Raw genomic sequence first — 57,479 nt, forward strand, 5'->3', positions numbered from 1 at the left:
CGCGGTGATCACCGGCTCGATCAACGACCACTGCTCGTCCGATAAGTCACTCGGATACGCTTGCGTTCACTCACCCGGTCACATCACCAGATCAACAACCGCGGACCGGCGGATTCCGCCTCGCCGCCACACCATCAGGCGACAGCAGATCCACGCAAATATTCACGAACCACCCACTGAGGCCGCCCAAGCGCCGCACCTGGGGCCGCCGGGGCCACACCCCAATCGTGCGGGTCACCGCCCAGGGCACCAAACGCGTCTCGATGGCGGCGCTGATCCGCACCAACGCAGGCCACCAGCCACGGCTGATCTACCGCATCCGCCTTGACCGTGGTCCCGCCAAGGGCCGTCGCAAGTGCTTTACCGAGGGCGACTACGCCCGCCTGCTGGATGCCGCGCACCAGCAGCTCGGCGGCCCCATCGTGCTGGTCTGGGACTGTGAGAATGACAGTGTCCCGTTCGGATCACGGCCTGGCTCGGTCTGGGACTGACCTTGGTGTCCAGAGCATTGATCTGTCGGCCGTGGTGCGAGCGGGACGTGACCCAAACGCGGCCACAGATCCTGTCCCAGGCCCGAGGTGGACCAGGCAATCGAATCGCATCTGCGCCACTGACCGCGTCGATCTCGGCACGGCGCACTGGAGCCCCTCGAGGTTCAGAGAGGGGCTCATTCGGGAGGCCCTGTGGCCTCATGGAGTGTGCCCGCGTCGCGAGGTGGCCAGCGGGCATGCTCGAGGCCTGTCAACTGCTGTTCCGGGCGGGCGAGGACGGGGCTGTGGAGGACCTGCCCGGCTCGGGCCCCGCGGCGCCTCCGACTGGGTTTCGCCAGGCCTGGATCAGTTGGCCCAGGCGGCGGGCCGGTGTCTCGCTGGGAATGAACAGGACGACCACTACCAGGGCAAAAGCGCTGGCTGTGAGCCCCGCGACCGCCCAGACGGACGGGCCTCCGCGCGCCATGGCCAGCACGAAAGCGGCCGCCGCCCCCAGCACGCCGCCGATGCGGGCCGCCACGCTCACCATCGCCGCTCCTGGCTGGCCGGGCGGCGCAGTGTCAGGGACAGCCGGGGTGTGCCGAGCAGGACTCGCAGGGTGAAACGGGTGCGGGTGCGGCGCGTGGGAAGGGTGGCCAATTCGGCGTGCCATTCCTCCCGCCACCGTGCTCGTTGCGGGGTGGGGAGCAGCAGGGTGAGCAGGGCCAGCAGGCGTGTGGTGACGGCGAACGCGGAGGATGTGGGCTGGAGGACGGCCGCGGAGAGGTCGTGCAGCTCACGGCTCACGTCGGTCAGACCTGCTGCCCGGGCCAGGGGTGCGAGGACGTCGAGGGTTTCCCGGGCTTTGCGGTGCTGCGTGGCCGGGGCCAGGAACGTGATGGTGCGCATGTTGTGGAGCCGGTCGGCGAGACAGATGGCCAGCACGGCCTGCTCCCGCGTCGGCGGGACAGACGGCCTCGCGGCCTCGACGGTGAGACCGCTCGGCGGGATCGCACCGACCGTGGCGGTGTGTACGTCCGACACCAACTGAGCGATGTCCTGGCCGAAGTGCTCGACCACGCGGCTGGGCGGACAGGGCGTATCGGCGATGTCGTGCAGCAGGGCTGCGCACACCACGGCCGGCGGCATGCCGACGTCCGCGACGATGGCGGCGACGGCGAGGCAGTGGGTGACGTACGGGGCTCCGCTGCGGCGGGTCTGCCCCTCGTGCCAGCGGGCTGCCTCGTCGTGGGCGTGCTCGATGAGCGAGACGTCAGCCTCGGGGTGGTACGCCCGCACGACGGCCACGACGCCGTCCAGGGACGGGGTGTTGCCGTGGCGCTTGCCCGGGCCGGGCGCTAACCGCCACCGGGCCTTCATGACACTCCCCCGTCAGCGATCGGGCGGGCGGACACCCATCCCGGGAGGGGCTTCTTGCGGGCGCGGTAGGCGTGTGCGAGTGCGTCGCGGGCCTGTTCGGCGCCGTCCTCGGTGATGCGGTAGAAGCGGCGGCGCGGACGGCCAGCTTCCTCATGCACGGCGGGGTCCTCCCAGCTGCTGTCCAGCCAGCCGATCTGTTCCAGGCGGGCGAGGATCGGATAGATCGTGCCCGACGGCAGTCCCGCCAGCTCGCACAGCTCGAGGCCGTAACGCTGTTTGGCGGGATTCTCCAGCAAAGCCCGCAGCACCAGTTGGGTCTGCAGGGTCATACGCGGACTACCCATACTCGTACTCTACATAGCCTATATATAAGCTGCCTAGAGTACGTGACGCTGCGCGAGAGCAACGCATGCCGCATGCATGTACATGCGGACGGCGGGCGTCCTCTACACGCCGCGCCTCGTCCGCGCTATGACTACCCATAAGCGGCCCAACAGCCTTGAAAGTGGCCGTACTTCGAATATCTGTGCAGGGTGCCACGAACGGTTCTCCCCCACCCGGCCGCCACCCGGCGCAGTCGCCGACGGCCTGCACCCGGGGGTGGTTGCGATGGAGTCCGCGGTAGACCTCTCCATCCACCAAGGACGGCTCATGCAGACCGTCACCGTGCTGCACGATGCCGAGCATCCCGGCATCGAGGACATCACCTGGGACCAGCTGGTGCAGTGGCTCGACAACATCGGCAAAGCACTGGCCGACGAGGTCGGCAGCAAGTGGAGCAGCAGCGTCGGTGACACCACCAAGTTCCTCCGCGATCTGACGGCCGACTCAAACGTACAGAAGGCTGTCAGGGCGGCCCTGCTGCACCGCACCGGCCGGGGGCAGCCCTCTCACCTCCCTGCACCCGTCGCCCAGTTGACACGCCGCCCAGCCCCGGTCAGGCCGCGCACACCTGGGCGCAGTCAGAAGCCCTTGAGCCAGCCAGAGGGCCACCCGCCGGGGCCCCTATCCCCTTTCCAGGCGGAAGCCTCAACGTGTGCAGGCAGCCCCGGGGGAAGGAAAGCCGTCATGGCCAAGCGTCTGGTCGCGTCTGCTGCGACGGCACCTGGAACATCGACCAGCCCAGCAAGACCAACGTCACCAAACTCGCTCTCTCCATAGACCGTTGGCACGCCGGCATGGAGCAACGGGTGTAAAGCCGACCCACGCTGTGATCCGCGGAAGGAGTCGCAGTCCGCGTGCCGAGCGAGTCAACCGGCCCCAATCCGAACGTCCCGTGAGGAACCGTCATGGCCACCGTTCCAGAACCCCCGATCCGCAACGCCAGCCTGGCGGCAGCCGCCGTGTACTCGCACAGCGGCGAGTTCGCACCGACGTATACCGACCTGCGGCTGCCCGGTCGCGGCATTGACTTCGCCGTCGACCGCTCGTACCGGTCATCCCTCGCCAATGTCATCGGCCTGTTCGGCCGCGGCTGGACGAGCAGTCTCGACCGGCGGATCCAGGCCGCCGGCGACGACCTCCTGCACCACGATGCGACCGGGCGCACGCAGATGTTCGCCTTAGGCCCGGGCCGCGGCTGGGCCTCGCCGCCGGGCTGTTACGCCGAGCTGCGGCACGGCCGAGGCGGTCCGGAGCTGCGGGAACGCTACGGCCGGGATGTGCAGTTCAGCCCGGTCGCCGACGGCGGCCGGCTGCGCACGCTCGCGGATAGCAACGGCAACGAGCTGCGGTTCGAGCGTGCGCCCGACACCATCCTCGTCACGGACACTTTGGGACGACCGGTCCAGGTGACGCTGACCGACGGGCTTGTCACTGAGGTGGCCGACCACACCGGGCGGCGGTGGGCTTACGCCTACGACAGCGATGCCCTTCTCGTCGAGGTCGTCCGGCCAGCCACGACGGACGTGCCGGGCGGCAGCGCCGTGCACTACGGCTACGACGCCGCACTCCGGCTGGTCACGATCACCGACGCCCTCGGCCGGACCTACCTGGAAAACCGCTACAACGGCGATGGCCGGGTGGTCGAGCAGCGGTACGGCGCAGGCACCGCCGTCTTGACCTACGCGGACACAGGCTCCGGCATCCGCACCACCTGCGTCAGCGCGACCGGCGGCGTTGTCGTGCTCCTCCACGACGGGCACGGCCGCCTCGTCAGTCGCACTGTCGAAGTGCGGCGGGACGCGTTTTCGGCCGAGGACCTGCCGCCCAGCGCGGGCGCGGCTGTCCCGCTTGTCACAACGTTTGCCTTCAATCGACACTCCGAAGTGGTCGCGCGCACCGATCCGGCTGGCGGCTCAACCACATGGACCTTCACCGAAAACGATCCCGATCCGCGTAACCGCGGCAACCTCGTGCGGGTCGTCCGGACGCCGCAGCCCGGAGTGCCCGCTGACCAGGACTCGCTGGTCACAAACGTCGAGGTGGAGCGGCGATTCCAGCGCATCGCCGCGATCACCGACCCGCGTGGGCGGACCACCCGGCACACATACGACCGGCGTGGCAATCGGACGGCGACCGCATACCCGGCTCTCACGGTGCAGCCTGTCGCCGACGGCGGCGTGCCACCCGCGCCGGTGACGACGACGCCCACCGAGTCGTTCGCCGTCAACGCTGCGGGCCAGCCGCTGCGCACGACGCACATCGACGGCACGGTGACGACGTACGCCTACCACACGGCGGACGACCCGTGCGGTGCGGCTGGCGGCGCGCCCGTCGACGACCCCGCCAGCCGTGGTGGATACCTCGCCCGCGTCACCGTCGACGCCGCGGGCGCGGCGGTCACCACTGCCTACACCTACGATGCGGCCGGGCGGCAGGCGCGCGTCGTTGATTCCGCCGGCGACGCCGCCGAGCTGGAGTGGAGTCCGTCCGGACAGGTCGAGGAGGTGCGCGGACGCCTCGCCGGCCACAGCCTGCGACAGCACCACGACGCGGCAGGCAACCTCGTCGCCTCCGTCCGGCCGTTCACCCGCCTGGTGCACGACAAGGCCAACGGCACCGTCACACCGCAGACCGCGACGGTCAGGGAGCGACGGGAGTACGACGAGGTGGACCGGCTCGTCGCGCGCACAATCGAGTCCGACGACACCCGCTCCACGGAGCGGGTCGTGCGGGATGCCGACGGCCGGGTAACGCGGCACGTGCAGCCGGAGGGCGGCGTCACCCAGTACGTACACGACGAGCGCGATCTCGTGGTCGCGTGCGTCCGCGGCGCTGGCACGTCGCACGCCGCCACTGAGCGGTTCACATGGACCCCTGACGGGTCGCTGCGCAGCCGCACCGACGCCTGCGGCGAGACCACCACTTGGACCTACGACGGCTTCGGCCGCTGCACCGGCGCCGTCGACGCGGCTGGCACCACTTGGATCCGGCGGCTCGACGCGGTCGGCGACACCGTGCTGCTCACCGTCACGAGCACGAAGAACGGTGGCCCGGAGCCAGTCGCGGAGACGGCCCACCATCGCGACGAGTGGGGTCGGCCGTTCCGGATCGACCGCGCCTGGCGAGACCCCAAGGGCCGCCCGCTCGGCTGCAGCGGCTGGGACGGCGCGGAGGGCATCGTTTCCAGCCTCGTGGAGTACGGCGTGGATGGCAGGCCCGCCGCGGTCTGGAGCGAGGACGGCGGCGTCGTGCGGCTCGCTTGGGACGGCGCCGGCCGGCTTGTCGGAGTCCGCACCTCGGACGGCGACGAATGCGCAATCGAGCACGATGCCAATGGCAACCCCACTGACCTCACCTACCGTGGCCCGGACAACGACGGCCGATTCGTCTTGTCAGTCCGGGCCGAGTACGACGCGATGGGCCGGCTCACGCGGCGGCGGGTCGGTGACATGCCCGCGGAGACCTTCGGCTACGACGAGTACGGTGTGCTGGTCGACCACGTGCACCACACGGGGTTGCGGATCCGGCAGTTGCGCGATGACCTCGGCCGGCGCACAGGCCAGGTGCTGACCGTCCCGGACAGCAGCCGCGGGGAACCCGCGCGGATCGTGCGGCAGTTCGAGTACGACCGAAACTTCCGGCTCAGGACTGCCGTCGACGGCTCCGGCCATCGCACCGCTTACGGCTACGACGCGCTCGACAGGCAGGTGTCGGTGACGCGCGCCGACGGCGCGGTGGCACGGGCCACGTACGACGGTGTCGGCAACACCGTCTGGGCCGTGGACGAGAACGGCACCGAGACCGTCAACCAGTTCGACGCCGCCGGGCGGCTCGTGGAGCGGCGGAGCACCGGTCCGGGCACCGCCGTCGAGGTCGAGCACTTCGACTACGACGGCTTCGGACGGCTGACCGCGGCCACATCCGGCACCGGAATGATTCGCTGGACCTACGACTCGCTCTCCCGGCCGCTGACCGAGGAGCGGGCCGGGCGGCTGGTGCGTGCCTTCTACGACGCCGCCGGCCGCACCGTCGCGCTGGCCTATCCGGGTGGCGAGCTCGTACGCCGCCGCTACGATCGCAGGGGCCGCGTCGTCGCGGTCGACACGGCGGCGGGCGAGCGGATCGCCCGAGTCGGGTATCGGTTCGGCGGTCAGGTCGCGCAGTTGGATCTGGGCGGCGAGCTCGTAGCGACGTGTTCGTACGACGCGGACCAGCGGCTGTCGTCGATCGAGTACCGCCGGACTGTCGACGGCGCCCTGGTGGAGGGCTTCCGATATCGCTACAACGCGACCGGCCTGCCGGTCGAAGCGGTGCGCGTCACTCCCACCGAAGAAGCGGCGGAGCACTACTGGCACGACGCGGGTGACCGCGCCCGGCTAGCCCGCTACGGCATCAAGGATCCTGCCGACCCGAATTCCGCATTCGGCTCCGAGACCTCCTACGAGCTGCTGCCGGAAGGTCTGTGGGCCCGCCGGATCGACCGTGACGGCACCGGCGCTGTAACGACCGACCGGACCGGGGACGTGGACGACCGAAACCGCTACCGGCGGTTCGGCGACGAGGACCTGGAGACAGACGCCACAGGCGACGTCGTCCGCCGTACCGGTCCTCGCGGCACCTGCGCCTACACCTACGACGCCGAGCACCGGCTGATCCGGCTGGAGTGCTTCGACCCCGCTGGCCGGCTCCGGCTCGCCGTCGCCTACCGCTACGACGCACTCGGCCGACTCGTCAGCCGCACTGTCACCGAAGCCGTCGGCGTCACCACTGAGCACGCTTATGTCTGGGCGGGCGACGTGCTCATCGAGGAGTACGAAAACGGTGTCCTCGCCCGCACTTACCTCCACTCCGTCGGCAGCCTGCCGGCGCTGCTGCGGACGTGGCAGCCGGTTCGCGCTGACCATCTCTACGTGCACGACGGCCGCGGCCTGGTCAGCGGGCTCGTTGAGCTCGGCGGCCGGAACGCGTTCGCCGAGAAGTATGGCTATGAGGTCACGGGCGCGCCCTTCCTCACGGAGATTGCGGGCGTGCCAGTCGCGCTTCCGGACCGCGGCACGACACCGTCCGCACTGCTGAATGCGGTTCTGTCCGGGTCCCCGGGGGTGGTGCAGGACTGGCAGACCGGCTTGCTTGCCGGGCTCGGCGGCCGCCAGCTCGACCCGCGGATCGCCGGCGTCCTTAATGGCGTCTCCCGACTCACGGGAAAATCCCACGCCGGGGTGCGGGACACGCTCGCGGCCCAGCTCGGTGGCACGCTCGCGATGCTGGGCCTTGGCGGCCGGACGTCACCACCGACGTTGCATGGCATGGGTGGCTTTGGCCGCGGTGTGTCCCGGTACGCCGCCGGCGACGCGCCCCTGGTCCGCGATCCGCTCACCCCGCCGCCCCGGGAGTCGGCCAGCCCGGCGTTCGACTTCTCCGGCCGCAGCCCCGGCACCGCGCCGTCGGGAGGTTCGTCCGACGTCCGGGACGTCCAGAACTTCCTCAACACGCCCATTCAGGTAGGCCCGGCGGGAGGTCTGGAGACGACGATCGGCGCCTTGATCGGCGGGGTGATCGGCGGTCTCAACCCGGCTGACAACACCAAGAATGCACCCGCGGCCGGCACGAACCCGTCCGGCACCGGCGGCCCGACGCAGGCAGAGAAGAACGCTCAGGAGGAGGCCGAAAAGCAAAAGCGAGAGCAGGCCGAGAGGGACAAGGCCGCGCGCGAGGCGGCCGAGAAAGCCCAGGCGGAGTACGAGAAGCAGAAGAAGGAGAAGGAGGAGGCGGACAAGAAGAAGTCGATCGTCGAGGAGGGTGACAAGTACCCCAACCCCGACGCGTCCGCCACGACCGCGCTCCGCACGCCCGCGCAGGTCGAGACGATGCTCAACGCAGCGAAGCATCCCTCAAACCCCAACGAAGGCAGCGGCCAGCCCACGCTCGACCTCGCCTCACCGCCACCTCGGCACGGCGGTCTAGACCCGACGATCGCCTACTTCGACGGCGACGCCCCGGTCGGCGGCTGGGCCGGGGGCTCGGAGCCGGCGCGCCTGACGATCGCGCCGATCGACTTCGTCCAGGGCCATGAGAATCCGCCGTTCGCCCCGCCCGACCCTGGTGCCGGCGCTGGCATCGATCCCCGTGCTCACCGTCCTTGACCCAGGCCAGGCGCGCTCCCCAGGGCGGAGTTCATCGGCATACTCCAAGTCGCGGGACCCGCCGACGGGCAGGCCAGAGCAAGGTGCGGAAGCACCCTATTTCCAGGTCATGTTCAGCCCGTCCAGGGCCGCGCGCTCGACACCGGTGAGCTGGCGAAGGGGGTGTCGGACGATGTGCACCCAGGCTCCCAGGGGGAAGCAGCCGATCCAGTCATGCCCGAGGTGCCAGCGGGGGACGTGAGATGGCCTTCCCGGGCGAGATATCCGTCGGCGGCGACCAGTGCTGGCGCCGCTGTCGTCCCCGCTGATCCAGAGCACCTTCAACGAGGCATTGATCGGCAACCGCTAACTGGCTGTCCAGTCCGGCGAGCAGATCAGCCTGCTCTGACGCTCGGACCGCGCGCTTCGCCTGGCAACCACCCCAACTACTGCGTCCCACCGGCACCTACAGTAGGTACCTTTGGGCCCGCGTCGAGGTCTCTTCGTCCCGCGTCGCGCGACCGGCCAGGTCCCGGCGTGGCTACTCACCGAGGGGCCTGCGGCGGACCAGGCTGGAGCGGTGTCTCCCCTTCTCTTGGCCGGCGTGCCTCCCGTCGGCCGCGGCCGCCGAGCGGGCGGTCATTCTTGAGCGATCGATCCAGATACGTTACGGTGGGGGCATGGCAAGGACCCGGGAGTTCGACACCGAGGCGGTGGTGAGCCGCGCGATGGAACTGTTCTGGACGCGCGGATACGAGGCGACCTCGGTGCGTGACCTCACCCGACATCTCGGGATCGGACAGGGATCCCTGTATGCCGCATTCGGCGACAAGGACGGCCTGTACCGGGCCGCGCTGGAGCACTACCGTGCCACCTTCGCGGCGGCCGCCCAGCGCAGCCTCGAAGAGGGGGCGGACGCCCGCTCGGCGATCCGTGCGCTGCTGGTCGAGCGGATCCGGATCGCCGTCGCACACGGCGGCCGGGGCTGCCTGTTGGTCAACGCCGCCACCGAGCGCCTGCCGGAGGACCAGCCGACCCGGCGGACCGTGCGGGATGTGCTGGGCGCCAATCAGGACGCGCTCGCGGACCTGCTGCGCGCGGCCGCGGAGCGCGGCGAGATCTCGATGCGGCACGATGCGCACACCCTCGCCGCCTTCCTCGTCACGTTCCTCAACGGGCTCCTCGTCTCCTCGAAGATCACCCCGGACGCCCGCGCCCTCGAACCGCTCGTGGAGGTCGCGCTGACCACGCTCGACTGACTTTTTCACGCCCGGAATCTGTATCGGGCGATCCAGATAAGCCGTGGTCGGCAACGCCGACTCCGGCGGTGCCGACCACGGCCTCGTGCCAGGACATCGGAGGACCCATGCCCCCCTCGTACACCGAAACCGCATCAGCCCTCGGCGGCAGCCGATGGAACACCTTCCCCGAGGCGAGCACCATGACCGCCCGGGAGTTCTTCGACGGCACGCTCCCGCTGCTCCAAGGCATCATCGATGACAACGCCCTCACGAGCGCGGACGGTGAGGTGCTTCGGGCCCAGATCCGCGCGACGCTCGGCCTCGGCACACGGGAGACGTCCCTGCCGCTGGCCGTCGGCCCCGACAGCGCCACGGCGGCCCGCGAACTGGGCTCGCAGGCCGAGGCCATCGGCGAAGCCATCGCCTCCTGGGCGACCGCGGCCCTGGACCGGCTGCTGACCGAGCGGATCGCGTTCCCCGCCGGCCCGCTCGTCGTCCGCAGCCACTGCTACGGCCACCTGCTCACCCCTGCCGCGGCCGACCTGCTCCTTGGCCGACGCGGCGGTCCCGTCACCATGCAGCTCTACAACGAGTGGCTGCACCAGACGGTCCTCCTGCGCGACGCCCTCCTGCCCTTCACCAACTGGCGGGGCGTCCCACTCCTGGTCACCCCCAGCGGGCTGCGGCACACCGAGGCGGCCCGCGACCGCTTTCTCACCGAACTCCTGGTCCGTCAGATCCGGCACACCAGCATCGTCGGCTTCGCCCGCCATGTCGTCACCGGCACCTCCGGCCCCGACGGCTACGGCTTCGACGCGGACGGCGGCACCGTCCTGCCCGCCGTCATCGACTCACCGCCCTTCACCGCACCCCGGCACCTGCTGACCTGGCGCCCCGACCACGCCGTCGATGAAACCGCCACCTACGTCGCCGAGGAGAGCGACTACTACGCAGCACCCCGCACTCTCGTCGAGGACCTGCCGCCCGCCGGCACAACACAGGGGCCGCTCATCGGCCGCATCGTCGCCGACCGGGCCGTCGACGGGATACGCACCGCTCACATCGAGGTGTCCCACGACGACACCACCGCCCGCGTCGACCTCGGCCAGGCCCTGCGCGGTCACCGTTTCGCCCACCGCCAGGACCACACCGCGGACGCCGAGACCGCCGAAGACGCCCGAACCGCCGCTGTGTGGTCCGCACTGCGCGCACCCGCACTGGTGTGGACGCAAGGAGGTGAGGTCGCCTGGGACGCCGTCGGCCAGGACCCTATCGTCGTGCTGGCACTGCTCGGCCGGCTGTACCCGGAGAACGTCGTGCTTCGCTCTGCGGGACACCGCACCAGCCTGACCACCGCACGTAGCAAGGGACCGGGTCGCCTGGTCATCAACGTGTCGGACCACGAGGGCGTACACCGGCAGGACAGCCCTGCGACGACCAAATGATCACCGGCTCACCGGTGCGACCACCCCTCGTCGCGCCGGCGGGCTGCCGTTGCAGCCGAGCGATGTGAGACGCCCCAGAAAGGCGAAAGATTGATGTTCGACCATCACCAGAAGCCGGTTCGCACGGGCCGTGCCGCCGTCAACGGAACGAGTCTGCACTACCGGACGGCCGGGTCCGGCCCGGCAGTGGTGCTCCTGCACGGTGTCCCGAAGACCAGCTACCACTGGCGGCACCTGGTCCCGAAGCTGACGCCGCACCACACCGTCGTCGCGCCCGACCTCCGTGGTCTCGGTGACTCCGCCCGCCCCTCGGACGGCTACGACTCCGCGACGATGAGCGACGACATCGCCGCACTGATGACCCACCTTGGACACGACACCTACAGCGTGGTCGGAGAGGACTGGGGCGCCGTTATCGGCTACCAGCTCGCCGCCCGGCACCGCGCTCACGTGCACGCCCTGGTCTTCGCCGAAGCGCTGTTCCCCGGGTTCGGCTTCGAGGAGCGCACCGCACTCACGCCCGAGAACGTCTCGAGCGGCATGCACCTGTGGCACCTGGGCTTCTACTTCCAGCCGGACGTGCCTGAGATGCTCATCGCCGGACACGAACGCGAGCTGATCACCTACATGATCAAGTACGAGCGCAGCCACCCGGACACCGCCACCGCCGACGCAATCGAAGAATACGTGCGCTGCTACTCCATGCCCGGTGGCATCCGCGCGATGCTGTCGATCTACCGGGCGATGCTCATCGACGCCGAGCAGAACCGGCAAGCATCCCAGAAACAGCTGGACATTCCGGTGCTGGCCCTCGGCGGCTCGGCCTTCATCGGCGACCGCAACGAATCCCAGATGCGGCTGTTCGCCCACGACGTGACCGGCCACCTGTTCAACGCCGGACACGACCTCGCCGAGGAGGTACCCGACGAGATGGCCGAGGTAGTGCTGCCCTTCCTGGCCAAGCACATGTAGTTGAGCCACCAGGTGCCCGGCCGGGGGCCCACTGCCGCCGAAACGGACAGTTCACTCGGCTCAGTTGGCCCACCGGGCGATACCCAGCGCCGCCGTACGCACGGCAGGGGCGAGCCGGTCTATGCAGGCGGGACAGGAACTGGCGATGCCGGGCTGCCAATGGATCCACTCAGTGGCCCGCCGATTCCTAGAGCATCTTCCGAGTACAAGGCAGATTCGATCCGCCGCCTCACCTGCAGCGGGCGGTCGGCTGCTCGACCGCAAGTCCCGCGTCTCCTGGCCGCTTTACGAACGCCACGGTGTCTTCCGCTACACCGGCGCGCTCCGCTCGGTCTCCTACCACCCGGGCGCGCGGGCCCGGACTCGCCCCAGGCGGTGGCTCAGGCACTGCGGGAGGCGGCGGCCGCGTTCGAGTAGGGAACGTTCGCGACGAGACGCGGCCGCCGGGTCGCCGCTCAGGCGGCGCTCACAACACCCCGAACAGCCGTTCCGCGCTGCGCAGCGCATGCGCCGCGACCCGCTTGCCGAGGACGAGGCCCGCTTCGTCGGCCGAGCGGGTGTGTATGCCGGAGTAGACGCGGGCGTCCAGGTTGTCCTGGGAGAGCTGGCTCCAGGCCGTGTAGGTGCGGGTCACACCGGGAGCGGTGGGGCTGGTCAGCTCGAACGGCGCGGTGCGCTGTCCGGTGAGCGCCGTGAGGATCGCTTCCGCCGCCCCGGCGTAGGTGTTGTGCCCGCTGGGGTAGTCGGGGTGGGCCGGCGTGACGTGCAGCGGTGTCCAGTTGGGGTCGGCGTCGATCGTGCCGGTGCGGATGGCGGTGACCGGGCGCCAGCGCAGGTAGGCGTACTTGGTGTCGGACGTGGCGATCTGCGTGTCCACCAGGGCGACGTGGAACAGAGCCACCAGCGCGGCCTGTGCGCGGACGGAGCGTGGCGACCGGGCCAGGGCAACCCGCAGGGGCTCGGTGTACAGCGTCAGGGAGGAACCGAACCAGAAGGTGGCGGTCTCGGTCTGCCGCTGCGTGCGTACGGTGCTGTTCGCGGCCCCGAAGGCACGGACCTCGGCCAGGTCGGCACGGTAGCGGGCGGAGTCCAGGGTCGGCGGTGCGGGCAGCCGGTACTGGTCGGGGGCGTCCAGCAGGAAGGGCCTGGCGATCCGGTTGCCGTACTGCGCGGCCGGGGCGTAGGCGGGCAGGGTCGGCTGCCACACACCGGGCGCGGCCGGCGGCACGGTGAACGGCGCGTTCACCGAGGCCGGGTCGAGGCCGTCGCCCTCGCGGGAGGCGAGGAGCAGCCGTGCCTGGCGGGCACCGGCCGCCACGCCCTTCGACTTGGCCGGGCCGTCCGGGATGCGGTCCAGCGTCGTGCGCAGCGTGGCGTCCAGTTCCTGGGTCCGGGACGGGACCAGCGCCACCAGGGAGTCGTGTACGGAGGATGCCAGGGCCGCGTCCTGGAAGTCGCTCCGATCGAGGCCGCTCGGCACCTCGCGGGTGGCTCGGGCCGCCGCGAGCCAACTGATGGCCCAGGTCCGGCTGTTGGTGATCTGGGTGGCGGCGCCGGCCGCGGCGATGGTCGCGGCCGTTGCGTCGTACCAGTCGAGGCCCACGGATGGGCGCGACTTCCGTTCTTCCGCAACGGCGGCTGTGGCGGACGGGACGGTGACGGAGGCGGCAAGCAGGGCGGCGGAGCCCAGCGTCTTCAGGGCGGAGCGGCGGGTTCTGAGCGGGTTCACGGATACTCCTTGGCGGACGTGCGGGTGACTGCTGTTGCCGGGGCGCACGCGCCGACCTGCACGCGCTCAACGCCGCCGCCGAGGGCGGACGGGCGTGGGGACGGCAGCGGCGGTGCGGTTCGGGTCAGCTACACAGCGCAGCGGCGACGCGCAACAGGTCAATGGCGCGTCGCCGGGTGAACCGCAGGGAGATCCGCATGCCAGGAACGCTATCCACGCCCCAAATCCCGGTCAACAAGCGGCGGTTGACCGGTCCGCATTGCAACGACGGTTTCGCGTCGCCGCCACGCGCCCGTTACCCGGGCCGCGAGCGGCACATTCGCGGCGGTTCTCAGATCAGGTTCAGGGCGGACCAGATCTCCCGCTCCACATCCGTCGGCGGGATGTGGGCGGCGAGGCACTCCGGATGCCCGGACGGCGGCCGGCCGTCCTGTTCCTGCGTTCGCTCCGGCTGATCATCTCGGGCGGCTGCTTCGGGCACCGGCAGTCCCCACAGGCAGCAGCCGACCGCGACAAGTCCTGGTGTCCACCGGGCGAGTACGTCGGCCCATCGGCGTTTCACGGGGCGCTCACCGCAGCGGGGCCGTGGGCCACAGCGGTTCGGTCGCTCGCTGTTCGGCCTCGCGCAGGACGCGGAGCACGTTGCGGCCGGTCAACGCCTCCAGGTCGGACCGGGACCAGCCGCGGTCGGCGAGTTCGCGCAGCAGGACCGGGTAGCCGGAGACATCGGCGAGGCCGGTGGGCTGGTGGTCGACGCCGTCGTAGTCGCCGCCGAGGCCGACGTGGTCCACGCCGGCCACCTCACGGGCGTGTTCGACGTGATCGGCGACCTGGGCCACCGTCACCTCGGGGCGCGGGTGGGCCTCGGTCCAGCACCGCAGGCGGTCGTCGACGGGCGCAGCGAAGACCGCCGCGTGCTCCTCGGCGACCCGGGCCGGATCCTCACCCGGCCTGGGTGCACGCGGCCAGGTCCAGGGTCTCTCCGGCAGTCCGAGGCGTTCACGCTCGCCCTGGAGCTCCTGCGTCCACTCGGCGACCTCGGCCGAGATGAAGTAGGGGACGAAGGTGAGCTGTATGACGCCGCCGTTGTCGCGTAGCAACTCCAGGACCGGATCGGCGACGTTGCGCGGGTGGTCGTTGAGGGCGCGTACGGAGGAGTGGCTGAAGAGCACCGGGGAGGTGGAGGTGGCCAGGGCCGCCCGTTGGGTGGACTCGGCGACATGAGAGAGGTCCACAAGCAGGCCGGTGCGGTTGAGTTCGGAAACGATCGCGCGTCCGGTTTCGTTCAGGCCGCCGACGCGCGGCTCGTCGGTGGCCGAGTCCGCCCAGGAGGTGTTGTCGTTGTGGGTGAGGGCCACATAGCGGACGCCGAGCCTGGCGTACGACCGCAGGACGCCCGGGGACTCGGCGAGACTGTGTCCGCCCTCGACGCCCAGCAGGGAGGCGATCCGCCCGTCGGCGATCGCACGTTCGACGTCGGCGGCGGTGTAGGCGATCTGCAGGGTCTCCGGGTAGCGGGCGACGAGCCGGTAGACGGCGTCGATCTGCTCCAGGGTCGCCACCACGGCCTCGTGCTCGGGCAGCTTCGAGGAGACATACACCGACCAGAACTGTGCGCCGACCCCGCCGGCGCGTAGCCGGGGCAGGTCGGTGTGCAGGTCCGGGCGGCCGTCGGCAAGGCCCTCGACGCTGTAGCCGGAGCGGGCGCGCAGCGCGACGGGCAGGTCGTTGTGGCCGTCGAAGACCGGCGTGCTGCCGAGGACTTCCTCGACCACGTCCACCACGGTGTCGGTCATGTGCTTGCCACTCCTTCGTCGAGGGCGTCGAGGAACCGGTCCCGGCGACGGGCCTGCCGGACCGGGTCGGGGACAGGCAGGGCGGCGACCAGCCGCCGGGTGTAGTCGTCCTGCGGATCGCCCAGCACCTGGGCCGTGGAACCCGAGGCGGCGATCCGGCCCCGGTGCAGCACCACGACACGGTCGGCGACCTGCTCTACCACCGCGAGGTCGTGGCTGATGAAGAGCGCCGCGAAGCCCAGTTCCCGCTGGAGTTCGGTGAACAGGTCGAGCACCTTCGCCTGGACGGACACGTCGAGGGCCGAGGTGGGTTCGTCCGCGATCAGCAGCGGGGGCCGCAGGGCGAGTGCGCGGGCCAGGGCGGCACGCTGGCGCTGGCCGCCGCTGAGCTCGTGGGGGTAGCGGTCGGCGTAGGAGCGGGGCAGGTGGACGGACTCCAGCAGCGCCTCGGCCTCGGCCCGGACGGCCTGCGCCCCCAGTTTCCGCCGGTGCACGATCAGGGGTTCCGCGATGCTGTCGGCGACGGTCAGCAGCGGGTTGAAACTGGCCGCGGGATCCTGGAAGACGTAGCCGATGTGCCCGGGCCGGCGGCGGATGCGGCGGCGGGTCGTCAACTGCTCGCCGAACACGTCGAGTTGACCGCCGGTCACTGGCGTGAGGCCGGCGACGGCCCGGCCGATGGTGGTCTTGCCGCTGCCGCTCTCCCCTACCAGCCCGACCACCTCCCCCGGCCCGATCTCGAAGCTCACGCCGTCGACCGCCCGGAAGCCCTTCCGGCCCAGTCGGCCGGGGTAGTCCACAACAAGGCCGGAGGCCCGTACGACCGGTCGCTCGCCGTCCGGCGCGGAAGTCTGCGTATGGCCTCCGCCGCCGAATTCGGGTACGGCGGCCAGCAGTTCCCGCGTGTACGGGTGAGTGGGCGCCGCGAACAGCTCGTGGACCGGGGCCTGTTCCACGACCTCGCCCTCGCTCATCACCGCGACCCGGTCCGCGAGGTCGGCGACCACGCCCATGTTGTGGGTGATGAGCAGGACGGCGGCGCCGAAGTCGGTGCGGCAGCGGTGCAGGAGTTCCAGGATCTCCGCCTGGACGGTGACGTCCAGGGCCGTGGTGGGCTCGTCGGCCACGATGAGTCTGGTGCCGAGGGCCAGGGCCATGGCGATGACGGCGCGCTGCTTCTGGCCGCCGGAGAGCTGGTGCGGGTAGTGGTCGACGCGGGTGGCCGGGTCCGGGATGCCGACCTTGTCGAGCCATTCGACGGCCAGGGCTCGGCGTTCGGCCTTGCTGCCGCCATGGCCGTGGGCGCGCAGGCCCTCCGTGAGCTGCCAGCCGATGGTGAAGACCGGGTTCAGCGCGGTGGACGGCTCCTGGAACACCATGGCGGCGTGTGTGCCACGCAGTTCGCGGAGCCTCGCGGGAGGCGCGGTGAGGACATCCTCGGCCGGGTCGGCGGTGCCGTCGCCGAGCAGGACCCGGCCGCGGGCGGTCGCGGTGGCGGGCAGCAGTCCCAGGACCGACCTGGCGGTCACGGTCTTGCCGCTGCCGCTCTCGCCGACCAGGGCCAGCACCTCTCCCGGTGCGACGGACAGGCTCACCCCCTTCACAGCGGAGGCCGTTCCGGCGTCCGTGGCGAAGGTGACGTGCAGGTCCTCGATGCGCAGGAGGTCAGTCATCGTCCGTGCCTTCCTCCGTGGTGGTCGGGGTGGCGCGCCGCCGCAGCCGCGGGTCGGCCAGATCGGTCAGGCTCTCGCCGAGCAGGGTGGTGCCGAGCACAGTGAGCACGATGGCAAGGCCTGGCGGGATCGCGGTCCACCACAGGCCCGAAGTGACGTCCGCGACCGACCGGTTGAGGTCGTAGCCCCACTCGGCGGCCGAGTTGGGCTCGATGCCGAAGCCGAGGAAGCCAAGCCCGGCGAGGGTGAGGATCGACTCCGACGCGTTGATGGTGAAGATCAGCGGCAGGGTGCGGACCGAGTTGCGCAGCACGTGCCGGAACATGATCCGCCAGGTCCCGGTGCCGATCACGCGGGCCGCGTCCACGAAGGGCTCCGCCTTCACGCGGATCACCTCGGCCCGTACGACACGGAAATACTGCGGCACGAAGGAGACGGCGACCGAGCACGCCGCCGCGCCGAGACCGCCGACGAGGCTCGACTGTCCGCCGCTGATCACGATGGACATGACGATGGCGAGCAGCAGCGGCGGGAACGCGTAGAGCGCGTCGGCGAGGCCCACGAGGAGACGGTCGAGACGGCCGCCGAGGTAGCCGGAGGCCAGGCCGAGGACCGTACCCGGCACCACCGAGAGCAGCAGCGCGGCCAGGATGATCTCCAGCGCGGTGCGGGCTCCCCACACCGTGCGGGACAGCACGTCGTATCCGGCGATGGTGGTGCCCAGCGGATGCGCGCCGCTCGGGTGCTGCTGCGAGCCGAACAGCCCTCCGGCATCACGGAGTTGCGCGTAGCCGTACGGTGCGACCAACGGCCCGGCCAGGGCGGTGAGCAGGAACAGTCCCGTCAGGACCAGCCCGGTGAGCAGCATGGCCCGTTGCACACCCGCGCTCGCGCGCAGGGGCAGCGGCAGCCGTCGTAGAAGAACCTGCGCCACGGCTCAGTACCTCACTCGGGGGTCGATCAGGGCCGCGACGACGTCGACGAGGAAGTTCGTCACCGCCACGACGACGGCGAACAAGGCCACGATGCCCTGCACCGCCGGGAAGTCACGGACCGTCAGGTAGTGGGCGAGTTCGTACCCGAGGCCCTTCCACTCGAAGGTTGTCTCCGTCAGCACCGCTCCGCCGAGGAGACCCGCGACCTGGAGGCCGAGGACGGTGACGACGGGGATCAGCGCGGGCCGGGTGGCGTGCCGGGTGACCAGGCGGAAGGGTGCGACGCCACGGGAGCGCGCGGCCTCGACGTAGTCGGCGTTCAGTGTGCCGATCAGGTTCGTGCGGACCAGGCGCAGAAGAATGCCCGCGACGAGCAATCCCAGTGCCAGGCCCGGCAGTACGGCGTGTTTCAGGACATCGGCCACCGCCGCCCCGCTACCGCTGCGCAGGGCGTCGACGAAGTAGAGCCCCGTCGTGCTGGTCTGGTCCTGGAGGAAGAGCTGGACGTCGGTGCTCGCCCGGCCCGAGGCGGGCAGCCAGCCGAGCTGGATGGCGAGAACCAGCTTCAGCAACAGGCCGACGAAGAACACGGGGGTGGCGTAGGTGAGGACGGCGAACAGCCGCAGGGCCGCGTCGGGCGCGCGGTCCCGGTACGAGGCCGCCACCATGCCCAGCGGGACGCCCACGATCAGGGCCACGAGCAGGGCGTAGAAGGCGAGTTCTACGGTGGCGGCGCCATACGTGCCCAGCACGTGGGTCACCGGCTGGTTGTCGGTGACCGTGTGGCCGAAGTCCCCGGTGGCCAGGGACTTCAGATAGTCCAGGTACTGGGTGAACAACGGCCGGTCGTAGCCCGCCTGGTGCAGCTTGGCCTGAAGCTGGTCCGGGGTGAGCCGGTCGCCGAAGGCGGCGCTGATCGGGTCGCCGGTGGCGCGCATCAGGAAGAAGACCAGGCTGACCAGGATGAACACGGTGGGGATGATGAGGAGGAAGCGGATCACCAGGTAGCGGGCGAGTCCGTACCCGGCGGCGCCGTCGACCGGAGCGGTGACGGCGCCAGGGGTGTCCTGGGTCAGGGCGCTCACTTCTTCGAGAGCCCCGCCCAGCGGAACTGGTACGCGCTGTTCAGCTCGTCCGGCACTCCGCTGACGTCGGTACGGGTGACGATCGCCGTGGACCCCTGCAGCAGCGGCAGCACCGGCACCTGCGCGGCGGCCTTGTCCTGCGCCTGCTTGAGCAGTTCGGTCCGCTGGGCCGCGTCGGTCTCGGTCTCCTCCTGCTTGATCAGCGCGCGGACGGCGGGGTCGTCGTAGCCGTTGGCGACCCAGCTGTTGGACGCGTAGAAGGGCGAGAGGTAGTTGTCCGCGTCGAGGTAGTCGGCGTACCAGCCGAGCTGGTAGAGCGGGTACAGGTGCTTGATGCGGTCCTTGCCGTACTGGGTCCACTCGGTCGACTGCAGGTTCACCTTGAACAGGCCGGTGGCCTCCAGCTGGGTCTTGATCAGCGCGTACTCGTCCGCCGAGGACGAGCCGTAGTGGTCGCTGTTGTACTGGAGGTTGAGGGTGACCGGGGTGCTCACCTTCGCCGCCTTCAGCTTCGCAGCGGCCGCCGCTTTGTCGGGGCCGCCCTTCTTGTCGCCGTAGAGGGACTTGAAGGAGGGGGCGGCGCCGGTGAGGCCGTCGGGCACGGTGCTGTAGAGCGGCTGGTAGCTCTTCTTGTAGACCTGCTGGGCGAGTTGGGCCCGGTCGACGGAGTCGGCGACCGCCTGCCGCACGGCCAGCGCCTTCGCCTTGTCGGCGTTCTTCGTCTTCGTGCCGTATGGCTGGGTGGTGAAGTCGAAGACGATGTAGCGGATGCCGTTGCCGGAACCGGTGTGGACCTTGATGTCCTTCTTCTTGGCCAGGTCGTCGAGGTCGGCGGTGGTGAGGGTGCGGTAGACGGCGTCGATGCTGCCCTGCTGGACGTCGAGCTTCAGATTGCTGGCGTCCGTGTAGTACTTGAGCTGGACGTTCTTGGTCTTCGGGGTGCCTTGCTGGCCCTGGTAGGCGCTGTTGGCGGTGAAGGAGACCAGCGAGTTCTTGTCGTAACTCGTGACGCCGTACGGTCCGCTCCAGGGCTTGCCCGCGACGATCGACTTGTCGTCGAGGATCTTGTCGGCCGGGAAGAGCTGCTCGTCTACGATGTAGCCGGCCGCCGTGGACAACACCTGTGGGAACAGCGTGTCGTTGGCCGACTTGAGGGTGAAGACGACGGTGGTCGGGGTCGGGGCGGCGACCGAGGCGAGGTTGTACAGGAGCGACGACGGGCCGTTCTCGTCGGCGATCTTCAGCGTGCGATCGAAGCTGAACTTGACGTCGGAGGACGTCAGTTGGTGCCCGTTGGCGAACTTCAGACCCTTCTTGAGTGTGACCGTGTACTCCTTGGGCCCGGTCAGCTTGATGCCCGTGGCCAGATCCGGGGAAGCCTCCGTGGAGCCGTTCTTCACGCTGAGCAGGGTCGAATACACCTCGCTCTCGATGGTGCCGGAACCCGCGTCCCAGGCGCCCGCCGGGTCAAGGCTGGTCACCTGGTCCGTCGTGCCGATGGTCAGTGCCTTGGTGGGGGCCGCGTCACCGCCGTCCTTGGTGCTGGTGCAGCCGGTCAGGGCCACCACGAACGCCGTGCCGAGGGAAAGGGCGCCGAGGCCGGAGCGGAGCGGTCTCGGCGGGATGTGCTGTGCCATGGCTGGTCTCTGCTTCCGCATGGGTGGGTACGCGAAGCAGCCGCGCCGGGCCGGCCCTGCCGGACGGCGTGCGGTGTCGCGTGGAAGGTGAAGGAAAAGGGGAGTTGCCGCAGCGTCGGCACGCGTGCGGCCGACGGCTCAGTCAGTTCTGACAGAGACAGCTGCAGACCAGCAGCAGATCCACATGGCGTCGGGAGCACAGCACGAGGCCACTTGCCACGCCGTCCTCCTGGGGGTGTCGTCGGCTCACGGGCCGAAGGAAACGCACTTGCAGAACAGGGAAATCCGCCGAGCCTTCACCTGGGGCACCCCGCTGCGTCGAGGGTTGCCGTCCGGCCAGCCAGGGCTTGATCACCGGAACTCGTAGCTCGCGCTCACCGTAGATCGACAATTCTCTCGGCGTCAAGAGTTCGCCCTGGCGGGATGAGCTGCGCAGGCGCGACCGTTGCTGCCCTCCTGTGCTCAGATCGTTCCCCACACCGCCACCTCTTGGCCTCCACAGCCGCCTGCTTGTCCTGCTCACACATAGCCGCAACGCGGTCGAGGTATGAGGGGACCGCCGCCCCTGTGCCCATCCGGTGACCACTCTGGCTGAGCAGTCACGCGGGAGTTGGCTTGCGAACCAGTTCGTAGGCGAAGCTGACCATTTCGGTGAGGCGGCCACCGGCCGCGTGGCGGCTGAGTTCGGCGGTGAGGTCGGCGTCGAACTCGGCAGCGCGATACGCGAGCACCGAAGGCGGCAGGAACGATGTCGACCGGACGTACCCGGCGAGTTCACGGATCGTCCAGTGGTGCTCGACAGAGAACTCGTGGCGCCCGGAGAGCTCGAACCCGGCACGGGACAATACTTCGCGGTCAGGGTCTTGCTGCCGTGCCCGCTCCCAACCGGGCGGAACGCGGCCGGACGCGCCGAGGGCGTCCTGCCATTTGCGCAGCATGCTGTCGAGCGCCCGCTGCCAGGCCTGGGGGCCTGTCCATGGGCCTGTCGACCAGCACAGCGCGAGGTAGCCGCCGGGCTTGAGCCAGGCGTAGGCACGCTGGGCAACCGGAGCGCGGCCGAGCCGGTGGAAGGCATTGCCGATGACGATCAGTTCGAAGCTGTCCGGCTCCGCGCGCAACTCCTCGGCGCTGGCAGTGATCGTCCGGATGTGGGCTGCGCCGGCGGCGATCGCCTTGGCGCGGACCACCTCGGTCATGTCGGGTTCGGCGTCCACGGCCCATACCTCAGTGAACCGGTCGCGCAGGGGGAAAGCGAGCTGGCCGGTGCCGCATGCAAGGTCGAGCAGGCGTCCGTGCCCCGACAAAGCTGCCAGGCGTGCGAGGTTGGTGATCATGGCCTCGGGATAGGGGAGCCGGAACCGGTCGTAGTAACCAGCGGTACCGCGGTACAGATCGGGCTCGAAGCTCACCTCGTTGACCATGTGTCACCATCGCACGAATTCAAGCCCCGTCGGGCCGGGTCACACATCTGAGTCCCAGCCGCTGCTCACGGGCGCCCGGCCGCCATCACGCCAGCGGGAAACCAACCCCTTCGATCCTCTTCAGCCAAACTCAGCTCGACACTTCGAACTTGACGGAGAACACGTCGCCGACGAGCGTTGCCACGCCGTCCAGCCCGGCGAGCCGGGCCAGCCCACTTCGTCCCCGTTCTCCGGGCGCAGTCCGTTGAGACGGAAGCGACGGTCGTTTCCCGTCATGTGCGCTGTTGCTCCGAAAGCGTCTTGGTGAAGTGGGTGACGGGGCGCTCCACCTGTTCGCCGTCGAGGGTGATGTCGACCGCCTCGTTGTAGAAGGCGAGGAGCCCCTGGATGGCGCCGACCGCGGGCAGCGGGTCGGGGTAACTCCAGACGAGGTGGGGCGGGACGTCGGCCTCACCGCGCCACGACCAGTACTCGGCGGTGCCCTTGTAAGGGCAGCCGGTGTGGTGGTCGGTGGCTTCGAAAAGGTCGAGGCGGACGTCCTCGCGCGGGATGTAGTAGCGGGTGGGCAGGCCGGTCTCGAAGAGCAGGACCGGGCGTCGGGTGTCCGCAACGACCGTGCCGTCGATCTCGACCACGAGGTGACGGCTGCTGGGGATGGCGTCTACCCGCTTGTGCGGGTCACGGGGGTGGATGAAGATCTCTTCCTCCTCCTCATACCAGTGGTCCAGTCCCCGCCCGACGCGCCGGAACCACTCGAAGGCGATGTGGCCGGCCAGGTCGGCGGCCGGGAAGGTCCAGGCGGCGTTCTCCAGCAACTCGCCCTCGACTTCGACGTCGTAGAAGATCTGCGATCCGGTGTGCGTGCCGGTGGGCGGGTTCTTCGCGGGGCGAAGGAGCTCCTCGCGTATCTCCGCACGCGGGAACGCGTACAGCGGGACGGGAACACCCGGCTCCCAGACAAGGACGGGGTGTCGGCTGTCGACGACCGTCACCTCGCCCTTGCGGCCGCGCACCCAGCGCTCGCTCGGCTCCCACAGAAGCCCCTCGGGGGTGGTCCGTACGGCCTGCGCGGTGGGGAATGCGGTCATGAGCGGTTCTCCTTCGGCTGGTTCACGCGGTGACTTCGGCGACGTAGGGGCGATTCTCCCGCCAGGCCGCGAGCTGCTCGGGGCGGCCGAACACCCGCAGGTACTCCTCGACGTTGCCGCTGGCCCGCTCCCACACCGAGACGGGTTCGAAGTCGGAGCCGTCCGGGTCGGCGAAGGCCGGCAGCGGTTCCACGACCGTGTCCAGGCTCGGGTGGACGAACACCGCGGACGAACGGCGCGTCACTGAGCCGCCGGCCACCACACGGTGCCGTCCGGGGCGCAGCCTGCCCTCCGTCCAGTTGGTCAACAGGGTGCCGGTGAACACCTGGAGGGCGTCCGGCCTGATCGGTACGGGGATCCAGGTGCCGTCGGCGCGCTGGCCCTGCAGGCCGGCGTAGTCGCCCTCCTGGTGGAGCACGGTGATCGCGGAACTGTCGGCGTGTTCCAGGAGGAGGAGCTTCTCCTCGTCCGATGCGCCTTCGTGCGGCCACTTCGGGTAGTTGTTGACGACCAGTGTCGTGTAGACGTCGTCGCCGAGCGGGAAGGTCTCGGCGGGCACGTCCAGCACGCGCGCGTACAGGCCGAGGACGCGACGCGCGACGTCCACGAACGCGTCGTGGTAGCGGTGTGTCGCGGTACGCAGGCCGGGCTCCTGCGGCGGCCACACGTTGGCGTGTGCGTAGAGGGTGGCGTGTTCCGGGGAGAGCCCGGCGGCCTCGGCCGCGTCCGTGTCGTCGTACTGGGCGATGCTGAAGCGTTCGAGTTCCAGGCGCCCGAAGTCGTCGGGCCACTGCCGCCAGCCGCGGTAGGGGTGTCCGGTGGGGCTGGCCAGCTGCTCCTTCTGCTCGCGGGGCAGGTCGAGGACGCGGCGGAAGCCGTCGTTGAACCCGGCGATCACCTCGGTGGGGACCCCATGGTTGACGACCTGGATGATGCCGATGGTCTCTGCGGCGCGGCGCACGGTGGCCAGCAGGTCCTCGGGGGCGTCGTCGGCGAGGGCGGCGGCGAGGTCGATGACGGGGATGTCGTCCGACATGGCGGGTGCTCCTTCGGTCGTGGGTTCAGTGAGTCAGGGGGCGCAGCACGTCCGCGAGGGCCTGCGGTTGCGCGTGGACGGTGAGGATGTCGCCCTCGGGTATCTGGGCGCGGAAGCGGTCGAGGGACACCGCGTCCAGCGGGCCGCCCTCGGTGCGGATCAGCAACGGGGCGGGGACGGCGGCGAGTTGTTCCCACAGCGTCTCGTCGTCGAGGGCGGTGTGCGCGTCGGGCGGCAGGCTGCCGAGGTGGTGGCGCCAGGACCAGGTGCCGTCAGCGGCCTGCTCGGTCTCCAGGTCGGCCGTGCGGGCGGCGTCGGTCGCACCACGCTCCTCCAGCCAGGCCGCCGCCTCGTCGCGGGTGGTGTACTCGGGGCTGGGTGTCGGCCACAGCCGCAGGCCCGGTGACAGCGTGCCGGGCAGCGCGTCGACGAGGACGAGGCGTCCGGCGCTGTGCGGGAACTTGGCCTTCAGCGCGATCGCGGCCAGCGCACCGAACCCGAGCCCTACGACGGGCACGCCACCGGGCGCGAAGGAGCGGATCGTCTCCTCCAAGGCCGCGGCCAGCCGGCGCGGACGGTAGTCACCCCGGCTGCGCCTGCTGGAGCGGCCGTGTCCGGGCAGGTCCAGGGCGACGGCGGGCCGGTCGAGGGCCAGCAGGACGTCGTCCCAGGCGCGGGCGCTGGAACCGGCGTCGTGGAGCAGGACGACGGTGGGCCTGTGCGTGTGCCAGAAGACGCCGCCGATGTGGCCGCCGGTGGCCACGGTCACCCAACGGCGCTGGATGACGGGGGCGTTCGGCAGGTCGGCGAATTCCTCGGCGGCGGTACTCGTGGTCGCGGTCGTGGGCATGAGGGCTCCCGGTGCTCGGGTGGGTTGTGGGGTCACAGGGGATCGGCCACGCCGAGCGTCGCGGTGGCGGGGATCCCGGCGGGCAGGTCGGAGGGGTCCAGGTGGCAACGCACGACGTGTCCGGCTCCCAGGTCCCGTTGTGGCGGCGGCACGTCCTCGCACAGGCCGGCGATCCGCCGCGCGCAACGGTCGGCGAAGCGGCAGCCGTTCGGTCGTACCCGGGCGTTCCCCGGTGTCGCCGCGGCCGGGGGGCTGGTCGCCACGGGACGTGCAGCGGCCTCGACGAGCAGGGCCGTGTAGGGGTGCGAGGGCCCGCGCAGCACGTCGGCCGCGGGTCCCTCCTCGACGATCACGCCCCGGTACATCACCGCGATCCGGTCGGCGAGATAGCCGACGACCGCCAGATCGTGCGAGATGAAGAGGTACGACGTCCCCGTGCGGTCCCGCTGGTCGGCCAGCACCTCCAGCACCGCCGCCTGCACACTGACGTCCAGGGCGGACACGGGCTCGTCGCAGATCACCAGGTCGGGACGGCCCGCGAAGCTGCGGGCGATCGAGACGCGCTGCTTCTGCCCGCCGGACAATTGGGCGGGGCGACGGTCCAGGAGGTCGGCGTCGATGTGGGTGCGGTCCAGAAGGGCTTCGAGGGATGTGGCCGAAGGATCTCCGAGCGTCGCGAGCGATCTTCTCAGGACGGTGCGCACGGTGTGGCTGGGGTTGAGGGAGGCGTCCGGGTTCTGGAAGACCATCTGGATGCGCCGGCGCTGGAGCTCGTCGCGTCCGGCGAGGCGTGCGGGCAGTGGTTCGCCGCGTAGTCGCAGGTCTCCCTCACCGTCGGGGGCGAGTCCCGCGAGAGCCCGGGCGAGGGTGGTCTTGCCGCTGCCCGACTCCCCCACAAGGCCGAGGACTTCGCTCTCGCGGATCGTCAGATCGACGTGGTCGACGGCGACGACGGGTCCGAACCGCCGTACCAGATCCCGGACTTCGACCAGGGCGGTCGCCTCTCTTGGCCGCTCGCCGAGCGCCGCCGGACGGTCCTGAACCGTGGCCTCCCCCGGATGCAGGCAGCGCACCGCCCGGCCCGGCACGGCCTCCGCGTCCAGCCGTGGTTCGGCCTCCCGGCAGGCGTCCTCGGCGAGCGTGCAACGCGGCGCGAAGGCGCAGCCCGTCGTGGTCTCGCCCGGCAGCGGCAGCCGTCCGGGCACCGGCCGCAGCGGGCGCTCGTGCCGCGTCGCACCGAGCACCGGCACGGCCGCCAGCAGGCCCGCGGTGTATGGGTGGGCCGGGGTGGCCAGGATCTCCCTCACCCGCCCGGTCTCCACGAGCCGCCCCGCGTACAGCACCCCCACGCGGTCGCACATCCGGCCGATCAGGCCGAGGTCGTGGCTGACGAAGACCACGGCGGCGTTCAGCCGGCCTCGCAACTCCTTGAGCAGGCCCAGCACTTCGTGCTCCACCGAGGCGTCGAGGCCCGTCGTCGGCTCGTCGAGGATCAGGAGGCGGGGCTGTGCGGCGAGCGCGGCGGCGATGACGACGCGTTGCTGCTGGCCGCCGGACAGCTGGTGCGGATAGCGGTGCGCGAGGCGCTCCGGGTCGGGCAGCCGCACTGTACGCAGGAGTTCGACGGCCCGCTCGGCGGTCTCACCGCGTGACAGGCCACGCCCGCGCAGGACTTCGGCCAGCTGTCTGCCGACGCGCATGGTCGGGTCCAGCGAACCCGCCGCGTCCTGGTGCACGAAGGCGAGCCGGGACGCCCGCCACTCCCGCAGCCGCCGCCCGCCTAGGTCCAGTACCGCGGTGCCGTCCAGCCGCACGCCACCGCCGAGCACCCTTCCGCCCGGCGCAAAGTGGCGGGCAAGCGCGTACGCCAGGGTCGACTTGCCGCAGCCCGACTCGCCGACCAGACCGAAGATCTCGCCGGGGGCGACGGTGAACGACACGTCGTACAGGACCTGGGCGGAGCCGTAGGCGGTGCTCAACCCCTCGACCACGAGCCCCTGTTCGTCCGTACTCATGCCGCCCCGCCTCCTGCCGCCCGCCGTGAAGTGTCCGCGACCAGGGCCACGCCGACCACCAGCGAGACGATCGCCAGGGCGGGCGCCAGGACCGTCCAGGGCGCGTTGTTCAGCCAGACCCGGTTGTCGGCGACGGCCGCGCCCCACTCCGGTGAGCCCGGTGGCTGGCCGAGTCCGAGGAAGGAGAGGGTCGCGGCGGCGAACACGGCGTCGCCGAGCCGGGAGGTGGCCTCGACGTACACGGTGCGGCGGACGTTGGGCAGGATCTCGCGGCCGAGCAGCGACCACAACGGCTCGCCACGCAGCCGGGCGGCCTCGACGTACGGCTTCTCCCGCTCGACCAGGGTCGCCGCCCGTACGCTGCGCGTGACCAGCGTCGTGAGGGCGGCCGCGACAACGAGCACGAGCACCGGCGTGGAGCGGCCCAGCAACGCCGCGAACAGGACCGCGGCGATGATCGCCGGAAAGACCACGACGGCGTCCACGATCCGCATCACCACGTCGTCCAGCCATCCGCCCACTCCCCCGGTGACCAGCCCGATGACGGTGCCCGCGAAGACGGCCAGCGCGGTCGCGGCCGGCGCCACCTCCAGCACCGGACGCGCCCCGGCGAGGGTGCGGGAGAACACGTCGCGGCCGAACTGGTCGGTGCCCAGCCAGTGTTCGCCGCTCGGCGACAGGAACCGGTCCTGGGGGCGCTGTACGTCAGGCGCGTACGGCACCAGATGCGGCCAGAACAGGGCCACGGCTGTCCACAGCGCGATCAGGGCGGCTCCGACGACGGAGGCGACAGGCAGCCGTCCCAGTCGTCCGAGGGGCCGAAGGGCGATCGATACGGTGCTCAAGCCGCACCCCCGAGGCGTATGCGCGGATCGAGCAGCCGGTAGACCAGATCGGCGAGCAGTACGACCAGCATGTACAGCACCCCCAGCACCAGGGCGCTCGCTTGGAGCGTCGGCAGGTCCTTGTCCTGCGCCGACTGCAGCAACAGGGCACCGGCTCCGGGGTAGTTGAAGAGCAGCTCGACCACGACGATGCCGCCGAGCATGTACTGCAGCTGGACGCCGAGGGCACTGGTGGCCGGCACTGTGGCGTTGCGCAGCACATGCCGCAGGACGATGCGGGCGGGGCCGGTGCCCCGCAGCCGGGCTGCTCGCACGTACGGGCCCTCGACCACGGAGATGGTGCTGGCACGCACGTGCCGGGCGACGTATCCGGTGCACACCAGCACCAGCGAGATCGCCGGCAACAGCAGGTGCCACAGGGTCTGTCCCAGGCCGTCGGCCCCGGGCTGGGTCTGTGCGGACGCCGGAAGCCAGCGCAACTGCACGGAGAACACCACCAGCAGGACCACCCCGGTCACGAACTCCGGTGTGGCGCCCAGGGCCAGGGTCGCGGAGGTGATCGTCCGGTCCACCGCCCGGCCGTGGTACAGGCCCGCGAGGACCCCGAGCGTGAGCGCGACCGGCACCAGCAGGAGGAACGCGAACACCGCCAGGAAAAGCGAGTGCCCCAGCCGCTCAAGGAGCAGCCCTCGCACAGGTACGTGCAGCGTGTAGGACGTTCCCCAGTCGCCGGTGACGAAGCGCCCGAGCCAGCGGCCGTACTGCACGAACAGCGGCCGGTCCAGGCCGAGTTCGTGGTTGAGGGCGCGCACCGAACCGTCGGTCGCCTCGCGGCCCAGCACGGTGCGGGCCACGTCGCCGGGAAGCACCTGGGTGGCGAGGAAGACCAGGAGGGAGACCGTCAGCAGGGTCAGCGGGATGGCGGCCAGGCGGCGCAGCAGGAACCGGGTCATGGCTCAGACCCGGGAGACGGTGGTGAAGTCGACGTACTGGCTGGGGTGGGCCTGGATGCCCCTGAACTTGCCGCTGTTGTATGCGCGTGCGGCCCCGCTCCAGTAGGCGATGACGATGGGCACGTCCTCGTGGAGGGTCTTGGCGATGATCTCGGCCTGCTTGCGCCGCTCGGCGTCGGAGGTGGCGGCGTCGTAGGCCTCGGCGGCGGCGTCGAGGGTCTTGTTGGCGTACTTGGAGCCGTTCCAGACGCCGTTGCTCTTGACCATGGGGATGATGAACTGGCTCGGCACGGCTCTGCCCGCCCAGCCGACCAGGTTGGCGGTGGTGAACAGCCAGGGCGTGTCCTTGGCCTGGTCGCCGCCGTAGAACTCCTTCGAGGAGCGCTGGTCGAGGTCGACGGTGATGCCGACCTCCTTCAACTGGCTCTGGACGGTGACCGCGTAGTCCTTGTTGGGCGGGTCGAAGGTGAGCGTGAAGCGCAGGCTGTCCAGGCCGGCCGCCTTGAGCAGTTCGTCGACCTTCGCCTTGTCCTTGGCGCGTTGTGCGATGTCGGTGGGCGCGGCCGGGAACAGCGGCGCGAACAGGTGGTCGTTGCCGAGGTCGCCGAGTCCGCTGCCGGCGGCCTGGCGCACGGCGGGCCGGTCGAGCGCGTAGGCGACGGCCTGGCGGACCTCCTTGCGGTCGAAGGGCGCCTTGTCCACGCGGAGCGTGAGGACGGTGACGCCGGTGCCCTTGACCTTGTCGACCGCGATGCCGCCGCCGTTGCCCAAGGGCTCGACGAGCGCGGGCCGGCTGAGGAACTGGGCGTCGATGTCACCGGACTGCAGGGCGACGAGGTCGGCCTGGTCGTCGGCGTAGAACTTGACGTCCACGCCGTCGAGGTAGGGCTTGGGGTCGTCCCAGTACGTGGGGTTGCGGACGAACGTGGCGCCCGTGGAGACGTCGTACGACTTGAGGGTGAAGGGGCCGGTTCCGACGGCCTGCTTGGTGAAGTTGCCGGCGTAGTCCTTCTTGAGGATCACCGCGTTGTAGTTGCCGGCCGAGACCAGGTACGGGAAGTCGGAGAAGGGCCGTTCGAGGGAGAAGACGACGGTGGAGTCGTCCTGGGTGCTCACGCCGCCCGCCTTGAGGACGGTGTCGAAGGCGGACAGGGCGGCCGACTTGTTCTTCGGGTCGAGCAGCCGGTCGAAGGACGCCTTGACGGTGGCGGCGTCGAGCTTTGTGCCGTCGGAGAAGGTGACACCCTCGCGCAGGGTGAAGGTCCACTTGCGGGCGGACGAGTCCGAGGTCCACTTGGTGGCCAGCCGGGGCACCAGCTCGAAGTCCTTGTCCAGCCAGATCAGATACTCGGCGACCAGCTGGTAGAGCGCGATCGCGCTGCCGTCGTACGCCGTCACCGGGTCGACGGAGGTGGGCGGCGGCGGGGTACCCACGCGAAGGGTGCCGCCGTGCTTGGCCGGGCCCGAGGCCGAGGCCGTCGCCCCGGCCGACGCGTCGTCCGTGGCGCTCGGGGCGCAGGCCGCGAGCAGGGCGGCCAGGGTGCCGCCGCCGGCGAGGGCGAGGAAGCCGCGTCGGGAGGGTCCGGCGGGCAGGAGGTCCTGCCAGTGCTGGGGCAGCGCGCCGTCATCGGATGCAGGCATGGGTTCTCCAGAAAATGACCGACGGCACGGCACAACCGTGGGGAGCTGTACGCGGGCGTGGCGGAGCAGGCAGGAAGGCTGGGGGGAAGGTGACAGGGGCCGAGGGCCGTCAGAAAGCCGACGCGGTGCGCGCGGTCGGATGCCTCAGCGCCGCGGACAGGCGCACGTGCCGACGCGCGCCAGATCCACGTGGATCCTCCGGGTCAGCAGCGAGTTCGCGGTCACGACTCATTGATAACAGCGGAGATCGGGGGCAGACAATGCGGGACTTGTTTCAGAATCGAGAAACTCTCCGGCAAAACTCCGCTCGTACACTTCCGGCATGACCGACTCCACGCGCTTCACGGCCGACTGTCGCCGCCCCGGTTCCGACGACCACCGGCCGTTCCCGAGGCACGACACAGGAGTTGCCCCCGATGCAGTCCCCAGCGCGCACACGGCCCGAAGGCCCTGCGGGCACTGACCCCAGAGGCTGCGCCCCTCGGGTCCACCCGTCGATCGACGACCTGCTGGCACGGGCCCGCACTCGCCTCGACCGGATCACTCCGAAAGACGCGGCCCGCGAACTGGCCGACGGCGCCCTGCTGGTGGACGTCCGCGCGGACATGGTGCGGCGGGCGGAGGGCGAGATCCCCGGCTCCCTCGTCATGGACCGGAACGTGCTGGAGTGGCGGCTCGACCCCTGCAGCGCGTGGCGGATCGAGGAGGCGGCCGACCACTGTCTGCGCGCCATCATCATGTGCTCCCAGGGCTACATGTCGAGCATGGCCGCCGCCGGACTGCACGATCTCGGCCTGCTGCGGGCCACCGACATCATCGGCGGCTACGAGGCCTGGCGCGCCTCCGGCCTGCCTGTGGTGCCCGGCGGCACGATGCCCGGGTCGTACGTGGCCACCGCACCGTCCCCGATCAGCCTCGATCCGGGCGGGCAGCGCATGCTGGTCGACGGCGCTCCCGTCGCCCTCACACCGCTGGAGTTCCGGCTCCTCACCGCACTCCTGCGCGGCAACGGCCGCGTGATCCGCCGTGAGGACCTGCGCGCGGGCCTGGGCGAATGGGCGGGCAGCCGCAGCCGCTCCGTCGACCTGCACATCCACCGCATCCGCCGCAAACTCGGACCGCGCGCCGCAGCCCTGCTCACCACGGAGCGAGGCGTGGGCTTCCGCCTGCGCGCGACACCCGCACCGGTCGACACACCCTGACAACATCGCTCACGACCAGCACGCGCGAGAGCGCGGACGCGCCGACGCGTGTTGTCCGACTCACCTCGCGATATTGACTGATTACAACCGAGATCGATAAAGTTTCAACTGGCATTGAGTGTCAGCATCGAGCCCTGGCTTGCTGACCGGCAACCCTCCGACGCGGTGGGGTGCTCCAGGTGAAAGCCCGGCCGGGTCGCCGACCCGGCAAGCGCGTGTCCCCGTTGCAGGGGCCTGGAACACGGAGGAATGATCGTGCGGCACAGCAGCGTCTCGAGTCCCTCCGTCCTGGCCGCCGCGACCCTCTCCCGGTTCTCCCGCCGACGCCACATCGACCTGCAGCGCATCACAAGCTGCCTGTGTCAGGGCTGACTTCACTCCCGTCGGCTGTCCGAGAACGTTCACCGCTGGTTTTGACGCCCGCACCGAACTCCTGTTCTTTCCCCGCCTCATCCCTCTCTGGACGTGTCGCTCTTCCTCGGGAGCAACACCCCTCACGCCTCTTCACCGTCCGCACGGACCCGTGCGTGACGGCTGTCGAGTAGGAGAACTCATTCCGTGAGATCGCATCCGGATTCCCGCCCTGGCCGATGGGCGGCACTGCCCTCTCTCCAGCGTCGCCGGCGTCGCCCGGGTGACGCGTGCGGAGGTGCTGCGGGTGCGGCAGGCGGTTTTCGTCGAGGCGTCGCGCACGTGCGGGTCCTGCTGGGTCTCGGTCCTCGGCCAGCACGTGCCGCCCAACACGGCGGGCCCGGTGATCGTCCTGGCCAGCTGTCCGGCGGCCCGCGGCAGCGCGCCGCGATCGCCCGCGCCCTGGCGCTCTCCCCGACGCGATGTTCTGCGACGAGCCGGTGTCCGCACTCGACGCCTCGTTCCAGGCCCAGATCCTCGACCTGCTCGCCGAACTGCGGGCCGACACCGGGGTGACGCACCTGTTCATCTCTCACGACCTGGCCGCCATACGCCGGATCGCGCACGAGGTCGCCGTCATGCGGGCCGGCCGCTTCGTGGAGACAGGCACCACCGAAGATCTGTTCACCCACCCCCGCCACTCGCACACCCGCGAACTGCTCGTGGCGATCCCCGGCGGCTGCTACGCCAAGGCCGCGTCCGAATCTCTCGAAGCGAAGGAACACACGTGACCGTTCAGGACACCACCGCAGACCTGTCCGCCTTCATCCGCGACTGGCAGGAGTGGCACACCAGGCAGGAGGAACGACTCGCCGACCCCCACGGATTCCTTGCGATCACCGGCCTGCACTGGCTCGGCCACGAGCCGCAGCACTTCCCGGACGCTCCGGGCGCCTGGTCGACCGGCACCGACGGGGTCGTCGTGGTCCTCGACGACGGCGAGGAACTGATCATCGACGGGACCTCCGTCCGCGGCGAGCACCGCTTCGGGGTGCTCCCGGAGCGCGGCGGAGTCGACGCGGTCTGGGGCGACGCCGTGATCGAGGTGGCCAAGCGCGGTGGACACGACATTGTCCGCCCCCGGCACCCTGACACCCCGCTGCGCACCGCCTTCACCGGCACACCAGCCTACGCCCCGCATCCGCGCTGGGCGGTGACCGGCCGCTACACGGCCTTCGACGACCCGCGGCCGACGACCGTGGGCGCGGCGGTCGAGGGCCTCGAGCACGTGTATGACGCGCCGGGCCGGGTCGAGTTCGAGCTGGACGGACGGCCCCTGGCACTGACCGCGTTCCCCGGACACAGCCCGGGCAGCCTGCTGGTGCTGTTCACCGACGCGACCTCCGGGATCACCACCTACGCAGCCAACCGGGCCCTCGCCCTCGACCCGCCCGACGCCGACGGCACGGTCGTCCTGGACTTCAACCGAGCGACGAACCTGCCGTGCGCCTACACCGACCTGGCCACCTGCCCGCTGCCGCCGGCCGAGAACCGGCTGCCCGTGGCGATCGAGGCCGGGGAGAAGATCCCTCGCGAGCGGGGCGGGTCCTGAGCACCGGGCGCCACCGAGACGACCACGACCCAGAGGGACGAACACCGCATGAGCACCCCCGCGATCAGCTCGCTGGCCTTTCTCACCCCGGGCAACTTCGCCGACGACGACCCATACACCGGACTGGAGGAGACACTGCGACTGTTCGAGTACGGCGAACGGCTGGGCTTCGACGGCGCCTGGATCCGGCAGCGCCATCTCGAGCACGGTGTCGGCTCGGCCGCGGTCTTCCTCGCCGCGGCGAGCCAGCGCACCGAGCGGGTCGAGCTGGGGACCGCGGTCATCCCGATCGGGTACGAGAGCCCGTTCCGGCTCGCCGAGGACCTGGCGCTGGCCGACGTGCTGTCCCGCGGCCGGCTGCAGATCGGCTTCAGCACCGGAATGCCGCACGCCGAGCTCCTCGGCGACCTGGTGTACGACGGGGACTGGCGCAGCTTCGACCTGTCCTACGGCAGGATCGCCCGCGTCATCGACCATCTGCGCGGCGACTACCTCGGTGGCCCGGACACGGTGATCCAGTCGCCGGGCAACACCCAGCGACCGCGCCTGCAGCCGCACAACCCCGGCCTGGTGGACCGGGTCTGGTACGGCGGCGGCAGTCTGCGCTCGATCCGATGGGCCGCCGAGCACGGCCTGAACCTGCTCAGCGGCAACATCGTCACCGGCGAGGGCACCGACGACTTCACCACGGCCCAGCTCACCCTGCTCTCCGAGTACCGCCGGTCCCTTCCCGGGAACCGGCCGACCCGGGTGGCGCTGGGCCGGGTGATCGTGCCGTTCGACAGCGCCGACGCGACGACCCGGGCCCGCTACCGGGAGTACGCGGCCGGTCGGCACCAGCGCACCCTGGCACCGCAGGGTCCGAAGCGGACCCTGTTCGCCTCGGACGTGGTCGGGACCGCGGAACAGATCCTGGAGCAACTGACCGCGGATCCCGTGGTCTCGGCCGTCTCGGAGCTGCGCCTGGAGCTGCCGTACGAGTTCCACCGGGCCGACTACGAGCAGATCCTGCACGACGTGCGGCACTTGATCGCACCCGAGCTGGGTTGGCGGCCCGACGCGGCGCTGCTGCACGAGGCGGGCCGATGAACGCCGGGCCGCTGGAGCCGCCCGTCCGGCTGCACACTCACCGGCCGGCTCGGCCCGCAACATGCCCACATCGGCCAGGCGGTCTCCGTCCAGCGCCACCGCGAGCGCGACATCCAGCAGGATCTTGCCCGGATCGTGCACAGCCCGCGGCTGGGCACTACGGCGCAAGGGCCGTGGATATCGCTGTGTCCAGCCTGGACTTGCGGACTGTTTCGACCAGCAGCACGGCCCCGGCCTGCGAGACGACTCCGCGACCGCCTCCCTCGTTAACTGAGCACCTCGCGGCCCTCCTCGTCCACACCTAGATACCGCGGAGCTCCGCTGCAGCCACCGGCTTCGAACAACCTCAGCAGATCACCCACGAAGTGTGTGCGTGCAGAGACTGGACGACGCACCGTTCTGCCGATACGGACGACGGCGTTGACGAAACCTCCCGGCAAGGGCGACTCATGCATCGGTCCACCCTGCCCGATCGTTACCTCGAATTCTCAGTACCTTGCTACTTGCAGCCCGTGTCTACGACGTATCGGATCGTGTCGACGATCTCACGGGCGGGGAGGCTTCTCTGGCCGGCCACCTTTGCTGGCATCGCAGGCCGGGGCGGGCAGCAGCCCTTCGAACAGGGGCCCATTCGGCGTTCGTGGCGTCTGAGGGGTAGCGGCGAGAGCGGATGACGGCTGGCCTTGAGACGAGTGCGGCGGGGTCGCTCTGCCGACGGTCCCGCCGCAAGTCAGGAGCTGTTGATGAGGTCGAGGGTGGACTCGATGGAGTTGAGCTGGACGGCGATGCGCTTGACCCACTTGCCGCCCAGGTGGGCGGCGGAGTGCAGGCGAACACGTCCGCCGTCTGTGCGCCGGCAGCGGCCCGTTCCTCGAAACCTACCCTTGACGGCACACCCCGCGCCGAGGCCCAGCAAGCCCTCGATGAAGCCCGCGCATGGCTGAACGGGCACGAGGACGACCAGCAGCGCGTCTTCGCCGACCTTGCCCAGGCCGTGACCGAAAGCGGGCCTGGGACGTCCGCTCCCAGCTGCAGACCGCAATGACCCTCACCCGGCGCGGCGCCAGCGCCTCCGAGCAGTGTGTTCTGGCCGCAGCCCGCGCCTTCCTCCGCCAGCAGGACCACCTCCCCGCCGCCGGCTCAACCCGCACCGTACAGGCGCAACCGCAAGCGTGCCGGAACGCTGGGCACCCCCACACCGCCGACAACACCGGTGGAGAAGGCCAGGAGCCGAACACTTCCCGGCGTGAGCGGCCTTGCAGCAGTTCGTCAACCAGTCGCCCGGGCAGTGGACGCCGGTGCCGGGGTGAGGCCGCGTCCGTGGTGAGCGCTCGTCCCGACATCCAGCTCCAGAAGACGCCTATCTCGTCTTACCCGTTCAAGCCGTCCTCCCGAACGGGGCGTGCGGTGCTGGCCTGGGGGTTGGCGTCGTGTGCGCATCCACGTCCTGCAGACCTGTCGCACGTGCACGGCCGGGCATTGCGCTCGGCCGGGCGGTGGTCGGACCTCTCGTCAGCGTCTCCAACGGCGCCTCTCGGGCCCGGTGGCACCGCCCCCAGGTCATCGGTTCGACAGGAGGACCAGCCATGGCTGGCCCGGAGGCCAGTTGCAGGACCGCGGAGAACATAACGCGGGGGTCAGGCGTCGACTGTCACGGTGATCCTGCGATCGGTGATCGAGCGGCCGGCCTGGATGTTGTATGAACCGTGCACGAATTTCCACGAGTTGCTCGCCGCGTCCCACACTTCGTAGGTGCGGCGGGGGATGTCGATGACGGCTTCGACGGTCTCACCTGGCTCCGCCTCTACCGCCGTGAAGCCGGCGAGCCATCGTTCGGGGCGCTCGGCGTCGTGCTCCACCGGGGAGAGGTACACCTGCACGACCTCCCGGCCTCTTCGGGTCCCGCCGTTGTGCACACAGACCTTGGCGACGTTGCCGTGCACCTCGATCGACTTGTAGCTCCAGTGGGTGTAGCCAAGGCCGTGACCGAAGGGGTACGAAGGGGCGCGGCCGGTCTTGTCCCATGCGCGGTAGCCGATGAACACTCCCTCGCTGTAGGGAAGTTCCCCGTTCACGGGGACGACCTGGGTGACTGGAGCGTGGTTGAGGGAGCCCCAGGTGGTGGGGAGGCGGCCGCCGGGCTCGTGGGTGCCGGTGAGGACGTCGGCGAGGGCTGCGCCGCCCTCTTGACCCGGAAACCAGCTGAGCAGGATGGCGGCGGCCTCCTCCCGCCAGGGCAGTTCCACCGGGGAGCCGGAATTGACGACCACGACCGTTTGGGGGTTGGCGGCGGCGACGGCGCGGACCAGGTCGTCCTGGCGGCCCGGCAGGAAGAGGTCGGTGCGGTCGAAACCCTCCGACTCGACGCGGTCGGTGGTGGCGACCACGACAACGGCCGTGTCAGCGGCGCGGGCGGCCTCGACGGCCTCGGCGATCAGCTCAGCAGGGTCGCGCTGCGGCTCCTGGTGGGCGAGGGTGATCGTGATGTCTTCTCGGAGGTAGTCGTTGAGCGCGACGAAATGCGTGAGGCTGACCTCGACGGGCTCTCCGGCCGTGAGTTCCACCTGGGCGCGGGGTACAGGGGAGTTGAAGAAGCCCTCGAAGGGGTCGTCCTGGTCGGGTGCCTGAACGCCCTCGTAGTGCGTGTCTGCGTCGACGGCGAGTCGGAAGGCGCCTTTGCCCTTGATGCCGAGGGTGTGCCGACCCGTGTGGCGGGGTGTGAACGTTCCGGTCAGTTCGACACTGTGGAGGTTGTCGAACGAGACGCCCTCCGGGAGATCTGCGAACGACCAGTGGATCTGCCCGTTGGGGATGTTGGAGGTGGCAAGGACCGTGCCATCCGCGCCGCGGCAGACTGCGCGGAGAGTGAATCCCCTGTCAGCGGTCGCCAGTTCGGTGTTCGGATCGGCTCCGACCGCGTAGCTGAGGGAGTCCTCGGGGAGCGCGGTGGCGAGTCCGTCGAGCGGGGAGACGATCCGGTCCGGGAAGACGGTGGCGGAGCCGCCGCCAAGGACACGGGCGTCGCGGGCGGCGGCTCCGATCAGGGCTACCGTGCCGCCCGGCTTCAGCGGTAGGGCGTCGTTGTCGTTCTTGAGAAGGACGAAGGAGCGGCGGGCGATCTCCCGGGCCAGTTCGACGCCGTCGACGGTCTCCGGCACTTCGGTGACGGCCGGCTCAACGCTCTCTAGGGCGCCGACACGGGCGGCCAGCCGCAGGACGTTGCGCACGGCAGCGTCGACGGTGGCCTCGTCGACCGTGCCGTCCTTGACCGCCTGGGCGAGGGCTTCGCCATAGACGGTCCGTGGTCCGGGCATGGCCACGTCGAGACCGCCGTTGATGACGTCGGTGGTCGACCGGGCCGCCGTCCAGTCGGAGACGTTGAAGCCGTCGAAGCCCCATTCGCCGCGCAGGACCTCGTTGACCAGGTAGTGGTGCTCGCTCATCGTGGTGCCGTTGACCGAGTTGTACGCGGTCATGATGCCCCAGGGGTGGGCGTTGTCGACGATGTACTCGAAGGGGGCCAGGTACAGCTCGCGCAGGGCGCGTGCAGCGATGAGATTGTTGACGGTGAAACGGTCGGTCTCGGCGTCGTTACCCACGAAGTGCTTGACGGTGGTGCCGACGCCGCCGGACTGCACACCCTTTACGTAGCCGGAGCCGATCACCCCGGTGAGGTACGGATCCTCGCTGTAGCACTCGAAGTGCCGCCCGCCGAGCGGGGACCGGTGCAGATTGACGGTGGGAGCGAGCAGGACGTGGACGGCCTTGCGGCGGGCCTCCTGGGCGAGCAGCACGCCCGCCCGGTGGGCCAGTTCGGGGTCCCAGGTGGCGGCCAGGGCGGTCGGCGAGGGCAGCGCGACGGACGGGTCGTCGGCGCTCCAGCGCACCCCCCGCACACCGATCGGGCCGTCCGACATGACCAGGGACTGCAAGCCGATCTCGGGGATGGGCGGCAACGACCACCGGTCCTGTCCGGCCAGGAGCCCGGTTTTTGTGTCCAGGTCGAGGCGGGCAAGGGCCGCCTCGACAGCCGCTTCCGTTGCACTGGGCGCCTGTGTCACAGCGGCTTCTCCTTGGGAAACGTCGTTGGCCGTGTTCATTGCGGAGTCATTCCGTACAGAGCAGTGGGCATGGGTGTGTGGTCGTGCTGTGTGCGCGGGGTGGGCATGCGGCGGCGTGCAAGGGAGGGGCAAAGGGCGTTCGGGCGGGTGTCTCAGCCCTTGACGGCGCCCGAGAGCATGCCGCGGATGAACTGCCTCTGGAAGAAGAGGTAGAGGATCACCACGGGAAGGCAGATCAGGACCGCCGCGGCTGCGAGCAGGTTCACGTGGACGAGGTAGCGTCCGGAGAAGGCGCCCAGCCCCAGGGTCATGGGCTGGTGGGAAGGGTCTGAGACGAGGATCAAGGAGAGGAAGTAGTCGTTCCAGGTCCACATGAAGCTCAGCAGCACGAAGGTGAGGACCGCGGGCTGGGCGATGGGCAGGTAGACCCGCCAGAGCATGGTCCAGCTGTTGGCGCCGTCCATCTGAGCCGACTCGCCGATGCCGGGCGGCACCGCGCGGAAGGCCGCGCGCATCCAGAATGCACCGAAACTCACTCCCATGCCGACATGGGCAAGGATGATGCCTTGGTAGGTGTCGGTCAGTCCCTGGGCCTGGAAGTCGTAGTAGAGCGGGACGATGATCGCTTCCATCGGGATCATGATCCCGAACAGCAGCACCGGGAAGAGGATCCTCTCTCCCACCACGCCCAGCACGCCGAAGGCATAGCCGCTGAGGATCGCCAGCACGGTCGAGGCGGTCACCGCCGTCCCGGTGATGATCAGGCTCGACTTCAGGTACTCGGTGAAGCCGGCCTGCCGCCAGGCCTCGGTGAAGTTGGACCATTGCAGATGGCCGAGGTCCGGTGTCCCTGCGATGTCGGGGCTCACCGCGACCCCGAGAATCCAGAGCACCGGAAACAGGACGCCGACGGCGAGCAGGGTCAGGAAGGTGTAGTTGAAGACCTTCTCTCGCTTGGAGATCACTGGTCGTCTCCTTCCGACAGCTTGACGACGATGAGTGAGACGGTCAGGGAGACCAGTGCCAGGACGACGCCGATGGCGCAGGCAGCGCCGACGTCGGGGTTGGTGAAGGCTCGCTGGTAGAGGACCACGCTGGGGGTGATGGTGGAGGTCCCCGGTCCTCCCTTGGTGGTGAGCCAGACGATGTCGAAGACCCGGATGGCGCCCAGCAGGGTGAGCGTGAGCACGACCGCGAGTTGTCCGCGCAGGCCGGGCAGCGTGACGGTGAAGAACTCCCGTATGGGGCCGGCCCCGTCCATGCGCGCGGCGTCATACAGCTCGTTGGGGATGTTCTGGGTGCCGGCGACGAACAGCACCATGCACAAGCCGTAGGCCGCCCAGGTTCCGGCCAGGCCGAGCGCGGGCAACGCCCAGGTGAAGTCACCCAGCCACCCGCGGGTCAGGCCGCCCAGACCGACCGCGCTGAGCACGTCGTTGAGGGGGCCGTCTGGTGCGTAGATCTGCTTCCACACCACGGCGGCTACAGCCGGGGTGAGTACCTGGGGCAGGAAGATGACCGAGCGGTAGATGCCGGCGCCGCGCACGTCTTTGCGTGCGGTCAGCGCGGCGCTGACCACGCCCAGGATGATCGGCAGGATGGAGAAGAACACGATGAAGAACAACGTGTGGGTGACCGCCTGGCGCAGCGTGGCGTCGGTGAGGAAGCCGGTGTAGTTGCCGAATCCGGCCCAGGTGGCGGGGGTGACGCCATCCCAGTGGTAGAGGGACAGCTGCAGGCCTTGGCCGGCGGGCAGCAGCACCACGAAAGCGTAGATCAGCAGCGCGGGGGCGAGGTAAGCGAGTCCCAGCAGGCGCCTGCGGCCGCGGGGGGAGGACAGGCCGGTCCTGTGCGATCTGTGGCCATGGCGGGCCGTGGCTGCGCTGGGGGCGGCCACAGCCCTGGGGGTTCTTTCCTTGAGTGTGGCCATGCCTACTTCCCCAGGGTCTTCGCGTAGGCGGTGGCATCACGGTCGGCCGCGGTGACCACCGCCTTCTGGGTGGACTTGCCGGCCAGCATGCTCTGCATGGTGGTGTTGATGGTGTTGTAGAGCGTCGGCGTGGCCCAGTCCAGGTAGGGCACGGAGGTGCCGTTTGTCGAGATGTCCTGGGCGATGGCCACGTCGTCCGCGAGCAGGGGGTCTTCGCTGGGTGCCTTGACGTTGGAGTGCAGCAGCGGCATCGTCCCGTTCTCGACAGCCAGCTCGGCCGCCTGCTCACCGGCGGCGAAGTTCAGGAAGGCAGCGGCGGCATCTGCATGCTTGGACTTCGCGGAGACGGAGAAGTTCGCTGCGGAGGAGGCCGTGGCCACCGGTGTGCCGCCGTCCGCGCGGGGCAGGACGAACGAGCCGAAGTCCTTGGACTGGCCGGTCTTGAGCGGCAGGGAGCCGGAGTAGTCGAAGTGGAAGAGTCCCTTGCCGTTGACGAAGGACTGGGCGGCGTCCGCGGAGGCGATACCGGCGTAGTCCGTGGTCAGGTAGCCCTCGTCGGACCACTGCTTGAACGTGGACACCGCCTTGGGGAACCCGGTCTCAGTGATACTGACACCGTCCTGCGAGTAGATGAACTCGGAGATCTTGCTCTGCTGACCGAAGGCGTTCATCAGCGAGAACAGCGGCTGGGTGATCCCGTTCTGGTCGGAGTTGCCGAGAGTGATCGGGGTGATGCCGGCCGACTTGGCCTTGGCCAGGGCGGCCTGGAACTCGGCGTAGGTGGACGGGGCCTTCGCTTTGATCTTCTTCAGGAGCGAGCGGTTGTAGTAGACCTCGATCAAGGAGGCGCGGGCGACTGGGGTGCCGAACATCGAGCCGGTGCCCATCTGCTTGCCGTCGGCGCTGAACTCGTGCTCACTCAGGATCGAGGGAGGGAAGGAGTTCTTCCATCCGTAGGCGGCAGCGTAGTTGTCCAGGTTGAGCAGCAGCCCGCCGCGGACCAGGGTTCCCATGGACTGCCAGCCGTTGTTGGCCGGGACGATGTCCGGCGGGTTGTCCGACTTCAGCTTGAGCGGCAGGGCAGCCATCGCATCGCCCCAGGCCATCGGAGTCCGCTTGATGGTGATATTGGGGTATTTCTCTTCGAATGCCTTGACCACGGAGGCCATCCAGGCGTTGTCGGTGCCCCCGGAGAAAGTGTCCAGCACGTTCAGCGTGACCTTGCCCATGGTGGCCGGGTCGGTGGCGACCGCACCTTTGCCGGTGTTGTTGGCCGAGCCGACTCCGCTGGTGCCCGGCACGCAGCCTGCCAGCAGCCCGGCTGCCGCGAACGGTACGAACACGCCGGTGATCAGTCGGGTTCTACTGCGCGAGACCACGGTGCCTCCTGTCCTCGATGAGTGCCCGAGAGCCCGGGTTGTGGACCGAGCCTAAGCTAGGGCATACCACTTAGTCCAGATTCATGAAGCTGGTTTGTTCATTCCACTTGCCAGACCAGTTTTGGTAACGTGGGAAGCATGACGAGCGTCGAAGACACCAAGGCGGGGGCCGCCGTCGATCAGACCTACCGTCGGCTCAGTGACGCGCTGCGCCGAGGGGTCTATCCGGCCGGGAGCCGGCTTCCCGGCGAGCGGGATCTTGCCGTGGCCCTCGGCGTCAGCCGTTCCACTCTGCGCCTGGCCCTGAGCCGCCTGGCTGAGGAGAACAAGCTGGAGCGTTCCTCGCAGCGTGGTTGGTTCGTCCGCCGCAATGTCGTCGGTGAACCGCCGAGCACACTGCAGAGCTTCACCGAGATGGCGCACTCCCGCGGACTGCGACCCGAGTCCAAGGTACTTCGCCAGCGTGCCCGGTCTGCGACCTTCGAAGAGGCTGAGCAACTGGCCGTCGCCCCCGCCTCCCGTGTTCTCGATCTACAGCGGCTGCGCAGCCTCGACGGCGTACCGGTGTGTGTGGACGCCAGTGTGGTGGCCCTGACTGTCGCGCCCGATCTGGCGGAGATCGACCTCACCGACCGTTCGTTGTACGAGACCTTGGAGCAAAGCTGCGGGCTGCGGATCGCCCGCAGCTCCTACACGGTCCGTGCGGCGGCGGCCGACCAGTTCACCGCCGAACTGCTGGATATCCCGCCAGGCGATCCGGTGCTGATCGGCGAGGAGCTGACCTACACCGACGATGGCGCGCCGGTACTGGCTGGCCGGATGGTCTACCGCAGCGACGCCTACCGCTTCCAGGCCGACCTGTTCCGCCCGATCCCGTCCAGCTGAGGCGCGGGCGAATGACCTGAGGTGGACGCCGCCACTGTCGGCCCATGCCTCAAGTCGCCCAGAATTCCGGGGGCGGCATGGTGGCCGTGACGTGTTCCACCACGGCGCCCGCCGCCTCCGGTGTGTGCAGCGGTACGCCCGCCTCGCCGAGCGCGTCCAGCAGCGCTCCCGCCACCGGCGGCAGCGTGCCCCGGTGCAGCACCACTCCAGGGATGTGTGCGGGCAGCTCCGCAAGCAGCGCCTCGGCGACCGGGGAGCCTTCTGCCATCAGTACCGAGCCGGACAGCACGATGCTCACGGGCCGGCCGGTCTGCACGAGCCCGGTGCGCCGTGCGGCCACTCCGGCGTACTGGGCGAAGTGCGCGCCCTGGGCGCGGACGATGTCTACGGCGACCGGATCGCCCGCTGCGGCCACCGCCGTGACCACCCGTGCGCAACTGTTGCGCTGCCGCCCGGAGGCGTGGTGGTGGCGTCGGGTCAGCCAGTGGTTGAGGGCGGCCACCGTGGGCTTGTGGTAGTGCGCGAGCAGGGCCTCGGTCAGGGCGGTCTGCGGTCCGAGGCCCAATTCGGCAAGAAAGATTGCCCGGAAGGCCTCGTTCGCCAGTCCGATGGCGCCCATGGCGTGCTGGCCCCACCAGCCCATGTCCCACAGTGCGCCGTCGGGTCCGCGGGCGGCGATCGCCGCCGCCGTGCCCCCGGTCACCGAAATGCCGACACCACCGGGATCACCGCACCGGATCGCGGCATAGCCGTCGTTGAGGATGCTGCGCGCGCGCAGCGCGCTGGGGGTTTGCCGTGTCAGGGCCTCGTCCCAGTAGTCCCGGTCCTCGGGCCAGTCGACGCCGGCCAGCCGGAAGGCCGCACCGGCGACGTCGCTGATGTCCGCTCCAGCCTGATCCAGTGCCGCGTGCAGGGCCGCCAGCACCTCCGCCACGGCGGCCTCAGGGGTCGGGGCACCGTAGATGTCACCACAGCCCGAACGCCCAGCACCCACCACCTCACCGGAGGCGGTGGACACCAGGGCGGCGGTCTTGCTGTTGCCCGCGTCCACGCCCAGGAAGAGCGTGGAGGCGAGACATGCCGTCTGTGCCTGGCTCACGGCAGCAGACGCTCCGGCAGCCAGGCGCGCTGGGCGTGGGCCATCTCGGCGTACAGCGCTTCGGCGACGGACAGCGACGGCACGAGCGGGTTGGACATCATGGCGCGGACCGCGTCCGCGACGTTGCCGTCCCAGCCGGCCTTGGCGGTGAGGATCTGGTACTCCGCCAGCTGCTGCGTGATGCCGAGCACAGAGTGCGGCAGCGGCTTCTGCTTCTCGGGGTGGAAGCCCATGCCGTCCACCGTGCCCCACAGCTCGACGACGGTCGAGTCATCGAAGCCGGGCAGCCAGCCGCCGCTGTTCGTGATGTTGAAAGGCTGACGGATCGGAGCGTCGTTGTAGTAGGCGCTGATCGCGTCGATAGCCAGCTCCAACTCGTGGATGCCACCGCGGGAACGGTCCTGCTCCAGCTGCGGGGCGTCGGAGTCCGCCTGCTCACGGTAGTGCTGCCAGTAGCCTGGCAGCGCATCCATGATGATCTCGGAGCGGGTCCTTTCAGCCAACTGCCGCTCGCGCAGGATCTCGTCCCGGAAGTAGTAGTAGTTGAAGTAGTCGGAGGGGATCGATTCCATCGCCACCGCCAAGTGCAACGCCCGCAGACCGTTGACGTCGTCCGTGGGCTTGCCTTTGAGCGCCTCATAGCGCTCACGCAGGATCGGGAACGCGTCCTTGCCCTCGTAGGTGGCCTCGTTGGACCAGCAGTTGTGGTTGATGCCGACCAGGTTGGCCTTGAGCTTGTCGGGGTCGAGCCCGGCGGCCTTGGCGACCACCGGAGGGAAGACGATCGGGCCCTCGCAGAAGGAGACGATCGGGATGTCGGTGTAGTCGGACACCGCCTGGGAGACGATGTTGACCGGGTTGGTGTAGTTGAAGATCCGGGCGCCCGGGGCGACATCGACGAGGTCGGCACACAGGCTCTTGATGATCTGGATCGACCGCAGCGCCATCATCATGCCGCCCGGCCCCTGCGTCTCCTGCCCGATGACGCCGTACTTGAGCGGGATCCGCTCGTCCAGCGCACGGGCCTCGAAACCGCCCGGACGGAAACTGCTGAGCACAGCGTCGACATCGCGCAATGCATCGCGCTGGTTCGTCGACGTGGTGATGGTGATGTCGAGCCCCTGGTTGCGGGCCATGTTCTGGGTGAGCTTCTGCACCACATCGAGCCGGTCCTGCTCCAGGTCGATCAGCACGAACTCGGAGCCGTCGAACTCCTTGCCGTGGTGCATGAACGAGGCCATCGTCCCCGCCGCACGCGAGGAGCCACCGCCGAGGTAGGCGATCTTTACGCGAGCCATCGATCCTCCAGGATCTGTTGGTCAATCAACTTCGGATAGCGATATGAGATGCGACGTCAAAGCGAGGCGAACGACGCGGATGCGGCGACCGCCGCCTGGTCCAGGTAGAGCCGAGGATGTGCACAGTCCGCGAAGACGGTGGCCGGCCAGTCGGCCTCGTATCCGGTGGCCATCATCAGACGGCGGGCCGCCTGACCCTTGTCCCGGCCGTGCACCACCATCACCACACGCTTGGACTGAGCGCGGATCGTGCCAAGTCCGATCGTGACCCCGTGCCGGGGAACGTCTGCCAGTCCGCGGAAGGTCGGGAAGGTCGACAGGTTGTCGATGCGGGTCTGCCCACTCAGCGCGACCACCCGGCTGCGGGAGTCCACCCCGCTGCCCACCGGGTTGAACGCGATATGCCCGTCTCCCGCCCCCGAGGCGAGAAGGAAGAGATCGATGCCGGCGACCTCCGCGATCCGGCGGTCGTAGGCCTCCGGATCACCCGGATCAGGTGCCCACAGCCGCTCCGGGGCGATTCCCCGCCCCGGAGCCGTGGCCGCGTTCAACGGCTCCACAATCTTCCTCCGCCCGAAACGGACACAGCTGTGAGGCAGCTCGGGATCGATCAGCCGGTACTCCACGCCGTGCGCGCCCGACGCCCCGGCCTCGACGTACTCGTCCATCATCACGATCACGACGTGCTCGAGGCCCATCCGGCGTACCGCCACTTCTTCCGCCAATGCGCGGTAAGTGCTGGCGGCACTGCGGCCGCCCGGGCAGCCCAGTACATACATCCGCCCCGCCCGCCCGGCCTCCTCGATCTCGTCTGCGATCTCAGCGGCAAGCCTGCGCCCCAGTGCCTCTGGGTCCGGGAAGACGATCGGCGAAACCCGCACGGCATGAACTCCTTCTCAGCCAGTCAAAGGCTTAGGCGAACCAGTTACGCCAGGAAGTCTAGTGTGGTCTGACTGGTCTAGGCAATGGCTCAGGTGATGGAGGAACCCGTGGACCGCGAGGCGGAGTCCACGGGGCGCCGACGCGCCGCGATTCGGCCGCTGAGTGCACTGCCTTGACCGGACGGTCGAAAGTCCGCCGTCGCTGCTCGACCTCTTCAGCCTGCGACGATGGTTCCGCTCACCCGGCGGTAGTTCGAACCGCAGGCGCATGGCCGTGCCGACGAGGAGGTAGCCGGCGAGACCTGCGGCGCTGAACGGGTCGGGTGGTGGGTTGATGTGTCGGTGGGTGCCGTCCGGGACGTGGGGACGTTGACGATGGTGTACGTCTTGCCACGTTCAGGACTGGGTCACGTGCCCGCTGATGGCATGGACCTGCTCAGGCCGCGCCGAACATTCGACATCAGTACTTTCGCCGCCGCGTTCCCATTCACCAGCCCGGGCCCCCGCCGATCGATCCCGTCGCGGCCAGTTCACCGGGCGGTGTGCTGTACGGCTACAACGTCGACAGCCAGGGCCTCGTCCACTGGGACCGCCTCGCCCAGGACAACCACAAGGCTGTCGTGCTGGGTCGCCGACGCGGCGCTGCCGGCGGCCATGAGTGTCGCCTCGGGCCTCAACGCGCTCCCCCACTACGTGGATTCACTGTGGGCGCCGCGCACCGCCGGCCTGGCCGGCCGAGAGCGGGTCCCGTACGGCGCCCACTTGTCCGCAGTGCTCGCCTAGACACAGGCGGTCGCCCTGCCGTGCGCACTCTCTGTCAGCGCACCCGTCGCACCCGACGCGGAGCATCGCATCGCGGACGGGTTCCAGCTCCGTCGGCCTTGGACGGCTTGCGGCGACTGAAGTATGCGGCGGACGCACCGAGAGCGTTGTCCGACCACGGGTTCGACGAAGGCCGACATCCACGACGCCGCCCGGCCGTCCCGAAGTGGTCCCGGCGAGCAACCCACCTCCAGTGCCCGCAGGTGTCCTACGGCGACTGTTGCGCGCCACATGGCACGGCACCGACCCGGCGGCGATGAGCGGGCGCGGAGAGCTGACCAGTTGCCTGCCGTCACGCGGCCCGCCCCGTGGGGCCGCTTCGCGTCGCACTGGGCCAGGCGGAGGAAGTGCCGCCTCATCCCCACCTCAGTCGCCCTCCTCCGCCTCCCAGTCCAGCAGCTTGACACTCCCGACCGTGTCGATGTGGGTGTGCATGGCGGCGGCCGCGCGCTCGGGGTCGCGGGCGCGGATGGCCTCGGCGATGCCCCGGTGCTGATCAAGCGAGCGGGCGGGGCGGCCCGGCTGGCGCAGGGACTCGGTACGGCTCTCGGCGATCGACAGGGAGATCTCCGCCATGAAGTCGGCGAGCAACGTGCTGTGTGCGGCCGCCGTCACCGCGGCGTGGAAGCGCTGGTCCTCGTCGACGCCGAGCTCCCCGCGCTCGACCGCCGCGGCCATCGCCGCCAGGGCGGTGTCGATCTCGGCGAGGTCCTGATCGGTGCGGCGGACAGCCGCGAGAGCGGCGAGCTTGGTCTCCAGGGCGTCACGCGCGTCGAGGACGTCCGGCAGCCGCCGTCGCCGCTCGATCATCGTCTCCAACGGCTCGGCCTGCAGCCGGTCCCGCAGCAGATACGTACCGCCGCCGTGCCGGACCTCGACGAGCCCCTGCACCTCCAGCGCGACGATCGCCTGCCGCACCGAGGTCCGGCTGACCCCCAGCCGGTCTGCCAAGTCCCGCTCGGGCGGCAGCCGGTCCCCTGCCTTGAGGCCTTCGGCCCCGACGTACTCCCGCAGCCGCTCCACCACCTGCTCGTACAGGCGGGGACGTGCCAGCGGACGCAGCGACTCGCTCACGGACGCAGATCCCTTCCCCGGCGGGATTCTCCCGATTTCAAGCACCGACCCTTGACAGCCGATCGGACCCGCTCAACACTCTAGCCCACCGGTCCAGTGGTCCAGTGGTCCATCCAATTCCGCTCCAGCACAACCACCCGCTCGACCGGTCGCTCAGGCGTTCCATTTGAGAGAAAGGCCCATCCAGGCATGACCTCACCGCCGCACACGACCCCCGATCCCGCCGCCCCCGACTCCCCGTCGGCCGCCCTCGCCGGCCTCCGCGTCCTCGACCTGTCCCGCATCCTGTCCGGCCCGGTGGCCACCATGGTCCTGGCCGATCTGGGCGCGGACGTCATCAAGGTCGAGGACACCAAGGACGGCGACGACACCCGCCAGTGGGCGCCGCCGTACCAGGGCGACGAGTCCGCCTACTTCCTGGCCGCCAACCGCAACAAGCGCGGCATCAGCGTCGACCTCAAGTCCGAACAGGGGCACGCGTTCGTGCTGCGCCTGGCCGACAAGGCCGACGTGGTCGTCGAGAACTTCCGCCCCGGCACCGCCGACCGGCTCGGCCTCGGCTACCGCGACCTGTCCACCCGCAACCCACAGCTGGTGTACGCGTCCATCTCTGGCTACGGGCAGACCGGTCCTTGGGCGTCCCGGCCGGGCTACGACGCCATCGCCCAGGCCCAGAGCGGCATGATGAGCATCACCGGTGAGGCGGGCGGCCCGCCGCTGCGCCCCGGCGTCGCCACCGCCGACATCGGCGCCGGCATGTGGGCGACGATCGGCATCCTGGCCGCCCTGAACGCCCGCGAGTCCACCGGACGCGGCCAGCACGTCGACGTCTCCCTGCTCGACGGGCAACTCGCCTGGCTCACCTACGTGGCCGGCGGCTGGTTTGCCACCGGCGCCTCACCGGGCCCGCACGGCTCCGCCCACCCCACGATCGTCCCCTACCAGGCGCTGCCCACCGCCGAAGGCCACCTGATGATCGCCGCCGGCAACGACAAGCTCTTCCAGCGCCTGGCCGAAGTCCTCGGCCTGCCCGACCTGGCCGCCGACCCGCGCTTCGCCGGCAACCCCGACCGGGTACGCCACCGCGACGAACTCGTCCCCCTGCTCGAGGCCGCGCTCACCCGGCGCACCAGCGCCGAATGGGCCCGGCTCCTGGACGCGGCCGGAGTGCCGTGCGCCCCGATCGCCACCGTGGAGGAGGCGCTGACCAGCCCCCAGGCCGTCGCCCGCGACATGGTCGCAGAGCTGGACCACCCCACCGTGGGACGGCTGCGCACCGTGGGCAGCCCGCTGAAGCTCAGCCGGACCCCCACCCGCCTGCGCAGCGCACCCCCGCTGCTGGGCCAGCACACCGACGAGATACTCGCCGAGACCGGATACGGCCCCGACGAGATCGCCGAACTGCGCGCCGCGGGAGCCGTCCGGTGACCGGCTCCGGAGCGGTCACCGTTCAGCGCGAGGGCGTAGTCGCCACCGTGCACGTGGGCACCGGCCGCCGCGCCAACGCCCTCGCCACCCGCGACTGGCAGGCCCTGGCCGGCGTCTTCGACACCCTGGCCGAGGACGCCTCCCTGCGGGCCGTCGTGGTCTCCGGGCGCGGCTCGTCGTCCTTCAGCGCCGGTTCCGACATGCGGGAGTGGCTCTCCGCCGATCCGGCCGACATCGACGCCAGCTTCGCCGCCATGGAGGCGGCGCTGAGCGCCGTGGAACGCCTTCCCGTCCCCGTCGTGGCGCGGATCCGCGGCTCGGCCGTCGGCGCCGGATGCCAGCTGGCCTGCGCCTGCGACCTGCGGATCGTCACCGACGACGCACGGATGGGCATGCCCATCGCCCGCTGGGGCATTCTCGTCCCACCGTCCTTCGCCGCCCGCATCACCCTGCTCACCGGCCCCGCCGCGGCGCGCGATCTGCTCCTGACCGGGCGGCTGGTCGATGGCCCGGAAGCGGTACGGCTGGGCCTGGCCACCGCCAGTGTCCCCGACGCCGAACTCGACAGCGCCACCACCGACTTGCTCGCGTCGATCACCGCGCACCCCCCGGCAGCGGTGCACGCCGCCAAGCAGGCCGTCAACACGGTCCTGGCACCGATCGGCGACCACCTGCGCCAACTCCCCGGCGGCCCCGCGGCCGACTACAACAGCATGCAGCTCAGCCTCAGCTCGTTCCTCTCCGAGGTCACCAGCACCGGCTGACCCACGACACAGCACCCCCCGTCCCCCGTCGTCACCTCTTCCAGAGCCGAATTGAGGTCCCCGTGACGATCAACGACCCCACCACCACGCCAACCACCGCTCCCACCGCACCCGAAAAGCTCACCAAGGGCCAACGCCACGCCTTCTGGGGCTCGTTCGGCGGCTGGGCCATGGACGGCTTCAACTGGACGATCTTCGGGCTCGTCCTCGCCCCCACCATGACCACCCTGCTGCCCCGCGCCGGCATCGAGGCCACTCCCGAGAACATCGGCTGGTACGGCCAGATCAGCGCCGCCCTCTTCCTCCTCGGCTGGGGCTGCTCCGCAATCTGGGGCCCGATCGCCGACCGCTTCGGCCGCAAGCCCGCCATGATGGCCTCAATTCTGATGTACGCGGTCTTCACCGCCCTGGCCGGCATCGCCTCCAGCCTCTGGGAGTGGAACGCCTACCGCTTCCTCGCCGCGGTCGGCGTCGGTGGCGAATGGGCCATGGCCGGCACCCTGCTCGCCGAGGTCATGCCCGAACGCGTCCGCGAACGCTTCGGCGGCCTGATGCACTCCGCCGCCTACTTCGGCGTCCTCGCCGTCTCCGCCGTGTACTTGCTGGCCGGGTCCGCACTCGGCTGGCGCGGCATGTTCCTGCTCGGCGGCATCCCCGCACTCGCCGTGTTCCTCATCCGCCGCACCACCCCGGAGCCGGAACGCTGGGCCGACAACGCCGACGCCCGCCTCCAGCGCTCCTTCTGGCAGCCCGTCGTCGAGGTGTTGACACCGCCCTACCGCGCCCGCACCATCGGCAACCTGCTGCTCCTGGTCGTGTGTGTCATCGGCCTGTGGGCCGGCTCCACCTACGTGCCCACCGCCATGAACAACCTCTCCGCGGACGCCGGTTACGGCCACACCACCACGGTCCGCCTCGCCGGCGTCTCCTCCATGACGGTCGCCGCCTTCACCATCCTCGGCTGCTTCGCCGTACCCCGGGTGGCCGGGCGGATCGGCCGACGCGGAGCGCTGGCCACCGCGTTCGGTCTGATGATCATCGGCACGGTGGGCGCGTACGGCATCGCCTACCCCCTGCACTCGATCCCGCTGACCTTCGTCTTCCTGCCGGTGCTGGGCCTCGGCGGCGCGAGCTTCGCGGTGTTCACTATCTGGCTGCCCGAGCAGTACCCCACCCGCATGCGTGCCACCGCGTTCGCCCTGACGACCACCTTCTCCCGCTGGGTGGCGGCCGCGGGCACCTTCCTCATCGGCTACGGCATCCACGCCACCGGCTCCCTCGCCCTCCCCCTCAGCCTCACCGCCCTGGTCTTCGTCCTCGGCATGGGCCTGGTCCGGCTGGCCCCCGAGACCCGCGGCCAGAAACTGCCCACCTGAAGCCCGTTCGGTGGCGGGGAGGGGCGGGGCACCGCTCCTCCCCGCCACCGAACAGCGAAGGCGGTCAGCAGGGCCTCGCCCTCCAGACAGGCGGGGCGCGGTTTGCCGCGCCGAGGAACTGAGGATCTTCGTGTCCGTGGCGATGAGGGTGCCGGCGATCGTGACGTCGGTGGTGACGGTACGGAAGAACGTCTGCACCGGTGGCTGCCGGCGAACCGCCTCGTCGAAGCCCGCGCCAACTCCGGCTGCTTCCACAACCGTTGCCGCATGGCGAAGTCGTGCCGGCTGGCCGCCAGGTCGTGCACGGTGGTGTTGACGCCGGCAGAAGCAGGGATCGGACCACCAACCGCGCCTGAACACACCCCCCCCCGGGCCGTCATCCGACCGGGGCCCTCAATGCGACACCTTCCCGGTACGGTGGGGATCGACCAGGAAGCAGCATGGCCGGAGGGCAGGCGGCCGCGGCTACAGCCACACAATCCCGGTCTGGTGCAGCGGATCCGGTACGGCGGAGGCAGCCTGCGATCGGTCCCCTGAGCCGCCGAGAACGGTCTCAACCTGTCGTCCGGCAACATCGTTCTCCGGCAAGGACATTGACGATTTCACCACCGCCCAGCTGAACCTGCTCTCCGAGTACCGGCGCAGCCTGGGCGACGACCGGTCGGCGGCGCGTGTGGCGCTGGGACGGGTGATCGTGCCGTTCGACGAGGCCGACGCGGCCGCCCGGGCCCGCTACCGGAACTACGCGGCCAGTCGGCACGAGCGCACCCTGACGCCGCAGACCCTGGCGGTGCTGGGCCCGAAACGGTTCCTGTTCGCCCCGGACGTGGTCGGCACCGCGGAACAGATCCTGGAACAGCCGGCGGCGGACCCCGTCCTCGCGCAGGCGCCGGAGCTGCGTCTGGAGCTGCCGTACGAGTTACATCGCGAGGAATACGAGCAGATCCTGCACGACGTACGGCAGTTGATCGCCCCCGAGCTGGGCTGGCGCCCCGCTTCCCCGGCGGTTCAGGGGTCGGGCCAGACAGTCCTGTTCCGGAGCGCCCGGTCCGGCTGGAGGTGCACTCACGCGAGACGCAGAGGCCCACCGCTGCCCCCGCGCCGGGGAGTACGAGGTGCTCACCTCCACCGCCCACTACGCCGTGGATCCGACGGCACCCGCCAACCGCTCGACCTCGTGCCGCCCGACGGCACCGGCAAGGTGCGCTTCAGCGCCGACGTCGAGATCCTGCGTCCGGTCGAGGACGGGCGCAGGCGACTGCTCTTCGATTGAGGCAACCGGGCAACAAGCTGGCCGTCCAGTACTTCTGGGACACCCCCGCACACCAACCGGCCACGCACGCCCGACGACGCCGGGAACGGCTATCTGATGCGCCGCGGCTACACCGTCGTCTTCGGCGCCTGGCAGGGCGATCTGCTGCCGGACGACGGACGGCTGCTCCTCGACCTGACCGTGGCGAGAAGGGGCGCGGATCCCATGCGCGGCCTGACGACGGCCGAGTTCATCGTGGAGGAGCCCACCGGCTCGCTACCGCTGTCCCGCTGGTCGAGCACCAGGTCCTACCCGGTCAGCGAACAGGGTGCACACACTGCCCGCCTTACCCGGCGGCGCTATCCGCACAGCACGCCAAAGGAACTTCCACCGGAACCTGGCGGTTCGCGAGACTGCAGGGCGGCGGGAGCGAGCTGAGGACCGCAGCCGCAGCCGTCGTCCCGAGCCGGTCCGACCTCTACGTCGACGGTGGGTCCAGCCCGGCTGGCTCTACGAACTCATCTACGAGGCCGAGGATCCGCTCGTCCTCGGGCTGGGCCTGGCCGCGGTGCGCGACCTTGTGAGCCGTCTGCGCCACGACCCCGCGCTACCGGCCGGTCCCGGGTCGAGGCCACAGCCGAGGATCTCGTGGCGCGGCGGCTGCTGCTCGAGGAGGACGTCGAACGCGCAACTCGGCGGCAACGCACTGGTCGGCTCCACGTCACCGCCTGGAGCTGCCGTAACCGACACGCGCCCCAGGTGCAAAGGGCTACCCGCCCGAACTGGCCTTGCGTCCCACGACATGAGGGGCCCCGGCGCCTGGGCGAGAGCGGGCCTATCTCAGCCGCAGTTCGACGAGGGGTTCCGCCGAGGCGCCATGTGGGGTGGTGGCGGGGCCAGCGTGAGAACGGGCAGTCGAGGCTGCACTGCCGGGGCCCTCGGCCGATGCGCTGGGAGAAAACGAGATGGGTTCGACACGCCGCCGGTTCACCCGCAGGTCGAAGATGTCGAACCGGTTGTACGAGCCCGACAGGTCGTGGAACTGCTTGGGTTCAAGGATGCCGTCCGGGTCGAACGCACAGTACAGCAGGCCCTCTTCACGCATAACGTCACTGATCACGTCCCCGAAGGGATCAAGGACCAGCGACACTCCCCTCGCGCTCTCCTCGGCAATCCGTGCTGCCTCCTCGCCCAGGGTGCTGAGCGTCCTCGCCGACTGCGCGCCGAAGACGGAGGAGACAACGACATTGAAGACCTTCGCCTCGAACGAGTGGGCGCCGGCGCGGATGCGGATGGCGTTCTCCAGGTCGTAGTTCTTGCCTGCCGAGCCGGGATCGCGGGTTGGCCACAGCGGCGGGTAGGTCGAGATGTGCACCTGCTCGGCTTCGGCCATCAGTGTGTAGCCGGCGAGTGGGTTGGTGTTCTCGCCGCAGATCAGCGCCCCGAGGCGCCCCAAGGGCGTGGGGACGACCCGGAGTCCGTGTCCGTCGCCCGGCGTCCACACGAGCTTCTCGTAGAACGTCGGGACGATCTTGCGGTGGTGGTTGAGGATGGTCCCGTCCGGCCCGACGAGCACGTTGGAGTTCCAGATGCTGCCCAGGCTCGCGGGATTTCGCTCGCTGAAGCCCACCGACACGAGGATGTCGTGGCGGCGGGCCGCCTGACGGATCTCTTCGATCTCGGGGCCGTCGATGTAGATGGAGTTCTCGATGAAGGCTGCGAACAGATCGTGGTTGTGGATCGGCGCGTGGAGCGCCGTCCAGATCGGGAAACCGGGGATGAACGACTCGGGGAAGGCGATGAGCCGGGCGCCGTTGCCGGCGGCTTCGCCGATCGCGTCGATCGTCTTGCGGACGGTGTCCCACTTGTTCAGGAGGACGGGTTCGAGGTGTGCCGCGGCGACGGTGACGGTACTGCCCATGGCTACTCCTGGGTGACGAAGACGACCCGCTGGTGGATGCGGTTGCGGCGCGGGGTCGAGGGCTGTGTCGCGCCCGAGCGTGTCGTGGCGCGGCAGGCGAGGATGTGCTCGCCGACCGAAGAGGGCGTCCAAGCAAAGGTGAACCTCTGCCAGGCGTGTCCCGTACGGGATGACACCTGGGCCGGTGTCCACGTCTGCCCGCCGTCGACGCTGACGTCGACTCGCGTCACAGGCTCGTGTGCCCAGGCCCAGCCCCAGATCTCGACGGGCTTGCCGGCATGGACGCCTGCGTCGACGGGGGCGACGAGGAAGGAGTTGGGTGCCAGTTCCCATACCGGGGTGGCTTGTGCTGAGCAGTCTGCCGGCGGGTCCATGTAGTACTTCGTGGTGAAGGCACCGGTGCTGCGACGGTCCGACACCGTGAGCGAGGTCAGCCACTTGGTCGAGTTGGTGCCGTAGTAGCCGGGTACGACGAGGCGGACCGGTCCCCCGCGGCGTGCGGGCAGTGGGGCTCCGTTCACGGTGAGGGCGACGAGGGTGGTTCCGTCCAGGGCTTTGTCCAGGGGAAGGTCCTTCTCGTAGTGATCGTGGTACGCGGAGTCGTACACACCGTGATCCAGGCCGGTGGAGATGACGTAGGCCGACCCGTCGTCCGGCTCTGCGAGGCGGAGGAGTTCGCCGAGGCGGACTCCGCCCCAGCGGACGTTTCCCACCCGTCGCTGGGGGACTGACGGCGCGAGAGGGCTGCCGGCGCATTCGTGCACCGAGGTGATCTCTGTCTGAGGAAGGGCCCGCAGGTCGTCGAGAGACAGGGTCAGTTGATGTGCGACCGCTCCGCCGACCGTGAATGACCATCTGTCGGTGGTGACATCGGGGATGCCCAGGTGCCAGACGGAGAACAGGTCGGCCTCGGGAGTGAGGAAGGTAGTCATGTCCGGCGGCCGTAGTCTCTGGTCCAGGCCGAAGCCTTCTACGAGCATCGGGGTGCGGTGAGGGTTGTTCGGGGCGTCGGGGCGGGAGGAAGTGGGCATGGCAGAGGCTCTCGTTCCTGGGTCGGCGTCCAGGTCTTATTGATCGTTACTTTCGGCTTTGCCTGGTGGGGCGACCGCGAGACTGGGTTTGTCGGCGCGTCGACGCAGGGCTGTGCCGCTAGCCCGCGTGGAGCGCGGCGGCGCGTCCCATCCGGGTGAGCGCCTCCGCCAGGACGGACTGAGGGGTGGCGAAGTTCAGGCGGACATGCCCGGCTCCTCCAGTTCCGAAGATGTGGCCGGAGGACAGGGCCACCCTGCCCTGCTCGAAGAACAGCTTGGCCGGTCCGGCCAGGTCGGTGACGGCCACGAGACCTGTGCCGCTCTCTTCGTGGGCGACGCCGAGGGACCGGCAGTCGAGCCAGGCCAGGTGGGTTCCTTCCGGCTTGGTGAATCCGACCCCCGGCAGGTGCTCGGCGACGAGTTCAGCCAGCAGGGTCCGGTTCGCGTCAAGCCCTGCGAGCAACGCGTCGAGCCATGCGTCGCCGTGGCGGAAGGCCGCCGTGTGAGCGATGACGCCCAGATAGCTGGCACCGAGGTGGACCTCCGCAGGCATCCGGCGCAGATCAGCGACTGCATCCGGCCCTGCGAGGGCGAGCGCCGCCTTGATTCCGGCGAGGTTCCAGCCCTTGGTCGCTGACATGAGCGAGAAGGCATCCTCGGCGCCGGGCACGCTCAGGTAGGGCGTGAACTTGGCGCCGCGGAGCACGAGCGGGGCGTGAATCTCGTCGGCGACGACACGGACCCCGTACCGGCGAGCCAACTCGGCCACGGCGGTGAGCTCTTGCACGGTGTGAACGGCGCCGGTGGGGTTGTGCGGATTGCTGAGGAGGTAGGCGATCTTTCCCCTTCCGCTCCGTGCCCGCGCTCGTCGGAACGTCTCTTCGAGCCTCCCCAGGCTGATCCGGCCGTCCTGACCGAGCGGCGCTTCGATGATCTGGCGGTCGCCATGGGTGATGAAGGCGTAAAAGGGGGCGTAGACGGGGGAGTTGACGACGACCGGGTCCCCAGGGTCGGTGATGAGGCGCAGCACCTGGACCGCACCCATCATCACGTCCGGGATCACGGCGGCACGGTCGACCGCTGCCCCGTCCCAATTCCAGCGCCGGGAGGCGAAGGCGACCAGTGACTCGGCGAACTCGGTTCCGAAGGGGTACCCGGTGTCACCGGCCTCGATGGCTTCGTGCAGCGCGTCGGCGATCGCCGGTGCGAGCCGGACATCCATCTCCGCCACCCACAAGGGCAGGACATCCGCCGGGTGAGTGCGCCATTTCATGCTCCCGCGCCGACGGAGTTGTTCGAGGGACAG

Annotated in this window: 50 protein-coding genes, 2 pseudogenes and 2 riboswitches (1 of these 54 only partly in view); of the genes and pseudogenes, 17 read left to right on the forward strand and 35 right to left on the reverse strand. The window is 69.9% G+C overall.

Annotated elements, in window-relative coordinates; translation table 11 throughout:
- A protein-coding gene (locus tag ACFY1L_RS46445) for an IS5 family transposase (RefSeq protein ID WP_388839681.1) crosses the window boundary here: on the reverse strand, positions 1-24 show its 5' portion. The gene continues 837 nt to the left of window position 1, outside the view; 24 of the gene's 861 nt are visible here — the first part of the coding sequence; its start codon is at positions 22-24; the stop codon falls past the left edge of the window.
- 203 nt (positions 25-227) lie between these two features.
- Here ACFY1L_RS46445 and ACFY1L_RS46450 point away from each other — a divergent pair, with 203 nt between their 5' ends.
- Complete coding sequence (locus ACFY1L_RS46450; RefSeq protein ID WP_388839684.1) at positions 228-491, forward strand: transposase; 264 nt, start codon at positions 228-230, stop codon at positions 489-491.
- 250 nt (positions 492-741) lie between these two features.
- Here ACFY1L_RS46450 and ACFY1L_RS46455 read toward each other — a convergent pair whose 3' ends face one another.
- From ACFY1L_RS46455 to ACFY1L_RS46465, 3 genes are read right to left on the reverse strand one after another with little or no spacing between them, the layout of a single operon-like run.
- On the reverse strand, positions 742-1,020 hold the full coding sequence (locus ACFY1L_RS46455) for a hypothetical protein (RefSeq protein ID WP_388839687.1): 279 nt from the start codon (positions 1,018-1,020) through the stop codon (positions 742-744).
- A complete protein-coding gene (locus tag ACFY1L_RS46460) occupies positions 1,014-1,850 on the reverse strand; it encodes an HD domain-containing protein (RefSeq protein WP_388839690.1) in 837 nt (278 codons plus the stop codon). The genes ACFY1L_RS46455 and ACFY1L_RS46460 overlap by 7 nt, the downstream gene beginning before the upstream one ends.
- Positions 1,847-2,194, reverse strand: coding sequence for a PadR family transcriptional regulator (locus tag ACFY1L_RS46465; protein ID WP_388839693.1), 348 nt, complete (start codon positions 2,192-2,194; stop codon positions 1,847-1,849). Before ACFY1L_RS46465 ends, ACFY1L_RS46460 begins: the two co-directional genes overlap by 4 nt.
- 307 nt (positions 2,195-2,501) lie before the next feature.
- Here ACFY1L_RS46465 and ACFY1L_RS46470 point away from each other — a divergent pair, with 307 nt between their 5' ends.
- From ACFY1L_RS46470 to ACFY1L_RS46490, 5 genes are all read left to right on the forward strand, one after another.
- Complete coding sequence (locus tag ACFY1L_RS46470; RefSeq protein ID WP_388839696.1) at positions 2,502-3,011, forward strand: hypothetical protein; 510 nt, start codon at positions 2,502-2,504, stop codon at positions 3,009-3,011.
- 182 nt (positions 3,012-3,193) lie between these two features.
- Complete coding sequence (locus ACFY1L_RS46475; RefSeq protein ID WP_388839699.1) at positions 3,194-8,377, forward strand: DUF6531 domain-containing protein; 5,184 nt, start codon at positions 3,194-3,196, stop codon at positions 8,375-8,377.
- Between the two features lie 659 nt (positions 8,378-9,036).
- Positions 9,037-9,615, forward strand: a complete 579-nt coding sequence (locus tag ACFY1L_RS46480; RefSeq protein WP_388839702.1) for a TetR/AcrR family transcriptional regulator — start codon at positions 9,037-9,039, stop codon at positions 9,613-9,615.
- A gap of 107 nt (positions 9,616-9,722) precedes the next feature.
- Complete coding sequence (locus tag ACFY1L_RS46485) at positions 9,723-11,042, forward strand: hypothetical protein (RefSeq protein WP_388839705.1); 1,320 nt, start codon at positions 9,723-9,725, stop codon at positions 11,040-11,042.
- A gap of 90 nt (positions 11,043-11,132) precedes the next feature.
- Positions 11,133-12,014 carry an alpha/beta fold hydrolase gene (locus ACFY1L_RS46490; RefSeq protein WP_388839708.1) on the forward strand — a complete coding sequence of 294 codons (882 nt, stop codon included), beginning with the start codon at positions 11,133-11,135 and terminating at the stop codon, positions 12,012-12,014.
- Between the two features lie 466 nt (positions 12,015-12,480).
- Here the strand turns inward: ACFY1L_RS46490 and ACFY1L_RS46495 are convergent, their stop codons facing one another.
- The 17 genes from ACFY1L_RS46495 to ACFY1L_RS46575 all read right to left on the reverse strand — a co-directional run bounded on the left by ACFY1L_RS46495 (position 12,481) and on the right by ACFY1L_RS46575 (position 30,943).
- Positions 12,481-13,743 carry a vanadium-dependent haloperoxidase gene (locus ACFY1L_RS46495; RefSeq protein ID WP_388839711.1) on the reverse strand — a complete coding sequence of 421 codons (1,263 nt, stop codon included), beginning with the start codon at positions 13,741-13,743 and terminating at the stop codon, positions 12,481-12,483.
- A 124-nt stretch (positions 13,744-13,867) separates the two neighbouring features.
- The gene (locus ACFY1L_RS46500; protein ID WP_388840025.1) at positions 13,868-13,942 is read right to left on the reverse strand and encodes a putative leader peptide; all 75 of its coding nucleotides are present in this window, start codon (positions 13,940-13,942) and stop codon (positions 13,868-13,870) included.
- 132 nt (positions 13,943-14,074) lie between these two features.
- Positions 14,075-14,305, reverse strand: a complete 231-nt coding sequence (locus ACFY1L_RS46505; RefSeq protein WP_388839714.1) for a DUF6059 family protein — start codon at positions 14,303-14,305, stop codon at positions 14,075-14,077.
- A 7-nt stretch (positions 14,306-14,312) separates the two neighbouring features.
- The gene (locus ACFY1L_RS46510) at positions 14,313-15,539 is read right to left on the reverse strand and encodes a dipeptidase (protein WP_388839717.1); all 1,227 of its coding nucleotides are present in this window, start codon (positions 15,537-15,539) and stop codon (positions 14,313-14,315) included.
- Entirely contained in the window at positions 15,536-17,212 is a 1,677-nt protein-coding gene (locus ACFY1L_RS46515) for a dipeptide ABC transporter ATP-binding protein (RefSeq protein ID WP_388839720.1), read from the reverse strand. The genes ACFY1L_RS46510 and ACFY1L_RS46515 overlap by 4 nt, the downstream gene beginning before the upstream one ends.
- A complete protein-coding gene (locus tag ACFY1L_RS46520; RefSeq protein ID WP_388839723.1) occupies positions 17,205-18,146 on the reverse strand; it encodes an ABC transporter permease in 942 nt (313 codons plus the stop codon). Before ACFY1L_RS46520 ends, ACFY1L_RS46515 begins: the two co-directional genes overlap by 8 nt.
- Before the next feature lie 3 nt (positions 18,147-18,149).
- On the reverse strand, positions 18,150-19,232 hold the full coding sequence (locus ACFY1L_RS46525; RefSeq protein ID WP_388839726.1) for an ABC transporter permease: 1,083 nt from the start codon (positions 19,230-19,232) through the stop codon (positions 18,150-18,152).
- On the reverse strand, positions 19,229-20,869 hold the full coding sequence (locus tag ACFY1L_RS46530; protein ID WP_388839729.1) for an ABC transporter substrate-binding protein: 1,641 nt from the start codon (positions 20,867-20,869) through the stop codon (positions 19,229-19,231). The genes ACFY1L_RS46525 and ACFY1L_RS46530 overlap by 4 nt, the downstream gene beginning before the upstream one ends.
- 259 nt (positions 20,870-21,128) lie before the next feature.
- Positions 21,129-21,238: riboswitch (SAM riboswitch) on the reverse strand.
- 230 nt (positions 21,239-21,468) lie between these two features.
- Positions 21,469-22,290 (reverse strand): class I SAM-dependent DNA methyltransferase, encoded by an 822-nt coding sequence (locus tag ACFY1L_RS46535; RefSeq protein WP_388839732.1) that lies wholly within the window; start codon positions 22,288-22,290, stop codon positions 21,469-21,471.
- Between the two features lie 272 nt (positions 22,291-22,562).
- Positions 22,563-23,378: a DUF427 domain-containing protein gene (locus ACFY1L_RS46540; RefSeq protein ID WP_388839735.1), complete on the reverse strand. Its 816-nt coding sequence runs from the start codon at positions 23,376-23,378 to the stop codon at positions 22,563-22,565.
- Between the two features lie 22 nt (positions 23,379-23,400).
- Positions 23,401-24,414: a 2-oxoglutarate and iron-dependent oxygenase domain-containing protein gene (locus ACFY1L_RS46545; protein ID WP_388839738.1), complete on the reverse strand. Its 1,014-nt coding sequence runs from the start codon at positions 24,412-24,414 to the stop codon at positions 23,401-23,403.
- 25 nt (positions 24,415-24,439) lie between these two features.
- Positions 24,440-25,264: an alpha/beta fold hydrolase gene (locus ACFY1L_RS46550; protein ID WP_388839740.1), complete on the reverse strand. Its 825-nt coding sequence runs from the start codon at positions 25,262-25,264 to the stop codon at positions 24,440-24,442.
- A 32-nt stretch (positions 25,265-25,296) separates the two neighbouring features.
- Positions 25,297-27,279, reverse strand: coding sequence for a dipeptide ABC transporter ATP-binding protein (locus tag ACFY1L_RS46555; protein WP_388839743.1), 1,983 nt, complete (start codon positions 27,277-27,279; stop codon positions 25,297-25,299).
- Positions 27,276-28,124: an ABC transporter permease gene (locus ACFY1L_RS46560; RefSeq protein ID WP_388839746.1), complete on the reverse strand. Its 849-nt coding sequence runs from the start codon at positions 28,122-28,124 to the stop codon at positions 27,276-27,278. The genes ACFY1L_RS46555 and ACFY1L_RS46560 overlap by 4 nt, the downstream gene beginning before the upstream one ends.
- On the reverse strand, positions 28,121-29,077 hold the full coding sequence (locus ACFY1L_RS46565) for an ABC transporter permease (RefSeq protein WP_388839749.1): 957 nt from the start codon (positions 29,075-29,077) through the stop codon (positions 28,121-28,123). Before ACFY1L_RS46565 ends, ACFY1L_RS46560 begins: the two co-directional genes overlap by 4 nt.
- A gap of 3 nt (positions 29,078-29,080) precedes the next feature.
- Positions 29,081-30,718, reverse strand: coding sequence for an ABC transporter substrate-binding protein (locus ACFY1L_RS46570; RefSeq protein WP_388839752.1), 1,638 nt, complete (start codon positions 30,716-30,718; stop codon positions 29,081-29,083).
- A gap of 144 nt (positions 30,719-30,862) precedes the next feature.
- On the reverse strand, positions 30,863-30,943 hold the full coding sequence (locus tag ACFY1L_RS46575) for a putative leader peptide (RefSeq protein WP_388840028.1): 81 nt from the start codon (positions 30,941-30,943) through the stop codon (positions 30,863-30,865).
- A gap of 191 nt (positions 30,944-31,134) precedes the next feature.
- Between ACFY1L_RS46575 and ACFY1L_RS46580 the strand changes: the two genes are divergently transcribed.
- From ACFY1L_RS46580 to ACFY1L_RS46600, 5 genes are all read left to right on the forward strand, one after another.
- On the forward strand, positions 31,135-31,920 hold the full coding sequence (locus ACFY1L_RS46580) for a winged helix-turn-helix domain-containing protein (protein ID WP_388839755.1): 786 nt from the start codon (positions 31,135-31,137) through the stop codon (positions 31,918-31,920).
- A 110-nt stretch (positions 31,921-32,030) separates the two neighbouring features.
- Positions 32,031-32,140: riboswitch (SAM riboswitch) on the forward strand.
- Between the two features lie 29 nt (positions 32,141-32,169).
- Entirely contained in the window at positions 32,170-32,292 is a 123-nt protein-coding gene (locus tag ACFY1L_RS46585) for a putative leader peptide (RefSeq protein WP_388839758.1), read from the forward strand.
- Positions 32,293-32,753: 461 nt separating this feature from the next.
- Positions 32,754-33,062, forward strand: a complete 309-nt coding sequence (locus ACFY1L_RS46590; protein WP_388839761.1) for a hypothetical protein — start codon at positions 32,754-32,756, stop codon at positions 33,060-33,062.
- Positions 33,059-33,883, forward strand: a complete 825-nt coding sequence (locus ACFY1L_RS46595; protein ID WP_388839764.1) for a DUF1684 domain-containing protein — start codon at positions 33,059-33,061, stop codon at positions 33,881-33,883. Before ACFY1L_RS46590 ends, ACFY1L_RS46595 begins: the two co-directional genes overlap by 4 nt.
- A gap of 48 nt (positions 33,884-33,931) precedes the next feature.
- A complete protein-coding gene (locus ACFY1L_RS46600; protein WP_388839766.1) occupies positions 33,932-34,972 on the forward strand; it encodes an LLM class flavin-dependent oxidoreductase in 1,041 nt (346 codons plus the stop codon).
- A 42-nt stretch (positions 34,973-35,014) separates the two neighbouring features.
- Here the strand turns inward: ACFY1L_RS46600 and ACFY1L_RS46605 are convergent.
- The 7 genes and pseudogenes from ACFY1L_RS46605 to ACFY1L_RS46635 all read right to left on the reverse strand — a co-directional run.
- Positions 35,015-35,273, reverse strand: a pseudogene (locus ACFY1L_RS46605) (transposase); the annotation flags it as partial.
- Between the two features lie 201 nt (positions 35,274-35,474).
- Positions 35,475-35,644: pseudogene (locus tag ACFY1L_RS46610) on the reverse strand (transposase); the annotation flags it as partial.
- Positions 35,645-35,702: 58 nt separating this feature from the next.
- Entirely contained in the window at positions 35,703-35,924 is a 222-nt protein-coding gene (locus ACFY1L_RS46615) for a hypothetical protein (RefSeq protein ID WP_388839769.1), read from the reverse strand.
- A gap of 685 nt (positions 35,925-36,609) precedes the next feature.
- Complete coding sequence (locus tag ACFY1L_RS46620) at positions 36,610-39,072, reverse strand: beta-glucosidase (RefSeq protein WP_388839771.1); 2,463 nt, start codon at positions 39,070-39,072, stop codon at positions 36,610-36,612.
- Positions 39,073-39,185: 113 nt separating this feature from the next.
- A complete protein-coding gene (locus tag ACFY1L_RS46625) occupies positions 39,186-39,998 on the reverse strand; it encodes a carbohydrate ABC transporter permease (protein ID WP_388839774.1) in 813 nt (270 codons plus the stop codon).
- On the reverse strand, positions 39,995-40,963 hold the full coding sequence (locus ACFY1L_RS46630) for a carbohydrate ABC transporter permease (RefSeq protein WP_388839777.1): 969 nt from the start codon (positions 40,961-40,963) through the stop codon (positions 39,995-39,997). Before ACFY1L_RS46630 ends, ACFY1L_RS46625 begins: the two co-directional genes overlap by 4 nt.
- Positions 40,964-40,965: 2 nt before the next feature.
- Positions 40,966-42,342, reverse strand: coding sequence for an ABC transporter substrate-binding protein (locus ACFY1L_RS46635; RefSeq protein WP_388839781.1), 1,377 nt, complete (start codon positions 42,340-42,342; stop codon positions 40,966-40,968).
- 138 nt (positions 42,343-42,480) lie between these two features.
- On the opposite strand from ACFY1L_RS46635, the gene ACFY1L_RS46640 reads away from it, so the two are divergent.
- Complete coding sequence (locus ACFY1L_RS46640) at positions 42,481-43,227, forward strand: GntR family transcriptional regulator (RefSeq protein WP_388839784.1); 747 nt, start codon at positions 42,481-42,483, stop codon at positions 43,225-43,227.
- A 49-nt stretch (positions 43,228-43,276) separates the two neighbouring features.
- On the opposite strand, the gene ACFY1L_RS46645 is transcribed toward ACFY1L_RS46640, so the two are convergent.
- The 4 genes from ACFY1L_RS46645 to ACFY1L_RS46660 form a co-directional block, all read right to left on the reverse strand.
- Positions 43,277-44,326, reverse strand: coding sequence for a BadF/BadG/BcrA/BcrD ATPase family protein (locus tag ACFY1L_RS46645; protein WP_388839787.1), 1,050 nt, complete (start codon positions 44,324-44,326; stop codon positions 43,277-43,279).
- Positions 44,323-45,624, reverse strand: coding sequence for a hypothetical protein (locus ACFY1L_RS46650; RefSeq protein ID WP_388839790.1), 1,302 nt, complete (start codon positions 45,622-45,624; stop codon positions 44,323-44,325). The genes ACFY1L_RS46645 and ACFY1L_RS46650 overlap by 4 nt, the downstream gene beginning before the upstream one ends.
- A 56-nt stretch (positions 45,625-45,680) precedes the next feature.
- The gene (locus tag ACFY1L_RS46655; RefSeq protein ID WP_388839793.1) at positions 45,681-46,505 is read right to left on the reverse strand and encodes a 6-phosphogluconolactonase; all 825 of its coding nucleotides are present in this window, start codon (positions 46,503-46,505) and stop codon (positions 45,681-45,683) included.
- A 1,188-nt stretch (positions 46,506-47,693) separates the two neighbouring features.
- Positions 47,694-48,401, reverse strand: a complete 708-nt coding sequence (locus ACFY1L_RS46660; protein WP_388839796.1) for a FadR/GntR family transcriptional regulator — start codon at positions 48,399-48,401, stop codon at positions 47,694-47,696.
- Positions 48,402-48,590: 189 nt separating this feature from the next.
- Between ACFY1L_RS46660 and ACFY1L_RS46665 the strand changes: the two genes are divergently transcribed.
- The 5 genes from ACFY1L_RS46665 to ACFY1L_RS46685 all read left to right on the forward strand — a co-directional run bounded on the left by ACFY1L_RS46665 (position 48,591) and on the right by ACFY1L_RS46685 (position 53,659).
- Entirely contained in the window at positions 48,591-49,829 is a 1,239-nt protein-coding gene (locus ACFY1L_RS46665; RefSeq protein WP_388839799.1) for a CaiB/BaiF CoA transferase family protein, read from the forward strand.
- Positions 49,826-50,593 carry an enoyl-CoA hydratase/isomerase family protein gene (locus ACFY1L_RS46670; RefSeq protein ID WP_388839802.1) on the forward strand — a complete coding sequence of 256 codons (768 nt, stop codon included), beginning with the start codon at positions 49,826-49,828 and terminating at the stop codon, positions 50,591-50,593. The genes ACFY1L_RS46665 and ACFY1L_RS46670 overlap by 4 nt, the downstream gene beginning before the upstream one ends.
- Positions 50,594-50,655: 62 nt before the next feature.
- Positions 50,656-51,969 (forward strand): MFS transporter, encoded by a 1,314-nt coding sequence (locus ACFY1L_RS46675; protein WP_388839805.1) that lies wholly within the window; start codon positions 50,656-50,658, stop codon positions 51,967-51,969.
- 694 nt (positions 51,970-52,663) lie between these two features.
- Positions 52,664-53,242: a hypothetical protein gene (locus ACFY1L_RS46680; RefSeq protein WP_388839807.1), complete on the forward strand. Its 579-nt coding sequence runs from the start codon at positions 52,664-52,666 to the stop codon at positions 53,240-53,242.
- A gap of 96 nt (positions 53,243-53,338) precedes the next feature.
- On the forward strand, positions 53,339-53,659 hold the full coding sequence (locus tag ACFY1L_RS46685) for a hypothetical protein (protein ID WP_388839810.1): 321 nt from the start codon (positions 53,339-53,341) through the stop codon (positions 53,657-53,659).
- Positions 53,660-54,056: 397 nt separating this feature from the next.
- Here the strand turns inward: ACFY1L_RS46685 and ACFY1L_RS46690 are convergent, their stop codons facing one another.
- The 3 genes from ACFY1L_RS46690 to ACFY1L_RS46700 form a co-directional block, all read right to left on the reverse strand.
- On the reverse strand, positions 54,057-55,142 hold the full coding sequence (locus ACFY1L_RS46690) for a carbon-nitrogen hydrolase family protein (protein WP_388839813.1): 1,086 nt from the start codon (positions 55,140-55,142) through the stop codon (positions 54,057-54,059).
- A 2-nt stretch (positions 55,143-55,144) separates the two neighbouring features.
- The gene (locus ACFY1L_RS46695; RefSeq protein WP_388839816.1) at positions 55,145-56,173 is read right to left on the reverse strand and encodes a molybdopterin-dependent oxidoreductase; all 1,029 of its coding nucleotides are present in this window, start codon (positions 56,171-56,173) and stop codon (positions 55,145-55,147) included.
- A gap of 118 nt (positions 56,174-56,291) precedes the next feature.
- The gene (locus ACFY1L_RS46700) at positions 56,292-57,446 is read right to left on the reverse strand and encodes a MalY/PatB family protein (RefSeq protein WP_388839819.1); all 1,155 of its coding nucleotides are present in this window, start codon (positions 57,444-57,446) and stop codon (positions 56,292-56,294) included.
- Positions 57,447-57,479: the final 33 nt, after the last annotated feature.

The organism is Streptomyces sp. NPDC001663, assembly GCF_042893105.1.
Classification (GTDB): Bacteria; Actinomycetota; Actinomycetes; order Streptomycetales; family Streptomycetaceae; genus Streptomyces.

What these genes read in the sequence shown, in the direction of transcription:
- ACFY1L_RS46455 (WP_388839687.1), bottom strand. Translation starts at nt 1,020, where the DNA reads ATGGTGAGCGTGGCGGCCCGCATCGGCGGCGTGCTGGGGGCGGCGGCC.
- ACFY1L_RS46460 (WP_388839690.1), bottom strand. Translation starts at nt 1,850, where the DNA reads ATGAAGGCCCGGTGGCGGTTAGCGCCCGGCCCGGGCAAGCGCCACGGC.
- ACFY1L_RS46465 (WP_388839693.1), bottom strand. Translation starts at nt 2,194, where the DNA reads ATGGGTAGTCCGCGTATGACCCTGCAGACCCAACTGGTGCTGCGGGCT.
- ACFY1L_RS46470 (WP_388839696.1), top strand. Translation starts at nt 2,502, where the DNA reads ATGCAGACCGTCACCGTGCTGCACGATGCCGAGCATCCCGGCATCGAG.
- ACFY1L_RS46480 (WP_388839702.1), top strand. Translation starts at nt 9,037, where the DNA reads ATGGCAAGGACCCGGGAGTTCGACACCGAGGCGGTGGTGAGCCGCGCG.
- ACFY1L_RS46485 (WP_388839705.1), top strand. Translation starts at nt 9,723, where the DNA reads ATGCCCCCCTCGTACACCGAAACCGCATCAGCCCTCGGCGGCAGCCGA.
- ACFY1L_RS46510 (WP_388839717.1), bottom strand. Translation starts at nt 15,539, where the DNA reads ATGACCGACACCGTGGTGGACGTGGTCGAGGAAGTCCTCGGCAGCACG.
- ACFY1L_RS46515 (WP_388839720.1), bottom strand. Translation starts at nt 17,212, where the DNA reads ATGACTGACCTCCTGCGCATCGAGGACCTGCACGTCACCTTCGCCACG.
- ACFY1L_RS46530 (WP_388839729.1), bottom strand. Translation starts at nt 20,869, where the DNA reads ATGGCACAGCACATCCCGCCGAGACCGCTCCGCTCCGGCCTCGGCGCC.
- ACFY1L_RS46535 (WP_388839732.1), bottom strand. Translation starts at nt 22,290, where the DNA reads ATGGTCAACGAGGTGAGCTTCGAGCCCGATCTGTACCGCGGTACCGCT.
- ACFY1L_RS46540 (WP_388839735.1), bottom strand. Translation starts at nt 23,378, where the DNA reads ATGACCGCATTCCCCACCGCGCAGGCCGTACGGACCACCCCCGAGGGG.
- ACFY1L_RS46545 (WP_388839738.1), bottom strand. Translation starts at nt 24,414, where the DNA reads ATGTCGGACGACATCCCCGTCATCGACCTCGCCGCCGCCCTCGCCGAC.
- ACFY1L_RS46550 (WP_388839740.1), bottom strand. Translation starts at nt 25,264, where the DNA reads ATGCCCACGACCGCGACCACGAGTACCGCCGCCGAGGAATTCGCCGAC.
- ACFY1L_RS46555 (WP_388839743.1), bottom strand. Translation starts at nt 27,279, where the DNA reads ATGAGTACGGACGAACAGGGGCTCGTGGTCGAGGGGTTGAGCACCGCC.
- ACFY1L_RS46565 (WP_388839749.1), bottom strand. Translation starts at nt 29,077, where the DNA reads ATGACCCGGTTCCTGCTGCGCCGCCTGGCCGCCATCCCGCTGACCCTG.
- ACFY1L_RS46570 (WP_388839752.1), bottom strand. Translation starts at nt 30,718, where the DNA reads ATGCCTGCATCCGATGACGGCGCGCTGCCCCAGCACTGGCAGGACCTC.
- ACFY1L_RS46580 (WP_388839755.1), top strand. Translation starts at nt 31,135, where the DNA reads ATGCAGTCCCCAGCGCGCACACGGCCCGAAGGCCCTGCGGGCACTGAC.
- ACFY1L_RS46585 (WP_388839758.1), top strand. Translation starts at nt 32,170, where the DNA reads ATGATCGTGCGGCACAGCAGCGTCTCGAGTCCCTCCGTCCTGGCCGCC.
- ACFY1L_RS46590 (WP_388839761.1), top strand. Translation starts at nt 32,754, where the DNA reads ATGTTCTGCGACGAGCCGGTGTCCGCACTCGACGCCTCGTTCCAGGCC.
- ACFY1L_RS46600 (WP_388839766.1), top strand. Translation starts at nt 33,932, where the DNA reads ATGAGCACCCCCGCGATCAGCTCGCTGGCCTTTCTCACCCCGGGCAAC.
- ACFY1L_RS46620 (WP_388839771.1), bottom strand. Translation starts at nt 39,072, where the DNA reads ATGAACACGGCCAACGACGTTTCCCAAGGAGAAGCCGCTGTGACACAG.
- ACFY1L_RS46630 (WP_388839777.1), bottom strand. Translation starts at nt 40,963, where the DNA reads ATGGCCACACTCAAGGAAAGAACCCCCAGGGCTGTGGCCGCCCCCAGC.
- ACFY1L_RS46640 (WP_388839784.1), top strand. Translation starts at nt 42,481, where the DNA reads ATGACGAGCGTCGAAGACACCAAGGCGGGGGCCGCCGTCGATCAGACC.
- ACFY1L_RS46650 (WP_388839790.1), bottom strand. Translation starts at nt 45,624, where the DNA reads ATGGCTCGCGTAAAGATCGCCTACCTCGGCGGTGGCTCCTCGCGTGCG.
- ACFY1L_RS46665 (WP_388839799.1), top strand. Translation starts at nt 48,591, where the DNA reads ATGACCTCACCGCCGCACACGACCCCCGATCCCGCCGCCCCCGACTCC.
- ACFY1L_RS46685 (WP_388839810.1), top strand. Translation starts at nt 53,339, where the DNA reads ATGCGCCGCGGCTACACCGTCGTCTTCGGCGCCTGGCAGGGCGATCTG.
- ACFY1L_RS46690 (WP_388839813.1), bottom strand. Translation starts at nt 55,142, where the DNA reads ATGGGCAGTACCGTCACCGTCGCCGCGGCACACCTCGAACCCGTCCTC.
- ACFY1L_RS46695 (WP_388839816.1), bottom strand. Translation starts at nt 56,173, where the DNA reads ATGCCCACTTCCTCCCGCCCCGACGCCCCGAACAACCCTCACCGCACC.
- ACFY1L_RS46700 (WP_388839819.1), bottom strand. Translation starts at nt 57,446, where the DNA reads ATGAAATGGCGCACTCACCCGGCGGATGTCCTGCCCTTGTGGGTGGCG.